Origin of the sequence: Plantactinospora solaniradicis (assembly GCF_042658085.1) — a bacterium.
Lineage (GTDB): Bacteria > Actinomycetota > Actinomycetes > Mycobacteriales > Micromonosporaceae > Plantactinospora > Plantactinospora solaniradicis.
Window position 1 is genome coordinate 4,707 of sequence record NZ_JBHSPR010000008.1, and the last position, 57,671, is coordinate 62,377.

Sequence of the window (57,671 nt, forward strand, 5' to 3'; positions counted from 1 at the left end):
CGACCGCCGCCCGGCGCGACCCGCCGGTACCACCACCGCCCGACCCGCCGGTACCACCACCGCCCGACCCGCCGGTACCACCACCGCCCGACCCGCCGGTACCACCACCGCCCGACCCGCGGCACTCGCCCGGTGCGTGGCCGTCGAGCCGGCCAAGTTCGCCGCCGCGTACTGGGGGCGGGCCGCACTGCTGTCCCGGGCCGCCGAACTCGCCAACCCGGACGGCTTCACCGATCTGCTCAGCCCGGCCGACGCCGACGAACTGCTCAGCCGGCGCGGCCTGCGGACCCCGTTCCTCCGCGCGGCCCGGAACGGGCAGGTGCTGCCCACCGGGCAGTACACCGGTAGCGGCGGAGCCGGGGCGGAGATCACCGACCAGGTGCTCGACGAGCGTGTCCTCGCCCTCTACGCCGACGGCGCCACGCTGGTGCTCCAGGGCCTGCACCGGACCTGGCCACCCCTGATCGACTTCACCCGCGAGCTGAGTCTGACCCTCGGGCAGCCGCTACAGGTCAACGCCTACCTCACCCCGGCCGGCAACCAGGGATTCGGCACCCACTACGACACCCACGACGTCTTCGTGCTCCAGGTCGACGGGCACAAACACTGGCAGGTTCACGAGCCCGTCCTCCCCGAGCCGCTGGAGCGGCAGCCGTGGGGCGGGCGCGCCGACGAGGTGACCGCGGTCGCCGAAGGGCCTCCCGCACTCGACGTGGTGCTCGCCCCCGGGGACGCTCTCTACCTGCCCCGGGGCTGGCTGCACAGCGCCCGTGCCCAGGACGAGAGCAGCCTGCACCTGACGGTCGGCGTCCGGGCGCTGACCCGCTACACGATGGTCGAGGCCCTGCTGGACCTGGCCGCCGAGGACCGCAGGCTGCGCGCGTCGCTGCCGTTCGGGGTGGACGTCGCCGACGTCGACCAGGTCGAACCGGAGCTGACCGAGACGGTCGAGGCGCTACGGGACTGGTTGCTCCGCGTCGATCCGGCGGCCGTCGCCGACCGGCTGCGCGCCCGTGCCTGGCCGGCGGCCCGACCGGCGCCGATCCGCCCACTGGCCCAGGCGGCGGCGATCAGCACGGTCGACGCCGACACCCGACTCGCCCCCCGCGACGGCCTCCGCTGGCAACTGCGGCCACCATCCCCCGCCCCCGACGGCGCCCCCGCCCCGGACGCCGACGGCGCCCCCGGCCAAGGCGAGGTCGCCCTGCACCTCTTCGACCGCACCATCACCCTCCCCGGACAGTGCGCGCTCGCCGTCCGGACATTCCTCTCCGGCGGGGTGTCCCGGGTCGGCGACCTGCCCGGCCTCGACGACGACGCCGACCGGATCGTGCTGGCCCGCCGGCTGCTCCGCGAGGCGGTGGCCGTGCCCGCCTGAAAGGAAGGGCCCCTTCTTATCGTTTTCTGTATAGGAAGGGTCCCCTCTTAACCGCTCCGTACTCGCGGCGAGCGGCGGCGGTCAGCGGAGCAGCGCGAAGAGCGCGCCGGTGGTGAGCAGGCCGGCGCCGACCACCACCAGCACCGCCCGGACGTCCAGGCCGGCGTGTCGCCGGTCGGCGAGCACCCTCGCCGGTGCCAGCCCGACCACCGGCCCGAGCAGCGTCACCAGCAGCGCGAGCACCGGCATCGCCACCGCCAGGTCACCGCCGTACCGGGCGCCGACGGCCCGGGCGGCGACCCCGAGGGCGTACGCGCCGGCCGCGCCGAGCACTCCGAACGCCGCCAGCAACGGTCGCGTCGCGCCCGGCAGTTCGCCCGGCCTCCGGGTACGGTCGAGCAGCTCACGGACCCCGTCGAGCAGCGCCTCGGCGTCGGCCGGAGCACCGCCCTGCGGCACCGGAGGCTCGCCGATCCGCCGGTCGGCCGCCCCCAGGTGGCCACGCAGCGTGCTCCAGAGATGGATCACCTCGGCCTCGGTGCCGTCGACCTCCTCCTGGGCGGCCGCCACCTCCGCCTCGGCCCGCCGTACGGAGTGCTCCGCGTCCCGGACGGCCCGGGTGGCGGCGGCGCACTGGCGCTCGTACCAGGTGTCCGCCTCGGCCCGCTCGGCCTCGGCCTGCCGGGTCACCTCGGCGAGTTCCCGGATCGACCGGTCGTACGTGCCGGTCGACTGCGGCGGGGAGTCAGTCGGGCGGGTGGAGGAGTCGTTCTGCTCCGGATGGTCGGTCATCGTGAGGGTCCGTAGGGAATGATCACCTGGCCGGTGCGGTGCACCGAGCGGTCGAAGAAGAGCCCACGCCAGGGCCGCGGGTACCAGTCGGGGCCACCGCCCGGTCCCGGGTACAGCGCCGAGGTGAGTTCGGCTCCCTGGACGTCCAGCGCCACCCAGGCACCGATCTGATCGGTCCGGGACGCCGGCCCGCCGAGGTCCACCCGCATCCGGGCAACCCCACGCCACCAGGCCAGGGTGTGGGTACGCCGCTCCGGGCCGTTGTGCAGGACATGCCGCAGGTGCTCCAGCCCGGACCGCCCGCCGACGGTGCCGGAGAGCTGGCTGGCGGCCGCGTCCACCGCGTAGAGGAGCAGGTAGTGCGGCTCGCCCACGGTGCCGCCGTGGCCCAGCCCGTTCGCTGTCTCGGCCATCAGCTCGCCGATGTCCTCCTCCTCGTACCAGGAGGCGTCGGTGCCCAGCGCGTCGTAGAGCGACCGGGCGGCGGTGTCCGCGTCCGGGTCGAGACAGGCGATCGAGAACCGTGCGGTGCCGGGCCGGTGCTGGCGCCGCAGGGACCGGGCGGCCGCGTCCAGCACGGCGCACGCCTCGTCGACCCCGGTGCCGAGCACCGCCAGGTTCCGGCCGGGCGCGCGGGGCAGCCGCATCCCGGCCGACCGTGCCTGCACGTCGATGATCTCGCCGAGCAGCGCGACCGGTCCCCGGACGCCACCGCCGCTGCGGTCGGCGCCGCCCGCGCCCCGGTTCGGGCTACTGCCGGAGCGGTTCGGCCCGCCGTCCGGCGGACCCGGGGCACCCCTGGGGGCCGGGGCGCCGGTGTGGCCCGGGGCGCCGGTGTGGGCCGGGGCACCGGTGTGGGCCGGCTCGCCGTCGGCTCCGGGCGGAACGGCCGCTTGGATTCCGTCGGGGTCGCCCGGCGGACGCAGCGCGACGAAGTCCGGTGCCTCCTCCAGTCGGGGAATCGCGTCTCCGTCGAAGAGTCGGGCCGGGGCGGCGTCCGGCGGGCGCATCCGCCACAGCCGGTGCTGCAGGTCGCTCCAGGTGCCCCAGTCGCTGGCCGCCGGGATCCGCGCCACCTGGTTGCCCTCGGACATCCCCGACTCGGCGTTGACCACGGCGTGGTGCCGGGGGAGCGACTGCGCGGCGTCGTTGCGCTCGGCCAGGATCCGCAACGCCTTGGGCAGCGCGATCCGCAGGGTGAACTGGGCGACCAGTGCCGGGCGGCCCCACAATGCCTCGATGCCCCGGACGTCCTGCGAGGCCAGCACCAGGTGGATGCCCTGGGAACGGCCGCGCCGGGCCAGATCCTCCAGCAGGTCGGCGGCCTCGCGGGCGACCGCGTCCCGACCGGCCAGCAGCATCTGGAACTCGTCCACCACGGCGACGATCCGGGGCCAGCGGCCCGTCGGGTCGACCGCCCGCAACTCGGCGAGCTTGGTCACCTCGTGCCGCTTGGCGGCGTCGGCCCGGCGGCGCAGCTCCTCGGCCAGGAACCGCAGCAGGGCCAGCCCGAACTCGCGGTCGGTGTTGACGTTGATCCCGACCAGCCGCATGTGCGGCAGCCAGCTCGGATCCCGCCGGCCCTGGGCGAACCGGGCGAAGGACACCCCCTCCTTGAAGTCGAGCAGATAGAACTCGAGTTCGGCGGGGGAGTACCGGGCCGCCAGCGAGCCGATCCAGGCGAAGATCAGATTGGTCTTGCCGGTGCCGGAGGGGCCGCCGATCAGCGCGTGCGGTGGGTAGTCGCCGAGGGTCAGCGACACCGGCCGCCCCTGCGGGCCGTCGCCGATCGGTGCGACGAGGCCGTGCGCCGAGTCCTCCCGCCACATCGCGTCGACCGGTGGTAGCAGGTCGGCGAAGGGCGTCGGCGGCGGACCGGCGTTGACCTGGGTAGCGACGTCCCGACAGGTCTCGGTGACCAGCGCCGCCGGGGGCGCCGGATCGGTGCGTACGGTCAGCCCGGGGCAGGAGTCCATCCGGGTACCGTCGGCCGCCACCACCACCCGGTGCACGGTGGGCTCGTCCGGCAGGTCGATCCCGCGCACCACGAGGTGTACCCCGCAGGCCGCTCCGGTCCGGACGACCCGGTCCAACTGCCCGCGCTCGTGTCGGGACAGCTCGTCGCCGCCGAGCAGCACCGCCACCCGCCACGGCTCGGGACGCCGTCCGGTCGCCGTCGCCAGCTCGCGCAGTGATCCGTACTCCCCGGCGAGCACCGTCTCGTTGATCCGGCGGATCTGGTCGACGAGGTCGTCGAGCAGCCGGGCCAGGCCGCCCGGTCCGACGAAGGTCAGCAGGCCGGCGGTGGAGAGCGGGGCGAACCCGGCGAGTCCGCCGCCGAGGTGCTCCGGGTCGTAACCGACCAGCCGGACCGCGCCGGGGGTGGCGCGGCCGAGGGCGCGGAGCAGCAGGGCGGCGACGACCGCGTCGCAGCCGGCCCGGTCGGGCCCGGACAGGTGTACGTGACCCGCGTCGAGCAGTGGCACGAGTGCCGGCACGGGAACGCTGCCGGGCAGGCGTACCGTGCCGATCCGCAGCGGCCCGGGAGCCTCGCCGCGGACGACCGGGGTGGGTTGCCAGCCGGGCCAGTCCGCCCCGGCGGCACCGGGGGCCTCCCGGGCGGCGGCCTGGGCGGCCCGCTCCGCGAGGCCGGAGATCTGGTCGCCGTACCGGTCGGCCAGGTCGGCGACCCGCCGGTCCCGCTCCGCGCCGACCCGGGCGGGTACCCGCCCGGCGGCGTCCCGGGTACGCCGCAGCCGGTCCTGCGCGGTGCCGAGTTCGGACCGGGCCGCCGTGAGTCGGGCCCGGGACGCGCCCAGCGCGTGCGACAGCATGGTGCGGACCCGGGTGACCAGTTGGGTCCGGAGGTCAGGCATGGGTGTCCCGGGGGGCGCGAGCGGTGACCGGGCGCTGGTCCAGGCCGAGCCGGCGCATGAGCAGGCCGGTGAGTACGCCGGCCGCGACCGCCGGATCGGCCGGATGTGGCTGCTCCACCGGATCCTTCGGCGGTGGCATCCGGCAGACCCGACTGAGCAACGTGTCGAGCACCCCCGGTGGCAGGTTCGGCACGAGGTCCCGCACCTGCCCGGTGACCTCACGGCGCAGCCGCGGCAGGTCCGCCGCCCGGGGCGGGTGGCCGAGCAGTTCGGTGGCCAGGTCGCGCAGCACCGGCGGGGCCACCGAGGCCAGTCCGAGCCCGATGTTGGCCTCCACGCCCCGCAGTTCGGTGTGCAGCCGACCGTGGTCGCCGGAGCGGACGTCGCTGGTCACCCGGCGCAGCAACTCCTCCGCGTCGGTGATCTCCTGGTTCGGCTTGGGGGCCGGGGTGCCGTGCCGGCCGAACAGTTCGGCGACCCGCACCGACCACCAGCCGCCGGTCGGTGCGGGAACGCCGCGCCGGGCGGGTCCGGTGGGCTTGTCCGCGGCCGGGGCGCCGGGGGCGGCGGGCCGCCGGCCCGGGGTGGCGGCGGGGGCGCCGTCGCGGGCCAGACCGATCGCGGCCAGGTACGTCGCCAACTGGTCCTGGGCGAGCCGCAGCGCGGAACCGGCGGTCTCCGCGTGCTCGGTCGCGGCGGACAGTTCGGGCACGCCCATCGGGTCGGACGACTCCTGCCGGACCCACCGCAGCCGCTCGGAGGCGAGCTTGAGGTGGTCGAGCGCCTTGATCACCAGGTCGACGGGCAGTTCGTCGGACGTCGCCCGTACCTGGGCTCCCAGTTCCTCGATGATGGACATCCGTCGTCAGAGCGTCGATACGTAGAGCTGGGCGTGCTCGACGGCGGCGAGCGTCGCGGCGAGGCATTCCTCCAGTTCCTGGGCGGCCTGCGAGAGTGACGCCTGTGCGGCATCCACTGTGGAGTGGCCACTGCCCTCCAGGGCCCCGGCCAGGGTCTGCTGCGCCTCGGCCAGCTTGTCGCTGGCGGCCTGCACCGCAGCCTGGCCGTCGCCGATCTGCTGCAGGGCGGCATCGATGGCCGCTTTCAGCTCGGCAACGCTCGCCACGGCGAAACCTCCTGGGGGCTGGGAGGGCTCTTATTAGAGCTTATCCCGATGAGCGGTTCTCAGGCCCCTGGGCGTTTGCTGCCCGCCTGACCGTTCCCAGCTAGATCGGTCGACAGCGGCTGGACGCCGAGCTTCCTCCCACTTTGTGCCACCGTCCGACTACAGAGTCGGATCTCCGACACTTCTCTGGCCGGAAGCCGGATACGCCGCTCAGCGGTGCAACTTTCAGGCGATCCTCAGTCGTTCGAGGCCGGCTCGACCGGCAATGCCAGCCAGCGCGGCCCGCGTACCTCGGCGCCGAGCGCGGCGACCCGGGCCCGCAGCTCGCGGTCGGAGGTGACCACGACGCAGCTCCGATCGGCGGCCTCCGCACGGACCAGGTCCACGATCGCGTCGTCGCCGGAGCCCTCCGCCGCGACCACCCGGACCTCGTCGGTGCCGGCGACCCGCCGGGCCACCCCCTCCACCACGAGCACCACCTCGACCGGCGGCGGCAGTCCGGGTAGGCCGCCCGCCCGCAGCGGCGCCAGCCGGTCGCGCAGGCGGGCCGTGGCCGCCGCCCGGTCCCGCCACCAGCCGTCCGGCCTCGATCCCACGACGTTGGCGGCGTCCACGACGAGGAGCGGCTCGGCTGTCATCCGCCCAGCCTGCCATCCCGGTCCGCCCGTGATCGCCGCCACGCTGCCGCCCCCGGCGTTGCCACGCTGCCGCCCCCGGCGTTGCCACGCTGCCGCCCGGGCGCCGCCAGGCTGCCGTCACGCCCGCCGGCGCGGTGCCTCACCCGCCGTTACGCCGCGTTTGTCGGGCCTTCCGCCGGGTAGCCCAGGTGACGCCAGTGCCCGCGCCCGTGAGGGGGACAAGAGATGACCCAGGGACCCGGCGACCTCGGCCCCGACCCGTGGGACGAGTTCCTGGCCCGGTACTTCGGCCGCGGCGAAAACCGCCGGCAGGGGCAGCGGGTGGACATCACCAGGCTGATGACCGCGGACGCGCGGGAACTGCTCGCCGACGCGGCGCGTCGGGCGGCGCAGGCGAACAGCAGTGACCTGGACACCGACCACCTGCTCTGGGCGGCACTGCAACGGGAACCGCTGCGGGACCTGCTCACCCGGGCCGGAGCCGACCCGGAAACCCTGCTCGGCGCGCTCGGCGGCGAGCAGCGGGTGGACCGGCCCGCCAAGCACGGCCAGGTCCCGTCGAACATGTCCCTCACCCCGGCCGCGAAGCGGGCGCTGCTCGACGCCCACCAGCTCTCCCGGGCGATGAGCGCGTCGTACATCGGGCCGGAGCACATCCTGATGGCCCTGCCGCTCAACCCGGAGTCGCCGGCCGGCCGGATGCTCGCCGCGGGTCGGATCCAGCCCCAGTCACTCCAGGCCGCGAGCGCCGGCGGGGGCGGGAACGGCGGCACGCCGGACCGGGGTACCCCGACGCTGGACCAGTACGGCCAGGACCTGACCGATCTGGCCCGGGCGGACGAGATCGACCCGGTGATCGGCCGGGCCGACGAGATCGAGCAGGCGGTCGAGATCCTGTCCCGCCGGACCAAGAACAATCCGGTGCTGATCGGCGAGGCCGGGGTGGGCAAGACCGCCATCGTCGAGGGGCTCGCCGAACGGATCGCCGACGGGGACGTGCCGCAGACGCTGATCGGCAAGCGGGTGGTCCAGTTGGACCTCGCCCGGCTGGTCGCGGGCACCCGCTACCGGGGCGACTTCGAGGAACGGCTGAAGAAGGTCATCGACGAGATCCGGGCACACGGCGACGACTTGATCATCTTCCTCGACGAACTGCACACGCTGGTCGGCGCGGGCGGGGCCGGTGCCGAGGGCGGGATGGACGCCAGCAACATGCTCAAACCGGCGCTGGCCCGGGGCCACATGCGGGTGGTCGGCGCCACCACGCTCAACGAGTACCGCCGGAACATCGAGAAGGACGCCGCGCTGGCCCGGCGGTTCCAGCCGGTGCTGGTGCCGGAGCCCACCGTCGACGACACCGTGGCCATCCTGCGCGGGCTGCGGGACCGCTACGAGGCCCACCACCAGGTCCGGTTCACCGACGAGGCACTGATCGCCTGCGCCGAACTCTCCGACCGGTACCTCACCGACCGGTTCCTGCCGGACAAGGCGATCGACCTGCTCGACCAGGCGGGTGCCCGGGTCCGGCTGCGTACCCGCACTCCGGCCGGTGACGTACGGGAACTGGAGCAGGAACTCGAGGAGGTCCGCCGGGAGAAGGACCAGGCGGTCGCCGACGAGCAGTACGAGCGGGCATCCGAGCTGCGGGACCGACTCCAGGAGGTACGCGACCGGTTGGAGGCGGCCAACGGCAACGGCGGCCAGTCCTCCGTGCCGGAGGTGGGGCCGCAGGACATCGCCGAGGTGGTGTCCCGGGCCACCGGCATCCCCGTCAGCCAGCTCACCGAGGAGGAGCGGGACCGGCTGCTGCGGCTGGAGGGGCACCTGCACGAGCGGGTGGTCGGCCAGGACGACGCGGTGGGCGCGGTCGCCGAGGCGGTACGGCGGTCCCGGACCGGGCTCGCCGACCCGGACCGGCCGATGGGTAGCTTCATGTTCCTCGGGCCGACCGGGGTGGGAAAGACCGAGTTGGCCCGGGCGCTGGCCGAGGCGTTGTTCGGCGAGTCGGACCGGATGATCCGGCTGGACATGAGCGAGTTCCAGGAGCGGCACACCGTGAGTCGACTGGTCGGTGCCCCGCCCGGCTACGTCGGGTACGAGGAGGCCGGCCAGCTCACCGAGGCGGTACGCCGCCGCCCGTACGCCGTGGTGCTGCTCGACGAGATCGAGAAGGCGCATCCCGACGTGTTCAACATCCTGTTGCAGGTGCTCGACGACGGCCGGCTCACCGACAGCCAGGGTCGTACGGTGAACTTCCGCAACAGCGTACTGATCATGACCAGCAATCTCGGCTCGGAGCTGATCACCGGTACCCAGCGCAGCGTCGGCTTCGGTGGCGGCGTCGAGGGCGGTGCCGAGGAGGAGAACACCGAGCTGCGGGAGCGGCTGATGCGCCGGCTGCAGGAGTCGTTCCGGCCGGAGTTCCTCAACCGGATCGACGAGGTGATCATCTTCCGGCGGCTGGAGAGCGAGCAGTTGCGCCAGATCACCGAACTGCTGCTGGAGGACACCCGGCGACGACTGCACGCCCAGGACATCGGGGTCGACTTCACCGCCGAGGGTGTGGACTGGCTCGCCGAGCACGGCTACCAGCCGGAGTTCGGGGCCCGCCCGTTGCGCCGGACGATCCAGCGGGAGGTCGACAACCGACTGTCCCGGATGCTGCTCGACGGAACACTCGTACCGGGTCAACGGGTCACGGTCGGTGCCCGGAACGGCGAGCTGACCTTCGACGTGTCCACCGGCGAACGGTCCGGAGGCCGGAGTCCGGCCGCCCTCTCCGCAGGACGGTGAGGCGGCGACGGCCGGGACGTCAGCGAAGGCGGTGGCCGGGAAGCCGGGTGGTGTTCGCCGCTGGCGGCCGGCTCGAGGAGAGGAGTCCAACGTGAGCCAGCCCGAGGAGAACCGCGAGAAGAGCGCCAAGACCGACGCGGTACTGCGTCCACCGTCCGCCGTGCCCAAGCCGGCGCCGCCCCCGTCGGCCCCGGGTCGACGCAAGGCCGCGGAGAAGGAGCCGGCGCCCGCCGCGCCGCCGTCGGAGGAGGAGGAAGCGTGATGGCTCGGCAACAACGGGTGGAGCCGGAGGTGGAGCAGCTGTGGCAGGACTTCCACAGTCGCGTCAACGTCACCTCGGACCAACTGCGGAGCTGGCTGCTCACCCAGGGCTCCGGCGAGCAGGCGTTCGGTTCCGATCCGGACCTCGGGCTGCCCGAACCCGGCCGGCGGATCCTCGCCATCCTGGGCAAGCGCAAGGTCGACCTCACCAGCGACGACATCCAGGTTATGCGGGAGACGGTGAGCGAGATCCAGGATCTGGTCGACACCCGTCCGGCCGTCGGTGTGACCGACGAGGACTGGCGCCGGGCGCTGCTCGACCTCGGGCACGACCCGCTGATCGAGCCGAACACGACCACGACCTACCGACGCCAGCCGTAGCCCGACAGCGGCGCTGCTGCCGGCGCTGCTGACCCCGACCGACCTCTCCGGTGCGTACACCGGAGAGGTCGTCGACGCGTGGGCCTACTCGCCACCGATGGTGGACACCCCCAGCCCGGCCGCCTCGGCGGCGTCGGTGCGTTCGGTACGGATCGCCTCCTCCCGGGCCAGCAGGGCGGCGTACTCGGCGACGTCCTCCGGCGTGGGCAGCGTCGGAACCCGACGCAGGAAGGCTTCCACGTCACGGGAGGCGGCGGTGTGCGCGGCCGCGATCCGTCGTGCGGTCTCCCCGTCGTCCTCGGGCGGGATGAGGTCGGTCATGCCGTTACCGGTACCCGCTCGGGGCCGGTTCGCACCGGTCCGGGCGGAGATACCTGCTCGGGCGCGGACCCGGGTCCGTCCTCCCCGGCGAGCGCGACCCTCAGGGAGCTCCGGCGGGATCCCCGGTCCGGGCGAGGGGCCCGGCAGGCGCCGGGGCGGATACCCGGGCAGCGGGACCAGAGGGGCGTCAGGAGCGGGTGGGAGGGTGGCGGCCCGTGCGCCGCCCGGCCCGGAACCGGACGGCGCACGGTGGCCGGTGCCCCGCCGACCGGGGGTCAGATCGGCGGTGTCGCGGCGATGTGGACGGTCGCCACCGACACCGTCGGTTCTGGATCGGGTAGGACATGGTTAAGGTAGCCGGCAGCAATCGACCCAGCCAGATACCGCCTAGCTCATACCGCGCCTGGAAGGTTGCCACCTCCGGGAGGGCCAGCGCCGCGGTGGTCGACGTCGGCGTCCGCACCGGCCCGGGTAGGACAGCCATCGAGGAGACGTGTTTGTCCAGCACCGGTGCGCGCCGACGTCCGGCGGTCCTGGTGGCGTACGCCGCCTTCGTCCTGGTGGGGCTGACTGCCGGCGTCGGCGGCGTGCTGTTGCCGGCCCAGATCCTCGACTACGGCGTGAACAAGGCCACGGTCGGGATCACCTTCTTCACGTTCTCCGCCGGGTTCCTGCTGGCCGGCATCACCGCCGGTGGGTTGATGCACCGCCTCGGCACCCGTGCCGCCCTGGTCGTCGGCGGGGGCGCCTTCGTCGCGGCCGCGCTCTACACGGCGGTCCGCCCACCGTTCCTGGCGTTCGTGGCGGTGCAGGTGGTGGCCGGTTACGGCATCGGCGTACTGGAGTCGGTGCTCAACGCGTACCTCAGCGAACTGCCCGGAGCGACGACGCTGCTCAACCGGCTGCACGCGTTCTTCGGGGTGGGTGCGCTGCTCGGGCCCGCACTGGCCGCCTGGATGCTGCGCACGCTGCCCTGGACGGCGGTGTGGCTGGTGCTCGCGCTGGCGTCTCTGCCACTGGTCGCCGGCTTCCTGCTGTCGTACCCGGCGCGTGCCCGGCCGGACGACGGCCGGGACGGCGCCGGGGCCGACACCGGGTTCCGGACCGGGGACGGCACCGGAGAGCCGGCGGTGCGGGGATCCCGGGCAGCCGGCGGCGGCCTGCTCGGCACCGCCCTACGCCAGCCGGCGGTGCTGCTGGGAGCGGTGTTCCTGACCGTCTACGTAGGGCTCGAGATGAGTGTGGGCGACTGGGGCTTCAGCCTGCTGGTGGACGGGTACGGGCAGCAGGCCGTGCTCGCCGGGTACACCGTCAGCGGGTACTGGCTCGGATTGACCGTGGGCCGGTTCCTGATCAGCCCGATCGCCGTCCGGATCGGGCTGACCCCGGCGGGCACCATGACCGCCTCCCTGACCGGTGTCACGGCGAGCGCCGTACTGACGTGGTTGTCGCCCGTTCCGGCGCTGGCCAGCGTCGGCCTGGTGCTGTTGGGCTTCTTCCTGGGCCCGATCTTCCCGACCGCCATGGCGATGGTGCCGCGCCTGACGTCGGCCCGGCTGGTAGCCACGGCGATCGGTGTCCTGAACGGGGTCTCGGTGGTCGGTGGGGCGGTGTTCCCGTGGCTGGCCGGCGCGATCGCCCAGGCCACCGGAGTGTGGACCCTGCTGCCGTTCAGCCTGGCATTGGCACTGGCCCAACTCGCGATCTGGTGGCGGCTGGCCCGCCGGGTCACCCCCGGCTGACCGTCAGGCGGCGGCCAGGTCCTGGGGGCCGAAGCTGGGATTGCGGGCCAGCCAGGCCAGGTAGTGCGGGTTACGGGACAGCGAGTCGGTGTAGGCGGCGATGGCCTGTGCGAGTACCCGGTCGGCGATCGCAGCCGCCGGTGCGTCCGGATGCCAGCCGAGCAGGAGCCGCCAGCGCAGGGGCGTGTTGGCCAGCGGGCGGGTGACCAGGCCCGACACCGGCCGGAAGGTCGCCTGTGCGAGCGCGACCGCCTCGCCCGCCTCGACCAGGTCGATGCAGCTGCGGATGTCGGTCTCGTAGATCTTCCGTGGCGTGAATCCGGCTCGGGCACAGGACGCGGCGAAGCAGTCGGCGAAGCAACCGTCGCCGGGCGCCGCCGCCCAGCGTTCCTCGGCCAGGTCGGCCAGGTGCACCTCGTCGTGGGAGGCCAGCGGATGCGCCTCGGGCAGGAGGACGAAGACCGCGTCGTTCGCCACCGCCCGCCAGGTGAGGCCGAACTCCGCCGACGGGGTGGCGTCGCCGCAGACGCCCGAGAGGACGTAGTCGAGCCGTCCGCTGAGCACCATCTGGGCCAGCTCGTCGACCGACCAGGACGCGAAGGTGCTGATCTGCGCGTGCGGCTGGTCGGCGGCCAGCCTGTGCACCAGCCCGCCGAGGATCGGGCTGTTCACCCCGCCGAACCGGAACCGGGTCAGCGCCGCGCCCGTGCCCGCGAGTCGGGCGGCCTCGTCCTGTAGGCCCTTCATCGCGGGCAGCAGGACCCGGGCCCGGGCCAACACCAGCTCGCCCAGCGCGGTGGGTCGGGCGCCCCGCCGGTCCCGCTCGAACAGCGGTCCGCCGAGAGTGCGCTCGATGCGCTGGAGCTGTGCCGTGAGGGCGGGCTGCGCCAGCCCGAGGGTCGAGGCCGCCTTCGTCACGCTGCCCGTCTCCGCGATCGCGCAGACCACCTTGAGGTGCCGCAGCTCCAGGTTCATAGCGTGACGGTAGGACCCGAAAGGGATTCACGGGAAGACCTTTGGCTAGTGAAAGATCCCCCAAAGGAAACCCAAACTGCGACCGAACGGACACCTATTTCTGACGGGCAGCCCAGAGCAGCCCTCGTTCGGTGATCGTCCGGATCGGCGGAAGCGTCAGGTCGTCGAGCTTGTGGCCGACCGTCGAGACGAATATCCGGCCCGCGCCCCACGATCTGGTCCACACGGCCGGCAGGGTGACGGACTGCCGCCACGGCGTCGCCGTCGGCGTCCCGTCCGCCGCCGGCGGCACGTCCGCGTCCGGCCCCGGGTCGAACGTCACCGTGGCCAGTACGTCGTTGAGCGGGTCGGTGAGCACCCAGTACTTCTCGGTGTGCAGACGGACCGAACCGATCTCCCGGACGATCGGGTGCTCGGCCCGGTCCGGCAGCACCGTCAGCTCGTGGTCGACGAACCCGGCCGGATGGTGCACGAAGACACCGCCGGTGAGCTGGTGGTACGCGTTGTGGTGGAACGCGCCAACGATCCCGCCGTGCCAGCCCGCGAATCCGGTGCCGGCGCGGACCGCCGCGATCAGTCCCGCCGCCTGCTCGTCGGTGACGGTCCCGATCGACCAGCACTGCACCACCAGGTCGGCGGCGGCCATCCGGTCCGGATCGGCGTAGACCGCCAGATCGTCGTGGACCTCCACCTCGAAGCCCTGCCCGCGCAGGAACGGAATGAACAACTCGGTCGCCGGCACCGGAACGTGGCCGTCCCAGCCGCCCCGGACCACTATCGCGTCTCGCACCGCCACCACCCGTCCACCGTCGTCCTCGGCCGGCCCGATCCGGCCCGACACACCCGCGCCGCGCGTCGGTACGCCGACCGGCCCGACGCGGGAACGCGCCGGGCTGGGCCGATCATGACACTCGTTCGACAGTCACGTCGCCGGTGGCGGCGGGGTGAGGTCGTCGACGTACGTGGGTCGGCCGCTCACCGCGTCCCGGACCTTGTCGACCACGCCGAGGGCGGGCTCGACGACGCGGTTCCACGGCGGGGTGGCCGGGGCGGCCGGATGCGGCCTGGTCGGCGCGGCCTCCTCGGCGATCTCCACCCGGTTGCCCAGCCGGATCAGGTCGGCGTCACTGGCCGCGGACCGCAGGGCCGGGAAGATCTGGCGCGACGCCGTCTCGGCGTGCCGGAGCAGTTGTCCGGCGACCTCGCCGGCGAGCTGGTCGAACCGGGTTTCCGTCGGCGTGACGCTGGAGAGTTCCCGGAGCGTACGCAGCATCTCGTTGTCCGCGGCGATCTCCCGGTCGGCCAGCGGCCCGCCGTCGGGCAACGCGCTCCGGACGGTGGGGTAGAGGTACTGCTCCTCACCGGACAGGTGCCGGGCAACGGTGGCGGTCAGCACCTCGGCGACCTGACTGCGTCGCTCGGGCGCGACGTCGTCGGTCAGCTCCCCGCAGAGCGCGACGATCTGGTCGTGCTCCTCGGCGAGCAGTTCCACCATGCTGCGCCCGCCGGGCCGGTAGTCCTCGTCCTCACCGGTCGGGGGTAGCGGGGGCAGGGGCAGGGTCACGTTGGCCTCCTTACAGGCTGGTCCCGGATCCACCGCCGCTGGATCGACCGACGCTGCTCCGTGGACAACGCGCAGGTACCCCCGGCCCCGGACGGCGAAACCCGAGGGTGGGTCGGGCGGATACCCGGGGACGGCCGGCTGGTATGAAGAACCGCATGAGTAGCCAGTCCGCGTCCGCCCACCCGAGCGCCACCGACGACGTCGTCGAGCTGTGCCGGGACCTGCTCCGCATCGACACCAGCAACACCGGAGACACCGAGACCAGCGCCGGCGAGCGGGTGGCCGCGGAGTACGTCGCGGAGAAGCTCGCCGAGGTGGGCGTCGAGGCGCACGTCCGCGAGTCGGCACCGGGCCGGACCAACCTGGTCGCCCGGATCCCCGGCACCGACCCGAGCCGCGGGGCCCTGCTGGTCCACGGGCACCTGGACGTCGTACCCGCCGACGCCAGCGAATGGTCGGTGCACCCGTTCTCCGGCGAGATCTCCGACGGCTACCTCTGGGGCCGGGGCGCGATCGACATGAAGGACTTCGACGCGATGGTGCTCGCGGTGGTCCGGGACTGGCAGCGCACCGGGGTACGCCCACCCCGCGACCTCGTCCTCGCCTTCACCGCCGACGAGGAGGCCGGCGGCGAGTACGGCGCGCACTTCCTGGTCGACCAGCATCCCGACCTGCTGGACGGCTGCACCGAGGCGATCGGCGAGGTCGGCGGCTTCTCCTACTCGGTCAACTCCGATCTCCGGCTCTACCTGATCGAGACCGCGGAGAAGGGGCTCGAGTGGCTGCGGCTGCACGCCCGGGGCCGTCCCGGGCACGGGTCGATGGTGCACGACGACAACGCCGTCACCGCGCTCGCCGAGGCGGTCGCCCGGGTCGGCCGGCACCGGTTCCCCATCGTGCTCACGCCGACCGTGCAGGCGTTCCTGGAGCAGGTTTCCGAGGCACTCGGCATCGAACTCGACCCGACCGATCCGGAGTTGGCGATCGCCAAGCTCGGTCCGATCGCCAATCTGATCGGCGCGACGGTCCGCAACACCGCCAACCCGACCCGGCTGGCCGCCGGCTACAAGGACAACGTGATCCCCAGCCGGGCCAGCGCCACCATCGACTGCCGGAGCCTGCCGGGCCAGGCCGAGATTTTCCTGGAGCAGTTGCGCGAGGTGGTCGGGCCGGACATCGAGATCGAGCACATCCAGCGGCAGCCGGCGCTCGAGACCAGCTTCGACGGCGATCTCGTGGCCGCGATGGGGGCGGCGCTGCGGGCCGAGGATCCGGGCGCCCGGCCGGTGCCGTACATGCTCTCCGGCGGCACCGACGCCAAGGCGTTCGCCAAGCTCGGCATCCGGTGCTTCGGCTTCGCGCCGTTGCGGCTGCCGGCCGACCTGAACTTCTCCGCGCTCTTCCACGGCATTGACGAGCGGGTGCCGGTCGACGGACTACAGTTCGGCGTGCGGGTGCTCGACCGGTTTCTGCGCCAGAGCTGACCGCCCGTCCGGCTGGCACAGACGCCCGGCACCCACCTACCATCCTGGGCGATCCATCCACTTCCGGTTCAGCTACCTCCGGTCCACGCATTCCAACGTCCGGTCCACCCATTTCGGCCCGCGTCGGAGTCGACGACCGCCCACGTGGCGGTCGTCCGGCGGGCTGGTGAACATCGCACTGAAGGGAAAGGCCACACCATGACCGACCAGCACGCCGAGCTGGACGTTGCCCTGGAACGGGTCATCGAGACCGCCCGGGCGCACCTTGCCGCGGTCCGGGCCGCCGAGGGCCGGATCGACGACGACGCCGTCTGGCAGGCGTACGTCGAGCTCAACAACGCGTCGTACGACTACGACGAGCAACTGCTCGATGCCTTCGGCGAGGTCACGCCGTGGGACGTGGAGGCGATCGACCCCGACGAGGCGGACGAGCGCTACGGGGTGGGCCTCGGCGGCGTCGACGGCACCGAGCCGGGCGACCCGCACCCGCTCGTGCTCTCCGTACGCCACCGGCGTGACTACCGGGTCCCCAGCGTGGCCGCCCTGCTGCGGGTGGCTCAGGCGGCCCGGCGTGCCGGTGTGCCGGACGAGGAGGAGGCGGCGGCGGTCGAGGGCGTCGGCGAGGCGGTACTGGAGCTGCTGCAGACCGGTGACGGATCGCTCGGTGCCCTGGACATCCCCGAGCTGGAGCCCCTGGACGGCGTGGTCATGGTCAGCGAGGTGACCGTTCCACTCGATCTGGAGTCGTTCGACGACGAGGACAGCAGCGGGCCGTTCACGCCGGGCGCGGACGACCGGCTCGTCGGTCGGCTGGACGAGCACCCGTTCGTCTCGGACGTCGACGAGGAGCCCGAGCGGGCCCGGTAGCACCGATCCGCCGGGTCGGGTCGACCCGTCCAGGTGTCAGCGGTCCGGCCGCTGGCGCGCGGGGCCGGGCGAGGCGGCCCGGCGGTCAGTAGGAGAGGCCCGGTTGCGACTGGTTGACGACGCGTCGCCGCAGCATCACCTGCCGCGTACCGTCGCGGAACAGTCGTACCCGGGCCAGCTCCCAGCCGGAGAATTCGGCTTGGATCGCCAGTTGCGCCGTCGCGGTCATCCTGTCGACATTCGGCGGTAACCGTAATGGCGCGTATTCGTAGTCCATGTCCTCTATCCTGCCCACGCCGGCTGGGAGACACCAGTCCTTCGCCGGGGTGAGCTGGGTCGGGCGCGGGGACCCGTACGCCTGGAGATCTCTCGTCCCATTTCGGGTCGGCTGTCCCTTTCCTCGCCGGTCGTGGTGCTCCGGGTCAGCTGTCGCGTTCCGGATAGCCCACGGGCACCGCCGAGACGTCGTCGAGAGCGCGGGCGATCTCGTCCGGCAACGTCATCCGCTCCACCTGGAGCGCCCCGAGCAGTTGGCCGACCGTACGGGCACCCAGGATCGGGGCGACCACCCCGGGCCGGTCCCGGACCCAGGCGAGGGCCACCTCCAGCGGCGACACGCCCAGCCCGCCCGCCGCGGTCGCCACCGCCTCCACGATGCTGGAGCAGCGCGGCTCCAGGTAGCTGGCCACGAAGCGCTCGAAGTGCGCCGAGGCGGCCCGCGAGTCGGCCGGGCGGCCGTGCCGGTACTTCCCGGTCAGCACCCCACGACCCAGCGGCGACCAGGGCAGCACGCCGAGCCCCAGACTCTCGCAGGCCGGCAGCACCTCCCGCTCGATGCCCCGTTCGAGCAGCGAGTACTCGACCTGCGCCGCCACCACCGGAGCCCGCCCCGGGAAGGCCGCCTGCCACGTCGCCGCCTGTGCGGTCTGCCAGCCGGAGAAGTTGGAGACCCCGACGTAGCGGACCCGGCCGCTGGCCACCGCGTGGTCCAACGCGGCCAGCGTCTCCTCCAGCGGGGTGGCCGGGTCGTACCCGTGCACCTGCCACAGGTCCACGTGATCGGTGCCCAGCCGGCGCAGCGACGCGTCGAGGGTGCGCAGCAGGTGGCCCCGGGAGCCGTCCCGGCGGCGGGCGGCGCCCGGCCGGAGCCCGGCCTTGGTGGCGATGAGCAGGTCGTCCCGGGGCACCAGGGCGCCCAGCAGGGAGCCGATCACCGCCTCCGCGTCGCCGTCGCTGTACACGTCGGCCGTGTCGACGAGGTTGCCCCCGGCGTCCAGGTAACTCTTCAGCTGGGCGGCAGCGTCATCCGCATCGGTGTCCCGACCCCAGGTCATGGTGCCGAGCGCGAGCCGGGAAACCGCCAGCCCGCTTCGGCCGAGCGGTCGCTGTTGCATGGTTGAACTTTATTCAGAACATCGCTCCGCCGATATCCTCGCTCCCGCCATCGCCGTTCGCGTCGCGGGGCACAAAGCCGACGTCCGGGCACGGGTCCGGCACCGACGGGCAGGTGGCGGGCACCTGACGGGCAGGTGGCGGGCGACCTGGCGGGTCGTGGCGAGCAGTACCGGCGCGTTGGGCCCACCGGTCGTCGGCTGCCGGAGGAGCATTGCGTACCCTGATGCGACTTGCGCATGGATGGGGGAGAGGGACCAGTGCGACTCGGGCTCAGCCTCGGATATCAGACGGCGTGGAGCACCCCCGCCGACCACCTGGCCCTGGCCCGCGAGGCGGACCGGCTCGGCTACTCCGTGGTCTGGGCCGCGGAGGCGTACGGCTCGGATTCTCCCAGCATGCTGGCCTGGCTGGCCGGTCAGACCGAGCGGATCGACCTCGGTGCCGGGGTGATGCAGATCCCGGCCCGTAGTCCGGCGGCCACGGCCATGACGGCGGCCACCATCGACGCGGTCTCCGGCGGCCGGTTCCGGCTCGGCCTTGGCGTCTCCGGTCCGCAGGTCTCCGAGGGCTGGCACGGCGTGCGATTCGCCAAGCCGCTGGCCCGGACCCGGGAGTACGTCGACATCGTCAAGCTGGCCCTGGCCCGCAAGCCGGTGGAGTACGACGGCGCGCACTACACGCTGCCGCTGCCGGACGGCCCCGGCAAGGCGCTCCGGCTCGGCTTCCATCCGCCGCGCGAGCGGATTCCGATCTACCTGGCCGCGGTCGGGCCGAAGAACCTGGAACTCGCCGGTGAGATCGCCGACGGCTGGCTGGCGGTCTTCTACGCGCCGGAGTTCGCCGCCGAGCAGCTCGCCGCGGTCGCCGCCGGACGGGCCCGGGCCGGTCGGGAACTCGCCGGGTTCGACGTGGTGCCGACGGTGCCGGTGGTGGTCGGCGACGACATCGCCAACTGCGCCGAACTGGTCCGGTGGTACGCCGCGCTCTACGTCGGCGGGATGGGCAGCCGGGAGCAGAACTTCTACAACCAGCTCGCCACCCGGATGGGCTACGGCGACGCCGCCCGGGAGGTGCAGGAGCTCTACCTGGCGAAGCGGCAGCGGGACGCCGCGGCGGCGGTGCCGCTGGAGTTCATCGACCGCACCTCCCTGATCGGCCCGAAGGAGCGGATCGCCGCGCGGATGGGCGAGTACGCCGCCGCGGGTGTGACCACGCTCTCGGTGAGCCTCTTCGTCGCCGACGCGGAAAGCGGCATCCAGACCCTGCGTACCTGCGCCGAGGCGCTGGATCTCGCCGGGGTCGGCGAGTGAGCGAGCGGGGGGTCCGGAGGCTGGGCGGCGGGCGGCGACGGGACGCGGCGACGATCGGGGTGCGCGGGTGAGCTGGATCGAGGCAATCGTCCTGGGCATCGTCCAGGGCCTCACCGAGTTCCTGCCGGTGAGTTCGTCGGGGCATCTGCGGATCACCTCGGCGATCTTCTTCGACCAGGACGCCGGGGCGTCGTTCACCGCCGTCACCCAGCTCGGCACCGAGTCCGCCGTGCTGCTGTACTTCGCCAAGGACATCTGGCGGATCACCCGGGTCTGGGTGATCGGGATCTGGGACTCCTCGGTCCGGTCGAGCCTGGACTACCGGATGGGCTGGTACGTCATCATCGGCTCGATTCCGATCGGGCTGTTCGGCTTCCTGTTCAAGGACCAGATCCGTACCGCGGCCCGGAACCTGTGGCTGGTCGCGACCACGCTGATCGTCTTCGCCTTCGTGCTGGCCTTCGCCGAGTACTGGGGCCGGCAGACCCGACGGCTCGAGAACTTCACCCTCCGGGACGGCATCGTGATGGGCCTCGCCCAGGCGATGGCCCTGATCCCCGGGGTCTCCCGGTCCGGCGGCACGCTGACCGCCGGGCTGTTCCTCAACCTGACCCGGGAGGCGGCGGCCCGCTACTCGTTCCTGCTGGCCATTCCGGCGGTGGTGATGTCGGGGGTGTTCAGCATCCCGGACGTCTTCGACAGCAGCGGCGGCGGTTCGATCCCGTCCGGGGCGCAGATGATCGTCGCCACGGTGATCGCCTTCGGGGTCGGCTACGCCGCCATCGCCTGGCTGTTGCGCTATGTCGCCCATCACACCCTCTACGTGTTCGTGCTCTACCGGGTCGCGCTCGGCAGCCTCGTACTGGCGCTGCTGCTGACCGGCACCATCTCGGCGACCTGACGGCCCGCCGCCTGGTCGGCGAGGGTGCCGGCCGGGCGGCGGGGCCGGGTCGTAGGGTGGTGATCGTGGCGACCCTTCTCCTCCTCCGGCACGGCCGGACCACGGCGAACGCGGACGGCGGCCTGGCTGGCCGGCAACCCGTGGAACTCGACGACACCGGCCGGGCCCAGGCGTCGGCGGTGGGGGCGAGACTGCGCGCGATCCCACTGGCGGCGGTGGTCACCAGCCCGCTGATCCGGTGTCGCCAGACGCTGGAACTGGCACTGCCGGACGCCGCCCCGGTCGTCGAGGACGGGCTGGTCGAGTGCGACTACGGCGCCTGGCAGGGGCAGCCGTTGAAGAAGCTGGCCAAGGATCCACTGTGGCAGGTCGTACAGCAGCATCCGAGCGCCGTCGTCTTCCCCGACGGCGAGACGATGGCCGGGATGGCCGCCCGGGCGGTCGAGGCGGTACGTCGCTGGGATGCCCGGATCACCGCCGAGCACGGGCCGGAGGCGATCTGGCTGGCGTGCAGCCACGGCGATGTGATCAAGGCCATCGTCGCGGACGCGATGGGCATGCACCTGGATCTCTTCCAGCGGATCGTCGCCGATCCCGGCTCGGTGACCGGGATCCGGTACACCCCGGTGCGCCCGTTCGTCCTGCGGCTCAACGACACCGGGGGTGACCTGACCGGTCTGGTGATGCCGCGCCGGGGCCGGCGGCGGCGTCCCCGGGCGGCCGAGTCGGATGCCCCGGTCGGCGGCGGGGCGGGCGCCGTCGGCGCGGGCGCGGGATCGGACGTGCCGGCCGCCGCCGACGGGCGGAGATGATGATCGGTTCTGCGGCCGGAACGGGCCCCTCGGGCCGGACCGGCGCCCCGGACCGGGCCCTGACCTCGGTCGGACCGGGGCTCACGGTGATTCGGGTCGGTGGGCTGCACGGTGTGGTATCCGGCCGGATAGGGTCGTGGGTATGACCCACCAGGTGCACGCATTCGAGCCGCCGGAGCGGTTCGTCGCCGGGACCGTGGGTCCGCCGGGTGAGCGGACGTTCTTCCTCCAGGCGCGGGGCGGTGGCCGGCTGGTCAGTGTCGCCCTGGAGAAGGTCCAGGTCTCGCTGCTGGCGGAGAAGCTGGAGGAGTTGCTGACCGAGGCGCACCGCCGGTTCGGCGTCGAGCTGCCCGAGGCTCCGGTCGCGGTCACCTCGGACAACGAGCCGCTGGACACGCCGGTCGACGAGGAGTTCCGGGTGGGCACCCTCGGCCTGGCCTTCGATGTCGACACCGCGACCGTGGTGATCGAGGCGATCGCCGCCGGAGAGGCCGAGGCCGAGGTCGAACTCGGTGCCGGGGAGGACGACGTCGACGAGGACGAGGAGCCGGACGACGACCTCGATCGGCTCCGGGTCCGGTTGACCCCCCAGGCGGCCCGTGAGTTCATCGACCGGGCCCGCCGGGTGGTGGCGGCCGGCCGACCGCCGTGCCCGCTCTGCGGCCAGCCGCTCGATCCCGCCGGACACCTCTGTCCCCGTCACAACGGCTACCACCGGTGATGGTTCCCGCCCTCGGGCCGGGATCGTCCCGGTGACCTCGGCCGACCTGCGACCCGTGCTGGACGAGAGCGATGCCCTCCGCCTCCTGCTCGGCGGCGAGTTCGAGCTGGAGGGGCGACTGGTCGACGCCTCCAACACCACCCTGCGGGGGTTCCTGACCCTGGACGGGGTGACGGTCCGCTGCGTCTACAAGCCGGTACGGGGGGAACGGCCGCTCTGGGACTTCCCGGACGGCACGCTGGCCGGCCGGGAGGTCGGCGCGTATCTGGTGTCCCGGGCCACCGGCTGGGACCTCATTCCGCCGACCGTGCTCCGGGACGGTCCGCTGGGTCCCGGCGCGTGCCAGCTCTGGATCGACGAGCCGGAGGAGACCGAGCCGCTGGTCGGGTTCGTGCCGGCCGGAAGCCTGCCGGCCCGCTGGTTCCGGATCGCGGCCGCCCGGGACGACGACGGCACGCCGTACGCCCTCGCGCACGCCGACGACCCCCGGTTGGCCCGGCTCGCCGTACTCGACGTCGTGATCAACAATGCCGACCGCAAGGGTGGCCACGTGCTCGTCGGGCCGGACGACCGGATCTACGGTGTCGACCACGGCGTCTGCTTCCACGTCGACGACAAGCTGCGGACGGTGCTCTGGGGCTGGTCGCGGCGGATCCTGCCACCCGACGCGCTGGAGATGCTGGAAGAGCTGGCCGAGGGGCTCGCCGGCCCGCTCGGCGAGGCACTGGCCGACCACCTGACCCTGTCCGAGATCACCGCCGTGCGGGGCAGGGTCGCCCGGCTGTTGGCGACGACCAGCTTTCCGGAGCCGTCCGAGGAATGGCCCGCCATTCCCTGGCCGCCGATCTGACCCTGGCCGGTCCGGGTCCGAGGCGTCGTGTCGGTCTGATCACCTCGTCCGCCGGCCCAGGTGATCAACGCCGCTCGGCTGGCTAGGCTGGTGACCATGGAAACGTGGGTGGGTCACGAGATTCCGCGACTGCCGGGCCGGGGACGGCAGCTCGCCCTGTTCGACTCCGCGCGCCGTTCGGTGCAGCCGACCCGTCCCTCCGGCGCGGCGACCATGTACGTCTGCGGCATCACCCCGTACGACGCGACCCACCTGGGACACGCGGCAACCATGATCACGTTCGACGTGCTGCAACGGGTGTGGCGGGACGGTGGCCACCCGGTGACGTACGTGCAGAACGTCACCGACATCGACGATCCGCTGCTGGAGCGGGCGGAGCGGGACGGCGAGGACTGGGTCGTCCTCGCCATGCGGGAGACGGCGCTGTTCCGTGAGGACATGGAGGCGCTGCGGATGATCCCGCCGGCGCACTACGTCGGCGCGGTCGAGTCGATCCCGGCGATCGCCGAGAAGGTTCGGGTGCTGCTGGACGGCGGTGCCGCGTACCGCCTCGACGACGGCACCGGGGACGTCTACTTCGACATCACCGCCGCGCCCCGGTTCGGCTACGAGTCCAACCTGAGCCGCGAGGAGATGCTGGGAATCTTCGGCGAGCGCGGCGGGGACCCGGACCGGGCCGGCAAGCGGGACCGGCTCGATCCGCTGCTGTGGCGCGGCAGCCGGGACGGCGAGCCGGCCTGGGAGGGTGGACCCCTGGGCCCGGGCCGCCCCGGCTGGCACATCGAGTGCGCCGTCATCGCGCTGGCCCTGCTCGGCGACAGCATCGACGTCCAGGGCGGCGGCAATGACCTGCTGTTCCCGCACCACGAGTGTTCCGCGGCCCACGCCGAGCGGCTGACCGGCGTGACCCCGTTCGCCCGGCACTACGTACACGCCGGGATGATCGGGCTCGACGGCGAGAAGATGTCGAAGTCAAAGGGCAACCTGGTTTTCGTCTCCCGGTTGCGGGCCGACCACGTGGACCCGATGGCGGTCCGGCTCGGCCTGCTCGCCGGCCACTACCGGACCGACCGGGAGTGGACCGACGACGTGCTCAAGATCGGCCACCAGCGACTGGCCCGCTGGCGCGAGGCCGCCGCCGCCCCACTCGGCGCCCCCGGCCCGGCCCTCCTCGCCGAAATACGCGACCGCCTCGCCGACGACCTCGACACCCCCGGCGCGCTCGCCGCCATGGACCGCTGGGCGGACGCGACCCTCGCCCACACCGGCACCGATGCGGCCGCCCCGGACCTGGCCGCCGCCACCGTCGACGCCCTCCTCGGCATCCGCCTGTAAGGAAGGGCCCCTTCTTATCGCTTTCTGCATAGGAAGGGCCCCTTATTAACCTCCGAGATCGGGATCCGGCGTGGGGGCGGGGACCTGGTACTGCTCGGTGAGGGTGGTCATCGGGCCCGGCCAGGTCGCCTGGGCCACCTCGATCGGCTTGTGGCTGGCGTCGTACGCGACGTGCAGCAGGTGCAGCACGGGGGTGTCCGGCCGGATCTGGAGGATCTCCGCCTCGTCCCGGCTGGGCTGCCGGGCGCTGATCTGGTCCGTCGCCGACATGTAGCGTCGGCCGATGGCCTCCTCCGCCTCCTGGTAGAGCGGTCGCCCGTACGCCTCCATCCGTTCCAGACTGGTTCCGGCGGCGTCGGCGGTCCGGAACCAGGACGCGCCGACCTCGACCGGCACCTCCTCGGTGCGGACCAGATGCCGCCGGACGATCAGCTCGGTCCCGTCCGGTACGCCGAACGCGTCGGCCACCTCGGGTGGTGCCGGTGCCCGGCCGACCTGCACCAACTGCTGCCGGTACCGGGCGGCGAGGTCGGCGTGGTAACCACGGTGGCCGCCGTACCGCCCTCGGGAGAGGCGGTTCAGCCGGCGCCGGGTACCGCGTACGTAGGTGCCCGAGCCGGGTTTGGTGATCAGGACGCCCTCGACCCGTAGCTGGTCGATCGCCCGCTGGACGGTCTGCTTCGCGACGCCGAACATCTCGGCGATGGCCGGGATCGACGGCAGTCGGTCCCCGGCAGCCCAGTCACCGTTCCGGATCCGGGCCCGCAACTGCGCGGCGATCTGCCGGTGGGGAAACTCGGCCGCCCCAGGGTTGATCTGCATGCTGCCCCCGTCAGTCCCGGTCGGTAATGACACTAGGTTCCTAGGATGCCGTACGGGGTGTGCGCCGGGCAACCCCGGGACACGCGGAGAGGCGTACGGCCGAGGGACGGCCCCATTCGGAGACCGTCCCTCGGGCTGCTGCGGGTGGGTGTTACCAGGTGTACGGGTCGCGGGTCACCAGGTGTACGGGTGCCGGGTCACCAGGAGCCGGCGGTCGGCCCGGCCGAGCCGCCTCTGCGACGCAGGTACTTCTCGAACTCCTGGGCGATCTCGTCCCCGGTCAACGGCTGGATGCCGGCGTCGCCGACCCGTTCCTCCAGTTCGCGGACGTACTCACCGAGTTCGGCGTCCTGCTCGGCGGCGGTGCGTACCCGCTGCTCCCACTCGGCGGCCTCCTCGGCCAGGTCCGACATCGGGACCGGCAGATCGAGCACCTCCTCGACCCGGTGCAGCAGCGCCAGGGTCGCCTTCGGGCAGGGCGGGTTGTTCGCGTAGTGCGGCACGTGCACCCAGAACGAGACGGCGTCGACCTCGGCCCGGGTCGCCGCGTCGTGGAGCACGCCGACGATGCCGGTGGGGCCGTCGTAGCGGGTCGGGGTGAGCTGGTAGCGCTCGGCGGCGTCCTTGTCCGAGGCGCTGCCACTGATCGGCAGCGGCCGGGTGTACGGCACGTCGGCGAGCAGCGCGCCGAGCAGCACGATCCGGTTGACCTCCAGGCTGTGGCAGAGCTCCAGCACCTGCTCGCAGAAGGTCCGCCAACGCATGCTGGGCTCGATGCCCCGGATCAGGACCACGTCCCGGTCCGTACCCTCCGGGCTGGCCACCATGAACCGGGTGGTCGGCCACTCGACCCGGCGGGTCTCGCCGTCGGCCATGGTGATCGTCGGCCGGCTCACCTGGAAGTCGTAGAAGTCCTCGGGGTCCAGTTCGGTGATCTGGCGGGCCTGCCAGGCCTGCTCAAGATGCTCCACCGCCGCGGTCGAGGCGTCCGCCGCGTCGTTCCAGCCCTCGAAGGCCGCGATCGCGACCGGCGAGCGCAGCACGGGCAAGCCGTCGAACTCGGTCACGCCTTACCCCCAGGGTGCGCGCCGTCGCCGACCCGGGCGGCGTACAGCCGCGCGGTGGTCCCCCCGATGTGCCTGGTACTGGCGTCCCTGTTGTCCCTCACGTCCGTCAGCCTACGTCCCGGATTCGGATGCGGCCCGCCGGCCGCGCCGTCCGGCCCCGGCGTGGGGTCGGGTCGGCCGGATCCCGACGGGTGCTGGGCAGGACATCTGGGGCGGAGGGGGCGATAGTGGCGCGGGACACACCAGATGGAGCGGTACGCCTACGGCCGGTCGTCCACCCCTGCCGGGCACTAGCCTGGAGGCGTGCCGACTCCGTTACTGGACGCGCTGGCCGCTCGGCTGCTCATCGCCGACGGCGCGATGGGGACGATGTTGCAGGCGGCCGAGCTGACCCTGGACGACTTCGAGGGCCACGAGGGGTGCAACGAGATCCTCAACGTCACCCGCCCGGACGTGGTCAGATCGGTGCACGACGCCTACCTGGCCGCCGGCGCCGACTGCGTGGAGACCAACACCTTCGGAACGAATCTCTCCGCCCTGCGCGAGTACGGCATCGAGGACCGGATCGCCGAGCTGGCCGAGGCCGGGGCCCGACTGGCCCGGCAGGCCGCGGACGCCGCCAGCACCCCGGAACAGCCCCGGTACGTGCTCGGCTCGATCGGGCCGGGGACCAAGCTGCCGACGCTCGGGCACGTCTCGTACTCGGAGCTGCGGGACGCGTACCAGCGGAATGCGACCGGGCTGGTCGCCGGCGGGGCCGACGGCCTGATCGTGGAGACCTGCCAGGACCTGTTGCAGGTCAAGGCGGCGGTGGTCGGCGCCCGACGGGCGGCGGCCGACGCCGGCCGGCAGGTGCCGGTGATCTGCCAGGTCACCGTCGAGACCACCGGCACGATGCTGCTGGGCAGCGAGATCGGCGCCGCGTTGACCGCGTTGGAGCCGCTCGGCATCGACCTGATCGGGCTCAACTGCGCGACCGGCCCGGCCGAGATGACAGAACACCTGCGCTACCTCTCCCAGCACTCCCGGATACCGCTGTCGGTGATGCCGAACGCGGGGTTGCCGGAGCTGACCGCCGACGGCGCCCGCTATCCGCTGACCCCCGACGAGTTGGCCGATGCCCTCGAGGAGTTCGTCACCGGATACGGGCTGTCCCTGGTCGGCGGCTGCTGTGGGACGACGCCGGAGCACATCCGTACCGTGGTGGCCCGGCTGCGCGGCGCGGTGCCGGCGCCTCGGGAGCCGGAGCCGGAGCCCGGGGTCGCCAGCCTCTACCACCAGGTCCCGTTCGCCCAGGAGGCCAGCGTGCTGATGGTGGGCGAGCGCACCAACGCCAACGGTTCCAAGGCGTTCCGGGAGGCGATGCTGGCCGGCGACTGGCAGAACTGTGTCGAGATCGCCCGTGGCCAGGCTCGGGACGGATCGCATCTGCTCGATCTCTGCGTGGACTACGTAGGTCGGGACGGGGTGCGGGACATGCGGGAGATCGCGGGCCGGTTCGCCACCGCGTCGACGTTGCCGATCATGCTCGACTCGACCGAGCCGGCGGTGATCGAGGCGGGGCTGGAGGCGCTCGGCGGCCGGTGTGTGGTCAATTCGGTCAACTTCGAGGACGGTGACGGTCCGGACTCCCGGTACGCCCGGGTGCTGCCGTTGATCTCCGAGCACGGCGCCGCGGTGGTCGCGCTGACCATCGACGAGGAGGGGCAGGCCCGGACCGCGGACTGGAAGGTACGGGTCGCGGCGCGGCTGATCGACGACCTGACCGGCCGATGGGGGCTGGGTGTCCAGGACATCCTGGTCGACTGCCTGACCTTCCCGATCGCCACCGGGCAGGAGGAGACCCGGCGGGACGGCATCGAGACCATCGAGGCGATCCGGGAGATCGCCCGCCGGTACCCGGGGGTCAACTTCACCCTGGGCATCTCCAACGTGTCGTTCGGGCTGAACCCGGCGGCGCGGCAGGTGCTCAACTCGGTGTTCCTGCACGAGTGCGTACAGGCCGGTCTGACCAGCGCCATCGTGCACGCCAGCAAGATCCTGCCGATGGCGAAGATCCCCGACGGGCAGCGTGAGGTCGCGCTCGACCTGATCTACGACCGGCGTCGCGACGGCTACGATCCGGTGCAGCGGTTCATCGAGTTGTTCGAGGGCGTCGACGCCGCCTCGGCCCGGGCCACCCGGGCGGAGGAGTTGGCGGCGCTGCCGCTCGACGAGCGGCTGAAGCGGCGGGTCGTCGACGGGGAACGTAACGGCCTGGAGGCCGACCTCGACGAGGCGTTGACCACCAGACCGGCCCTGGTGATCATCAACGAGATCCTGCTGGACGGGATGAAGGTGGTCGGCGAGCTGTTCGGCTCCGGCCAGATGCAGCTTCCGTTCGTCCTCCAGTCCGCCGAGGTGATGAAGACCGCGGTGGCCTACCTCGAACCGCACATGGAGAAGGCCGACGACGGCGGCAAGGGCCGGATCGTCCTGGCCACCGTCAAGGGCGACGTGCACGACATCGGCAAGAACCTGGTGGACATCATCCTGTCCAACAACGGCTACGAGGTGGTCAACATCGGCATCAAGCAGCCGATCACCGCCATCCTGGAGGCCGCCGAGCAGCATGGCGCGGACGCGATCGGGATGTCCGGCCTGCTGGTCAAGAGCACCGTCATCATGAAGGAGAACCTCGCCGAGATGGCGTCCCGGGGCGTCGCCGACCGCTGGCCAGTGCTGCTCGGCGGCGCGGCGCTGACCCGCGCGTACGTCGAGGACGATCTCCGGGCGGTCTACGCCGGTCAGGTGCACTACGCCCGCGACGCCTTCGAGGGACTCTCCCTGATGGACCGGCTGATGGCGGCTAAGCGCGGCGGGACGCCCGTGGTCGACCCCGAACGGGAGGCCGCCCTCGCGGCGCGGCGGGCCCGTCGGGAGCGGCAGCGGGCGATCGTCGCCGAGGCGCTGCCCGAACTCACCGACGCGTCCGTACGCTCCGACGTGGCGACCGACGTCGAGGTGCCCACGCCGCCGTTCCACGGCACCCGCGTCGTCCGGGGCATCGCGCTGGCCGACTACGCGGCACTGCTCGACGAGCGGGCCACCTTCGGCGGGCAGTGGGGCCTGCGCGGGTCGCGCGGCGGGACCGGACCGACGTACGAGGAACTGGTGGAGACCGAGGGCCGCCCCCGGCTGCGGTACTGGCTGGACCGGCTCGCCTCCGACAAGGTGCTGGAGGCGGCCGTGGTCTACGGCTACTTCCCGGCCTACTCGGAGGGCAACGACCTGGTCGTGCTCGACGAGGACGGCGGCACCGAACGGGCCCGGTTCAGCTTTCCCCGGCAGCGCCAGGAACGCCGGCTCTGCCTGGCCGACTTCTTCCGGCCCCGGGGCGGAGAGCCGGACGTGGTCGCCCTGCAACTGGTCACCGTCGGGCAGCCGATCAGCGAGTACGCCGCCAAGCTGTTCGCCGGCGACGAGTACCGGGACTATCTGGAGGTGCACGGGCTGTCCGTGCAGCTCACCGAGGCCCTCGCCGAGTACTGGCACCGGCGGATCCGGGCCGAGCTGACGCTGCCGGGCGGTCGTACCGTGGCCGACGACGACCCTGCGGAGCTGGCCGGACTCCTGGGTACGGACTACCGGGGCTGCCGGTACGCGTTCGGGTATCCGGCGTGTCCGGACCTAGAGGACCGGGCCAAGGTCGTCGACCTGCTCGGCGCGGAGCGGATCGGGGTGCGGCTGTCGGAGGAGTTCCAGCTGGTGCCGGAGCAGGCGACGGACGCGATAGTCGTACACCACCCCGACGCCAACTACTTCAACGCCCGCTGAGCCGGGGCGGGTCACCGCCGCGCGAGCAACCACTGTGTCGTCTCCAGGTGGCGCACCATTCCCGCCTCGTCCTGGAACGCCCAGACCAGGGCCAGGCCGGCCCGAGCATCCCTTGCAGGGGTATTCCGGTGGAATTCCGGCGGGGTCGGGACGACCGTGGATAGCCTCGCGGTGGAGGCTGAATCCGTCTCGCGTTCCGGTCGAGGTCGCCGCGGAGGGGGTGCCATGCCCACGTCGTTCACGCTGGACCGGCTCGAAGGGCCGGCGGCGGACGGGTCACCGGCCAACTCCGCCGCCGAGCGGTGGATCCTCCGGGCGGTCGCCGTCTGCGAGGGCGCCTGCGAGATCTGGTTCCTCGAACGGATGACCGACCGGACCGGACCGGAGCTGCACGACGACGTCGAGGCGCTGATCAGCCGGAACGTGCTAGCGGATTCGGCCGACGGGCTGCGGTTCAGCTCGGCGCGGGTGCGGGGCGACGTCCTCCGGGCCACGCCGCCGTCGCTGCGGTCCGCGTTGCACGCGCGGGCCGCCGCCGTACTGGCCGCCGAGTCGTTTCCCGGGCCGGCCGCGAACCAGCTTCTGCGGGCGATGGCCGCGACCGGACGGGTCGACGTTCCGCTGGTGTCCCGACTCGTCGCCGACCCCGGGGTGGATCCCTCGGTCGCGGCGGACCTGCTGCTGGCGGCGCGAGCGGTTCGCGGCGCCGCCGTCGGACCGCAACTGCGCCGGGACTGGGCCCTCGCCACGGTCGACCATCTGATGCTCGCCGGGCGGCTCCAGCCGGCGCTGGCGGTACTGACGGAGGAGATCGCCGCCGACCGGGACGGGGCCGGGCACCGGGCCCAGCTGTTGGGCCGGCTCGGCGCCTGGTACGCCACCGGGCGGCCGTCGGTCGCCATCGACTACCTGCACCAGGCACTGGCCCAGGCCGACCTGGATCCCGGGCACCGGAGTCTGCTGCTCACCACCCTGGCGTACGTTGCGGGTCGGGTGGGACATCCCGGTGTCGACGAGTTCCTGGCAGCGGCGGTACGGGGCCAGGCGGCCGCGCCGACGCCCGACGGTGAGCTCCGGCTGGCGCTGGCCGGGGCCGGGGTGGCCCTCGCCCGGGGCGACGTTCCGGGAGCCCGGCAGGCGCTCGCCCGGGTCGACCCGAGCGCACCGGCGGCGCGGGCCCAGGCGGCGTTCCTCCGGGTCGACCGGATCGTGAACCAGCTCGTGCTCGGCGAGTACGACGAGGCCGCGACCGCGCTCCGGATCGCCGACGCGGAGATCGGCAGTCTCGGCGCGGCGACCCGACCGATGCTGACCGCGTGCGACTGCCGGCTCCGGGTGGCGATCGGTGAACTGCCGGAGGCGTCGGCCCGGGCCGGTCTGGCGCTGCGCCGGTACCCGACCGGCCAGGTCTCGGACGAGGTGCGCGCCGAACTGCTGGCGGTGCTGGTGGAGGTGTCGTGCCGGCAGGGCGATCCCGGTGCCGCCCGGAAACTGCTGGCAGGCGTCGATCCGCCGGCCGACTGGCCCGACAACCTGCACTGGGTGCGGCTGGCCTGTGCCGCCGCGATGGACCCGGAGCCGGACCGGCACGCCGAACTTCTCCGGGGCGCCGTCGACGCGCTCGCCCGGTCGGTACGCCCGCTGCTGCTCGTTCCGCAGCAGGCGCCGGCGCTTACCCGGGCCGCGCTACTGCTCGGTGACCGGCACCGGGCATACCTGGTGAGCTGCTACGCGACCCGGGTGGCGGAGCGGGTCGACCGCCCGCTCTGGTGGGGGATAGCGCAACACGTCGCCGGCCTGGTGGACCGGGAGCCCGGCCTGGTCCGGGACGCGGTTGACGAGTTGCGCGCCACGTCCGCCCGGCCGGCCCTGGCCGATGCGCTGCTGGATCTGGCCCGGATGCCCGGGACGCCGGAAGCGGCGGCCCGGGAGGCGGCGGAGGAGGGGGCGGCGCTGTTCGGCCGGCTCGGCGCGACGGGTGACCAGGAACGGGCGGGCCGGTGCGCTCGCGCCGGCCCGGCGCCGGACCGCCGGCACCGGCCCGAGCGGACCGATGCCGGGTTCGACGCGCTGACCGCCGCCGAGGTCCGGGTGGCGGAACTGTTGGCGGGTGGCGCGACGAAGCAGCAGGCGGCGGCCGCCCTGTTCGTCTCGTTCCACACCGTCGACACCCAACTTCGGGCGGTCTACGCCAAGCTCGGCATCCGGAACCGGCTGGAACTTGCCCGCCTGTGGACGACCCGGACCCCCGACCAGGATCCGGGCTGACCCGCCGCGCCGGTACGCCTCAGGAGGCGATCACCGGTTTCGTCCTCGGCATCGACTCGATCAGCGACCGGGGCAGGTTGAGTGTGTCGGCGGCGACCTGCGGCGGGGTGTTGGCCATCCACTGGGCCACCGAGATGTCCTCGAACCTGGGGTTGCGGAACATCTCCAGGAAGACCAGCGGCCGGTCTCCGGTGTTCTCGATGTAGTGACCGTAGGCGTAGGGCACGTACCCGACGTCACCGGACCGGTAGTCGAAGGTCCGGTTGTGGCCGGAACTGGCGAACACCCCCATCCGGCCGGTGCCCGAGATGTAGTACTGCCACTCGTCGTCGGTGGGATGCCAGTGCAACTCGCGCATCGCGCCCGGCTCGACCTCGACCAGGGCAGCACAGATGGCGGTCGACGCGGCGAAGTTGCTGACGTCCGCGATCCGTACCGAGCCGCCGTCGAACCGCTGGGGTGCCTGGGCGTGCAGCCGGTGCTTGAAGGTACGCGGCACGTCCCCGGTCGGGCTGACCACCCGATCCGACTCGAGCGGCGGCGGTACCTGCCCGGGGAAGATGTACTTCTCCCGCTCCGGCAGGTCGGTGAGCTGCTCCGTACGCCAGCCGAAGTTCTTCGCCAGCACGCTCCTCGGGGTGTGCGCGAAGAAGTCGCTGATCATGAAGGTGGAGTTCTCCGAGGACGCGCCGTCGTCGAAGACGAGCAGGAACTCCACGCCGTCGTCCAACGCCTGGATGTGGTGCGGCACTCCCTTTGGGAAGAACCACAGGTCGCCCCGGGACACGTCGTCGAGGAAGTTGCGCCCCTCCTGGTCGACCGCGCCGATCCGGCAGCTTCCGGCCAGCACGTACGCCCATTCGGCCTGCTGGTGCCAGTGCAACTCGCGGTAGGCACCCGGTTCGAGGGCCATGTCCACCCCGGACATCTGGGTGGCGATCGGCAGTTCCCGCTGGGTCACCTCCCGGGTCCAGCCGCCGTCCTCGATCCTGACGTGTGCGTTGGAGAACGAGAACTTGAGGTTGGGCACCGTGCCCCGGTCGGTCACGGGCGGCACGAGCAGGTCGGGATTCTGCCGGTCCAGCCCGACGTTGCGGGGACCGACGTCGATGCCACCGGCGGCGCCGCGCTTCGGCTGAGGGAGATCACGCTCGGACCGTTCGCTCATCTCAACTCTTCCTCTCGTTGGTGGAACTCCTGGGGCTCGCTCACCCGGAACAGGTCCCGCTCCGCCGGACCCGGTGACCACTCCGGGTCCGGTCCGTCGACCGCGCCGGGACGGGCCGACGGTCGCCGAGCAGGAGGGTCCGGACCAGTGCCGGCCCGCCGTGCAGGCCGACGGCGACCGGAATCATCAGGCAGGTCAGGGTCAGTACCACCAGCGTCCAGAGGGGAGCGCCCACCGATGCGGCGCCGATGGTCAGCAGGGCGAGGACGCCGAGGTTGCGTCGGCTCCGGTTCAGCGGGACGGTCATCGGCGACTCCTTACCGGACGGTTCACGCCGAAACTGGACGGTCACGGCGAGCGGGCAGATGGAAGCGGGAAGGCGGGCAGGTGGCAGCGGGAGGGCTGGCTAGAACAGGATGAGCAGCGGCAGGCTGCAACCGAGTGCGGCGACGACGGCGCCGGCGGTGGCCGCGACCGTCGTGGTCAGCGGCGCGTTCACCAGCGGCCCCATCGTGTCGCGGTCCCGGCAGAAGAAGACGAGCAGGAACAGGGCGACCGGAATGCCGAGCGAGATGACCACCTGACTGAGGATCAACAGGCCGGTCAGCGGGACCCCGAGCAGCAGCGCGAGCACCGCGGGCGTCATCGTCAGCAGCCGTCGTAGGTGCAGCGGCACCTGTCGGGCCAGGAAACCGCTCATCACGATGTCTCCGGCCAGGGTGCCCACCCCGCAGGACGACACACCGGACGAGAGCAGTGCGATGGCGAAGGCGAGCGCCGCACCGCCGCCGGCCAGTCCGGCCAACTCGCCGTGCGCCTCGAACAGGTCGCCGGTCCAGCCGCCGCCGGTGGCCGCGCCGAGCCCGGCACCGAGCATGATCATCGAGATGTTGACCAGGGTCGCGGCGCCCAGGCCGACCGTACAGTCCAGGCGGATCGCCCGGCGGACCCGGGCCGGCTGGCGCCGGGCGCGTGCCGCCGAGAGCCCGCGCCCCTGTACCAGGGCGGAGTGCAGGTAGACGGCGTGGGGCATGACGGTCGCCCCGACGATGCCCATCGCGAGCACCAGCGACTCGGCACCGTCGAAGCGGGGGACCAGGCCCTCGGCCAGGCCACCGGCCGACTGGTGACCCACCACCAGCAGGTCGTATCCGATGCCGGCGCCGATCAGCAGCAGTGCCGCCGCGCTCATCAGCTCGAACCGGCGGGTCCGGCCCCGCCGCCGCAGCTCCAGCAACAGCAGCGACGCGGCGGCGGTGACCAGAGCGGAGAGTGCGACCGGCATGCCGAACAGCAACCGCAGCCCGATGGCGGCACCGACGAACTCGGCGAGGTCGGTGGCGAGCACCACCACCTCGGCCTGTAACCACAACAGCCGGCTGCCCCAGCGGGGAAACCGGGCGCGACACAGTTCGGGCAGGCTCCGCCCGGTGGCCACGCCGAGCTTCGCCGCCTGGTACTGGACCAGGATCGCCACCAGGCTGGCCGCGACGACGACCCAGACGAGCAGGTATCCGGAGACCGCGCCGGCGGTCAGGTTCGTCGCCACGTTGCCGGGGTCGACGTACGCGATGGCCGCGACCAGCGCCGGACCGAGCAGTGGATTGAGTCGGCGGCGGGTGCGTACGGGCGGCCGGACCTCGACCGTCCGGACGGGAGCATTGGTCGTCACCCCTGCCGTCTAGCCCGGAAGCGGGGCGGCAATCTCACGTGAACGCGGGATATGTGCGCGATGGTGCTCGTCGAGGAGGCCGAACGCCGGCCTGGGCCGGCCATCGCCGGCGCCGTTCGGCACCGCTGGTGCGGCGTACTATGTCGACCGGTCGCCGCGTTGTGCACACCGGTTCCGGCAGGGCCCCGGGTACCACCCGGAGACGGTTTGGCTCGGTCGCCATGCGGAGATGTTCTGGTGCCCCGACTTCGAGGTGGTGGCTGCGATGAGCCCGTTGCCCCGTAGCGACCGATTCTGGCGGCTGCTCGCGCTCGCCGTCACGCTGGTCGTCGCAGGTGCCTGTTTCGCCGCCCCGGGCGGCGAGGAGGATCCGGCACCGGACGATTCGGGTACGCCCGTCGCGACCGGCACGGCGGAGGCCGGCGCGGACGGCACGATGACCGTCGAGGAGTTCGAGCAGGACATCCGGAGCGCGGTCCGGGTCGCCGAGCTGTACTGGGCCGGTGAGTTCCGGGAGGCGGGGGAGCGGTTCGAGCGGGTCAGCCGGATCACCGCCTACCAGCGGGACGGTGAGATCGAGTGCGGAGGCCAGTCGCTGCCCCGGAACAACGCGGTCTACTGCTCGGACGGCGACTTCATCGCGTACGACATCAACTGGGCGGTGGCCGCGTTCCGGCAGATCGGCGACGCGTTCCTGTACTACCTGCTCGGCCACGAGTACGCGCACGGCGTGCAGATCCGGCTCGGCATCCGGTACGAGTTCACGATCCAGCAGGAGTTGCAGGCCGACTGCATGGCCGGGGCGTACATCGGGGACTCGGAGCGTGACCAGGTGCTGGCGGTGCAGGAGGGCGACCTCGAGGAGTTGGCCGCGGGGCTGATGGCAGTGGCCGACGATCCGGGGCAGCCGTGGTTCGCCGAGGGCTCGCACGGCACCGCCGAGCAGCGTACGGACGCCTTCTTCGCCGGCTACCGGGGCTCGATCGAGGCCTGCGATCTCGGTTGACGGGCTGAGGGATCCGCCACATTTCGAGGCCGACATCCGGAGATCGTCGCGCGGCCTTGGCAGGATCGGGACTACAGAACCAGTCCGATCCGGGAGGAAATCCTGAACAGCCAGCACCCCGCGGCCGTGCTCTTCGACATGGACGGCACTCTGGTGGACAGCGAGCGGCTGTGGGACATCGGGCTGCAGGAGCTGGCCGCACACTACGGCGGCACGGTGTCGACGGCCGCTCGGCTCGCCATGGTCGGCACCAGTGCGGCGGTGTCGATGGAGATCCTGCACACCGATCTGGGACAGCCGTGGCGTGACCCGGCGGTCGGCGCCGCGTGGCTGGACAAGCGGGTCGCCGAGCTGTTCCTCACCGATCTGCGGTGGCGGCCCGGCGCGCTGGCCCTGGTCTCGGCGGTACGCGCCGCGACGGTGCCGACCGCGCTGGTCACCTCGACCCGACGCAGCGTGGTCGAGGTCGCGTTGGAGACCCTCGGGCGGGACAGCTTCGACGTGGTGGTCTGCGGCGACGAGGTGAGCGCGACCAAGCCGGATCCGGCGCCGTACCTGACCGCCGCCCGGCTGCTGGATGTGCCGATCAACCGCTGCGTCGCGATCGAGGACTCGCCGGCCGGCGTGGCGAGTGCGCTCGCCGCGGGTGCCGCCGTACTCGCGGTGCCCAGCGAGGTGCCGATCGAACCGGCCGACGGCGTACGGATGCTGGAGACGCTGACCGGGGTCGACCTGAAGTTGCTCGCGGGCCTGCTGGCACCGATCGACCTGCCGCACTGATCCGCCGGAACGCACGACAGGGGCGGTGTCCTTTCGGACACCGCCCCTGTTTCGCCCGCATCCACCCCCTGGATGCGGGCGGGTTACTCGTGCGCGATCGCGCCGAGTACGTTGAGCCGGGCGGCACGGATCGCCGGCAGTACCGCCGCGACCACCCCGATCACGGCCGCCAGGCCGAGGAACAGCCCCATCTCCGTCCATGGCAGGACGAGTTGGGTGATTCCGTCCTCGCGCAGCGCCCGGACCACCGCGGAGCCGAGGCCCGCGCCGACCACCACGCCGAGGAGCGCGCCGAAGACCGAGATCACCACCGCCTCGACGGTGATCATCCGCATGGTCTGGGCCCGGCGCAGCCCGATCGCCCGCAGCAGGCCCAGCTCCCGGGTCCGCTCCAGCACCGACAGGGCCAGCGTGTTCACGATGCCGAGTACGGCGATCAGGATCGCCAGCGCCAACAGCACCTGGATCATCGTCAGCAGTTGGTCGAACTGACTCGTCTGCTGGTCGATGAAGTCGGCCCGATCGGCGACGGAGACCTCGGGACTGTCCGCGAGCAGCGTCTCGACCTGCGGCATCACCTGGTCGACCGACGCACCCGGCGCCAGCTTCAGGTACGCCTGGATCGGCTGCGGTACCCCGAAGTTCGTCGCCGCCGAGGCCGGCACCAGGAACCCGCTGAACAGGTCCGACTCGGCGTAGATCCCGGTCACCGTGTACGTCTGCGCGTCGCCCCGGGACAGTTGCACCGGCACGGTGTCGCCGACGGACAGGCCCCGGTCCTTCGCGGTGCCCGAGTCGACCAACAACTGGTTCGGGCCGAGCGAGTCGATGCTGCCGGCGGTCGGGGTGGCCCGGTAGATCTCCCGCAGCGCCGTCACGTCGCTGGTGGCGGTGATCCAGGCCTGGTCGTCGCCGATCTTCGCGCGGTCGCCGTACAACCCGGCCACCATCGCGACGCCGGGCAGTTCGGCGGCCTTCTGCAGCACCCCCGGGTCGAAGCTCGGCGGCCGGGGACCGGTCTGCGCGCCGGAGATGACCAGCTCGGCCTGGATCGTGTCCTCGGCCAGCGCGGTGATGCTGCTCTTGGCCGAGTCGAGGATCACCGTCACGCCGGTGACCAGCGCGATGCCGACCATCAGCGCGGCGGCGGTGATCGCGGTACGACGCGGGTTGCGGCCCGAGTTCAACCGGCCCAGCTTGCCCGGTACCGACCAGGCGAAGAGCCTGCCGAGCAGCGAGACCACCGGCCGGCTGATCAGCGGGGTCAACAACGCGACCCCGATGAAGCAGAGCAGCACCCCACCCAGGATCGTCCACAGTGTGTTGTCACCGGTGCTGCCGCTCAGGCCGAGCGCCAACAGCGTGCCGCCGAGCGCCGAGACCACGGCGCCGGCTGCGGAGATCTTGGTCAGCGGCCGGTCCGGGGTGGCGATGTCCTGCATCGCGGCCACCGGAGGGATCCGGGAGGCCCGCAGTGCCGGCAGCACCGCCGCGACGACCGTGACGAGCAGGCCGACCACGAACGAACTGATCACGGCGCTCGCCGGTACGCCGATTCCGGCCAGTTGCAGCCCGCCGACCGCCTGCCCGAACACGTACGCCAGGAGCGCGCCGATCCCGATGCCGGCGGCGAGCCCGAGCACCGAGGCGACCAGGCCGATCACCACCGCCTCGACCAGCACCGATCCGATCACCTGGCGTCGGCCGGCACCGATGGCCCGGAGCAGCGCGAGTTCCCGGGTGCGCTGGGCGACGATGATCGAGAAGGTGTTCAGGATCAGGAAGATGCCGACGAAGAGGGCCACGCCGGCGAAGCCGAGCAGGATGTTGTTGAAGAAGGCGAGGCCCTCCTTCATTCCGGCCGTGGCGTCGTCCGAGAGCTGTTCCCCGGTCTTGACCACGTAGCCGTCGCCGAGCGCCTTCGCGATGTCGTCGCGCAGCGCCGCCGGGTCGACACCGTCGGCCGCCTTGACGGTCAGTTCGGAGAAGACCCCCGGTTGGCCGAGCATCAGTTCCTGGGCGGCGCGTTCGGTGAACGCCACCTCCTGGGCTCCGCCGAGGCTGTCCCGGTCGCCGCTGTAGCCGAAGATGCCGACCACGGTGAACTCGCGCTTCGGTTGCAGGGTCAGCACCCCGACCCGGTCACCGACGGACAGCTTGGCCGCCTCGGCCACGCCCGCGTTGATCGTCACCTCGTCGTCGGCGGTCGGGCCACGGCCCTCGCGCAGTTTGACGAGGCCGCTCTCGCCGGTCCAGTTCGAACCCATCTGCGGTGGGCCGAAGGAGGTCAGTACCTTGCCGTTGCTGCCGATCACCCGGGCGCCGTCGGCCATGGCCAGGCCGGTCGCGCTGGCCACCCCCGGTACCGCCTTGACCTGGTCAAGCGTCGCGGCAGGGAAGGTGGCGGCGACGGGCATGCCCTCCATCTCGTCGACGTCGATCTTCGGCTTGGCGCTGACGCCGACGTCGGTGCCGACGTACGCGTCGCTGAAGATGGTGTCGAAGGACCGCCCGAGGGTGTCGGTGAGGACGAAGGCACCGGAGACGAACATGACGCCGAGCACCACGGCCAGCCCGGAGAGGATCAGCCGGAGCTTGCGGGCGAGCAGGCTCTTCAGGGTGGCGCGCAGCATCAGTGACCCGCCTCGGAGAGCCCGTCCAGCTTCTTCATCGTGTCCAGCACCGTGTCCGGGGTCGGCTCGACGAGTTCCGAGACGATCTCACCGTCGGCGAGGAAGATGACGCGGCCGGCGTAGGAGGCGGCGACCGGGTCGTGCGTGACCATGACGATCGTCTGCTGGTACTCGGCGACGGAACGACGGAGGAAGCCGAGCACTTCGGCGCCGGCCCGGGAGTCCAGGTTTCCGGTGGGTTCGTCGGCGAAGATGACGTCCGGTCGGGAGGCGAGGGCCCGGGCGCAGGCGACACGCTGCTGCTGACCGCCGGAGAGCTGTGCCGGGCGGTGGTTGAGCCGGTCACGGAGTCCGACCGTGTCGATGACCGTGTCGAGCCATTCGGGGTCGGGCTTCCGGCCGGCGATGGACAACGGCAGCAGGATGTTCTCCTGCGCGGTCAACGTGGGCAGCAGGTTGAACTGCTGGAAGATGAAACCGACCTTGTCGCGGCGGAGTTTGGTGAGACCGGCGTCACCCAGTCCGGTAACGGCGGTATCGCCGATATGGATTGTTCCGCGGGTGACCGAGTCCAGCCCGGCGAGGCAGTGCATGAGAGTGGACTTTCCGGAGCCGGACGGCCCCATGATGGCGGTGAATCGAGCGCTCTCGAATTCCGCGTTGACCCCCCGCAGGGCGACCACCTGGGCCTCACCGCTGCCGTACACCTTCCATACGTCGCTGGCCCGCGCGGCCATCTGCGCATCCCGGGCTACCGTCGCCGTCACTTCATCTCCCCCTAGAAAATCTTGGTCCGGCCGGACCACGAGGTCCGGCCGGCAGCATCCATCGTCGGTGACAAAGGCAACCCGGTCGTCCGTCCCCGGACGGAGCCCGACGCGGATTTTCGGTGCGGGTCGGCCCTGATACCGAATCAGGGTTGCCCCTGACTGGTACGGCTCGCCCCGTCGAACCCAACCTGTGTTGCCAGCCCTCACCAGAATGCGTGTGTCAATAATCTGACCCGGCGTCCGGATCGGTTTGTCCCCGGTCGGTGCACCCCCGGGACCATTCCTATCCGGTTTTCTTATCGCACGGCGATTGTTTCCTCGAATGCGATTGTCCGTACCGGGAACGTGTGATTCCCGCCACGGTGGCTCGGCGGCGCCGCCGTCCCCCGTTTCGTACCTGACCAAACGGTAGGCGCGGTCGGCCGCCGTTCCGTCGTACGCCGGGACGGTTCCCGGGTCCGCCCGACGTACCGGGGCTCTCCTCCGGGTGGACGAGTCCGGTACCGGCGGGTCGTACGCCCGGTCGTGCCGCAGGCGTACGCCGTGGGGCGGTCGACCACCCCGACCCGCTCAGGGGTGGGCGTCGGCGAGGAAGACGGGTGCCGGTCAGGCGCCCGGACGGACCAGGCCGGTCTCGTAGGCCAGCACGACGGCCTGCACCCGGTCGCGCAGTCCGAGCTTGGTCAGCACGTGGCCCACGTGGGTCTTGATCGTCGTCTCGCTCACCGTCAGTACCCGGGCGATCTCGGCGTTGGAGAGGCCACGGGCGACCTGGACCAGGACCTCGCGCTCCCGCTCGGTGAGCACGCCGATCGCCTTCGGCGGGGTGGCGGACGGATCGGGCAGCGACTCCGCGAACCGGTCCAGCAGCCGCTTGAGGATGCGCGGGGCGACCACGGCCTCGCCGTTCGCGACGGTCCGGATGGCGGTCACCAGGTCCTCGGCCGGCACGTCCTTGGCGAGGAAGCCACTGGCACCGGCCCGGAGCGCACCGACGACGTACTCGTCGAGGTCGAAGGTGGTCAGGATGAGCACCCGGACCGGCAGCCGCGCGTCGATGATCGCCCGGGTGGCGGCCACCCCGTCCATCCGGGGCATCCGGATGTCCATCAGCACCACGTCGGGCAGCAGGCGACGGGACAGGTCCACCGCCTCGGCGCCGTCCCCGGCCTCGCCGACGATGTCGAGGTCGTCCTCCGCGCCCAGCACCATCCGGAACCCGGTACGCAGCAGGGGCTGGTCGTCGGCGAGGAGGATGCGGATCGGCCGGGCCGGTTCCTGGCGGTCGGTCATGCGGCCGTACCGCCGGTTCGCGGTGACGGGACCCGTCCTGCCCTGGCCACCCCGGCACGCTCGCTTCTCGCCCTCACGATGCCCCCTCGTTGATCGGCGCGCCCAGTTGCTCCATCGGCATCTTCGCGTACACCCGGTAACCGCCGCCGGGGCGGGGCCCGGTGCGCAGGGTCCCACCGTAGAGGGCCATCCGTTCCCGCATGCCCACCAGTCCGTGCCCCAGCCGTCCGGGCTCCGGCGCCGGGCCGCGGCCGGTGTCGGAGACCTCGACGATCATCCAGTACACGCCGAAACTCAACCGGACCTGGGCGGTGGCCGCCCCGGCGTGCTTGAGCGTGTTGGTCAGCGCCTCCTGCACGATCCGGAAGATCGTCAGTGCCACCCCCGGATCCAGCGGTCCCGGCGTACCGTCCACCCGCAGCGTCACCGGCAGGCCCGCCTCCTTGACCTGTTCGACCAGCGCCTCGATCCCGGCGAGCCCCGGCTGCGGGGAGAGGTCCGCGGGCGGCTCGGCGTCGGTGCGCAACACGTCCAGCAGGCGGCGTAGCTCGCGTAGGGTCGTCCGGCTGGTGTCCTCGATGGTGCTCAGCGCACCGTCGGTGGCGGCCGGGTCGCGGGGCAGTACGCGCCGGGCGCCGGTGGCCAGCACCCCCATCACGCTCACGTGGTGGGCGACGACGTCGTGCAACTCGCGGGCGATCCGTCGCCGTTCGTCGGCGACCGCCTGGTCGGCCAGGGAGCGTTGGTTCTCCTCCGCGACCCGGGCCCGCTCCTCCAGGGCCCGGATGGTGGCCCGTCGGGCGTGCACCGTACGCCCGACGAAGAAGCAGACCAGCGCGAGCAGCACCTGGGTGAAGACCACGTAGGCGGGGGACGGTTCGGTGCGGCTGTCCGGGGTCGGCTGGGCGAGGGCGACCGCGAGGGCCGGTGCCCAGAGCAGTACGGCGGCGAGCGCGGCCTGGCGCAGCGGCAGCAGGGCCGCGGTGGTGTAGGTCAGGGCGACGAACGTCACGCCGACCGTCACCGGCTGGGTTCCGGCCAGTACCGAGACGATGAAGGTCGGCACCGCGAGAGCCACCGCCGGCCACGGCGCCACCCGGCGCAGCGCGATCGGTGCGGCGCAGGCGATGCTCCAGACCAGTGCCACCGGCCAGCCCGGCGGGGTCACCTCCGGCGGGGCGGTGACCGCCACCACCGTCTCCACCATGATCGCCGCGATGGCGAGCAGTCCGTCCCAGACCAACCATCCGCGCTGTCTGGGGGTGAACCGGAACCGGACCCACGCCCAACGGTCCCGGGTGTTGCCCGGTGGTGCCGGGACATCGGTACGGGTCATGCTGGCGACGGTAATCGCTGTGCGGCCGAACAGGTCGTCGCCGATGGCGACCTGGGTCTCCTCCTTCAGGAGGAGGACCGCTCCTCCTGGCCGGAACGGGTCGGGACCGCCGGGTCGGTCGGGCTTGCCTGGGTGGGCACCGGAACGGTCGCCGGGATCGTGGCCGGCCCGACCGCCGTGGCCGGCTCGGGGAACGGCGGGGGAGTTCCGCCGAAGGCCGGGCAGTGCGCCTGGTGGTTGCACCAGCCACAGAGCCGGCTGGGCCTGGGGCGGAAGTCGCGGGCCCGGGTGGCCTGTTCGATGGCGTGCCAGAGGGCCAGCACCGTGCGCTCGAACCGGACCAGTTCGTCGGCGTCGGGCGCGTAGTCGCAGATCTCCGCGTCCTTCAGATAGAGCAGGCGCAGCACCTTCGGCACCACCCCCCGGGTCCGCCACAGCACCAGGGCGTAGAACTTCAGCTGGAACAGCGCCCGCGCCTCGAACGCCTCGCGGGGTGCGCCGCCGGTCTTGTAGTCGACCACCCGCAGCGCGCCGTCGGGCGAGACGTCCAGCCGGTCGATGTAGCCACGGATGAGCAGTTCGTCGTCGACCACCGTGGACACCAGGCTCTCCCGCTCGGCGGGCTCCAGCCGGCGTGGATCCTCCACCGTGAAATAGCCGTCGAGCAGGCCGCGGGCCGATTCCAGGAACTCGACCGGGCCGGCGAGGTCGTCCGCGGTGAACACGTCGGCCAGTTCGGCCTGCTCGGTCACCAGTCGTTCCCACTGCGGCGCGACCAGGTCGGCCGCGGCGGCCGGGGTCCGCTGGTCGGCGGGGAGGTCGAACAGCCGTTCCAGGACCGCGTGCACCAGCGTGCCGCGGGCCTGGTCGACGCTCGTCCGCTCCGGCAGCCGGTCGATGCTGCGGAACCGGTAGAGCAACGGGCAGGTCTTGAAGTCGGCGGCCCGGGACGGTGACAGCGAGGCGGTGACCGGCGGGGTGGGCCGGCCCGACGCCGGGGCAGTCTCCGGACCCCGCGCGGCCGTCTGCGATGTCACCGTCTCCGCCGTCATGTCCGGAAGGCTATGTCACGGGTACGACCTAACCCGCCTCACCCACCCCGCCGTGCGTACCCGCGCCGATCGTCCGCGTCGACCCCGGCCGAACCGGCGGGTGCCCACGACAGGATGTTCCGTAGCATCGGACCAATGGAGGAAAACTCGCGACCGCGACGTAACCCGGACCGTCGGCCCGCAATCGCCGTCGGTCGGGTGCTCGGAGTCCCGGTCTACGTCAATGCCTCCATGCTGCTGCTGGTCGCCCTGGTCACGATCATGTACGGCGAGTTCGTCCGACAGCAGCTCGACCTGTCCCAGCTCACCGGCTACCTGGTCGGGTTCGGGTTCGTGGTCTTCCTGCTCGGCTCGGTGCTGCTGCACGAGCTGGGCCACGCGCTGACCGCCCGCCGGTACGGGATCGGGGTCCGCGGGATCACGCTGGAGCTGCTCGGCGGCTACACCGAGATGGACCGGGACGCGCCGAGCCCCCGGGTGGACCTGCTGGTCTCGCTCGCCGGTCCGGCCGTCTCCCTGGTGCTCGGGCTGCTGGGAGTGGCCGTCACGCTCGCCCTGCCGGACCGGACCCTGCTCAACGAGTTCGCCTTCCAACTCGCCGCGAGCAACGTGCTGGTCGCGCTCTTCAACATCCTGCCCGGACTGCCGCTGGACGGCGGTCGGGCACTGCGGGCCGGGGTCTGGGCGCTGACCAAGGACCGCAATCTGGCCACCGAGGTGGCCGGCTGGTTCGGTCGGGCCGTCGCGATCGGCACCGTCGTGCTCTTCAGCCTGCTGACCTGGCTGGGCGGGCTTCCGCCGCTGGGCCTGGTGCTGATCCTGCTGGTCGCGTTCACGCTCTGGCAGGGGGCGGGCCAGACGATCCGGGCGGCCCGGATCAGCCGGCGGTTCCCACTGATCGATTTGTCCCGGCTGGCCCGACCGGTCTTCTCGGTGCCCACCGGCACCCCGTTGGCCGAGGCACAACGCCGAGGAGCGGACGCGGGGCAGGGCGCGTCGACGCTCGGCGTGGCGGACTCGTCCGGCCGGCTGGTGGCGCTGGTCGACCGGACCGCGGCCGAGGCGGTGCCGGTCGAGCGCCGGCCCTGGGTGGCCGTCGACACCGTCGCCCGGGGCGTGGACGGGGTGCCCAGCCTCGCCGTGGGACTCGGCGGGGAGCAGGTGATCAACGCGGTACAGGCCCACCCGGGCGCGCAGTACCTCGTGACGTCAGGCGAAGATGTGATCGGTGTTCTGCATATCGCCGACCTGGCGCAGCTCCTGGAGCCGAAACGGAAGATGACTCAGTGACCGCACAGCCCACCGCCGTTCCCACCGACCCGGCCGCCCCGGTGCCGGCACATCGAGGCCCGTTCCGGCCGGGTGACCGGGTGCAGCTCACCGACCCGAAGGGACGGATGCACACGATCACGCTGGAACCGGGACGGTCCTTCCACACCCACCGGGGCGCGATCGAGCACGACGCGTTGATCGGGCTGCCCGACGGAAGCGTGATCACCTCGACCGGCAGCACGCCGTACCTCGCGCTGCGGCCGCTGCTCTCGGACTACGTGCTGTCCATGCCGCGCGGTGCCCAGGTGATCTATCCCAAGGACGCCGCGCAGATCGTGACGATGGGGGACGTCTTTCCGGGTGCCAAGGTGCTCGAGGCCGGCGTCGGTTCGGGCGCGCTGACCTGTTCCCTGCTCCGGGCGGTCGGTCCGGAGGGCGAACTGCATTCTTACGAGCTCCGCGAGGACTTTTCCGAAATCGCCCGTCGAAATGTGGAATCCTTCTTCGGTGGACCGCATCCGGCCTGGACCCTCCGGGTTGGGGACGTCGCGGCCTGCCAGGAGTCCGGTTTCGACCGTATTATCCTTGATCTGCTCACTCCCTGGGAGGCACTCGACCTGGTCGAGCGCGCCCTGGTGCCGGGCGGCGTCTTCATCGGCTACGTCGCCACCACGCCCCAGCTCTCCGAACTGGTCGAGGCACTGCGCGAGCGGGGCGGCTTCACCGAGCCGCGAGCCTGGGAGTCCCTGGTGCGGGACTGGCACGCCGACGGACTCGCGGTACGTCCGGACCACCGGATGATCGCGCACACTGCTTTTCTCGTCTCCAGCCGCAGGCTCGCCCCCGGCGTCACGGCTCCGCCCCGCCGGCGTAAGCCGAGCAAGGGCGCCGAGGCGTACGCGCTGCGTCGCCAGGCGCGGCAGGAGGCCGAGGCGACACCCGGGGGAGCCGCGGGATGACCCTTCGCGAGGAGGCGCCATGAGCCGGCCGGCGTACGGTGGCGGCGGTGGCGACCTGCCCGCGGTCTTTCCGGACTGGTCGCCCTACCAGGATCTGGAGTCGGCAGCCAGGGCGTACCTGCGGGATCCCGATGTCGCGATGGAGGCGCTGACCGGCGTGCTCCGGGGCGCGTCGGTGCTCGGCTTCACCCTGGAGCGGTTCGTCAACGAGGTGAACGGGGTCTGGCAGGAGGTCGCGATCTGCGACGGCAGCCGGCTGATCCTCTGGCACGGCGAGGACGTGCCGCCGGATGACGGCCCGGCCGGCTCGATGACCTCGTCGCTGCGGGTGGTGCCCGTTTCGACGGTGAGTGAGGTGGGTTGCCGGCGCCGGTTGAGTCGCAGCCCCACGGGTCAGATCCGGGTCGACAGCATCGACGTCTACCTGCTGCTCAGTTCGCTCGACGAGGGCGTGCCCGGCGACGAGGCGCAGCTACCGCCCCGGCACGACGCGCTGCGGTTCGGCAAGACGCTCGACGACGGCGGCGCGGGGCAGATCGCCCGGCTGGAGGAGTTCGCCCGGCTGGTCGCCTCGGTCGTCGGCCGTCCGACCCTCTGACGGTCCGTCCGGTCGTTCGGCGCCGGCAGCGAATGGCGGCCGGCCCGGCCGGACCGGCGCCGCCCGGACGGGCCCCGGCCATGTCGGCCGCCCGACAGGCCTCGGACGTGGTCAGGCCGCTTCCGGTCCCGCCACCTCGACGTCGTCCGTGCCGCGCAGGACGTGGATGCACTCGCCGGGGCACTCCTTGGCCGCGTCGATCACCTCTAACCGCAGGTGGGCCGGTACGTCCACCCGGCTGCCCGGAGCGAGCCGCAGATCGCCCGCCGCGTCCTTGACGTACGCCAGGCCGTCGACGTCGAACTCGAAGACCTCGGGTGCGTACTGCACACAGAGCCCGTCGCCGGTGCACAGGTCCTGGTCGACCCAGACCCGGAGTTCCGCCGGCCCCGGCTGGATCGCCGTCCCGGCCCGTTGCGTGCTGTCGCCAACCACGCTGCGACGGTACCCGAGTCACGGCCCGGGATCCCGGCCGGGACGGGCCGAGATGATCAGCTTGGGTGCGGACAAAGTGATCAAGGTTCAGTGACGAGGGTGTTGCGTGGAACCGAATCAGCGTCATAGCGGTTAGTGTTAGGGCAGAACGTTCAAGCCCCCGGGGAGGTGGGACGTGGCACGCAGCGACGACGCGGACTCGCGCGCCGCACGGTGGGAGAAGGAGGCCCACGATCTCTCCACCCAGGTCGCGTTTCTTCAAGAGGAACTCGCTCTGGTGCGGCGCAAGTTGACCGAAAGCCCTCGACACGTCCGGCAGCTCGAAGAACGGCTGGCGGCGACTCAGGCGCAGTTGGCTCGACTCACGGAGAACAACGAGCGGCTCGTGAACACCCTCAAGGAGGCACGCGCCCAGATCGTCACGCTCAAGGAGGAGATTGACCGTCTGGCGCAACCGCCGAGCGGTTATGGTGTCTTCCTGGCCCGACACGACGACGGCACGGTGGACGTCTTCACCGGCGGTCGCAAGCTTCGGGTGGCCGTATCACCCTCGCTCGAGGTGGCGGAGTTGCGGCGTGGCCAGGAGGTCCTGCTCAACGACGCGCTCAACATCGTCGACGCGTTCGGCTACGAGCGGGTCGGCGAGGTCGTCATGCTCAAGGAGGTGCTGGACAGCCCCTCCGGCGGCGCGGGCGACCGGGCACTGGTGATCTCCCATGCCGACGAGGAACGGATCGTCCACCTCGCGGAGACCCTCATCGGCACCGCCCTGCGGGCCGGCGACTCGCTCATGATCGAACCGCGTTCGGCGTACGCGTACGAGCGGATTCCCAAGAGCGAGGTCGAGGAACTGGTCCTGGAGGAGGTTCCCGACGTCGACTACGGCGACATCGGTGGCCTGCAGGCCCAGATCGAGCAGATCCGGGACGCCGTCGAGTTGCCGTTCCTGCACGCCGACCTGTTCCGGGAGCACCAACTCCGTCCGCCGAAGGGCATCCTGCTCTACGGTCCTCCGGGGTGTGGCAAGACGCTGATCGCCAAGGCGGTGGCCAACTCGCTGGCCAAGAAGATCGCCGAACGGCGTGGCCAGGAGAAGCACACCAGCTTCTTCCTCAACATCAAGGGCCCCGAGCTACTCAACAAGTACGTCGGTGAGACCGAGCGGCACATCCGGCTGATCTTCCAGCGGGCCCGGGAGAAGGCCGGCGAGGGCACTCCGGTCATCGTGTTCTTCGACGAGATGGACTCGGTGTTCCGGACCCGTGGCTCCGGCGTCTCCTCCGACGTCGAGAACACCATCGTGCCGCAGCTGCTCAGTGAGATCGACGGCGTCGAGGGCCTGGAGAACGTCATCGTCATCGGCGCCTCCAACCGGGAGGACATGATCGACCCGGCGATCCTGCGGCCCGGTCGACTCGACGTGAAGATCAAGATCGAGCGGCCGGACGCCGAGGCGGCCAAGGACATCTTCTCCAAGTACATCCTCACCGGTCTTCCGCTGCATCCGGACGACCTGGCCGAGCACGGTCACGACCCGCAGTCGACGGTCGCCGCCATGATCCAGGCCGTGGTGCTCCGGATGTACTCGGAGACCGAGGAGAACCGGTTCCTCGAGGTCACCTACGCCAACGGGGACAAGGAAGTCCTCTACTTCAAGGACTTCAACTCCGGCGCGATGATCCAGAACATCGTCGACCGGGGCAAGAAGATGGCGATCAAGGAGTTCCTCTCCTCCGGGCGCAAGGGGCTGCGGCTGCAGCACCTGCTCGACGCGTGCGTCGACGAGTTCCGGGAGAACGAGGACCTTCCGAACACCACCAACCCGGACGACTGGGCCCGGATCTCCGGCAAGAAGGGGGAGCGGATCGTCTACATCCGTACCCTCGTCTCCGGTGGCAAGGGCGCGGAGGCCGGCCGGTCCATCGAGACCGCGAGCAACACCGGCCAGTATCTGTAACGTGCGGAACCATCGTGGGCGTCGCGGTCGCGGCGCCCACGATGCTGTCCGGGTACGTCAGGGGTGTGGAACCGGATGACGGCGTGATTGAGGCGTACCGTGGCCGTGTCGACACGCCGGGCGAACAATCCGGCGATGGGGCGGACTACGCTCAACGACATGGGCGAGCGGAGCGAGGCGACGGCATGAGCGAGCGTGGCGAGCGAATCATCGGGCTCAGTGCGGATGTGCCTCATGGCGGCGCCGAGCGGAGCGAGGCGACGGCATGAGCGTACGGCGGATCATGGGCAGCGAGGTGGAGTACGGCATCTCCGTGCCCGGCCAGGCCGGAGCCAACCCGATGGTGACCTCCTCCCAGGTCGTCAACGCGTACGGTGCCCGGCCGGAGCTGGCCCGGGGCGGCCGGGCGCGGTGGGACTACGAGGAGGAGTCGCCGCTGCGGGACGCCCGGGGGTTCACCTACTCCGGCGCGGCGTACGACCCGGCCGAGGCACTGGCGGACGAGGACCTGGGACTGGCGAACGTCATACTGACCAACGGCGCCCGCCTCTACGTCGACCACGCCCACCCGGAGTACTCGACGCCGGAGGTGACCAACCCGCTCGACCTGGTCCGGTGGGACAAGGCGGGTGAGCGGGTGATGGCCGAGGCGTCCCGGCGGGCGGCCACCATCCCCGGTACGCACCCGATCCACCTCTACAAGAACAACACCGACAACAAGGGCGCCAGCTACGGTGCGCACGAGAACTACCTGATGCGCCGGCAGACCCCGTTCGCGGACATCGTGGCGTACCTGACGCCGTTCTTCGTGACCCGGCAGATCGTCTGCGGTGCCGGACGGGTCGGGATCGGGCAGGACGGTTCCCAGCCCGGTTTCCAGATCTCCCAGCGGGCCGACTTCTTCGAGGTCGAGGTCGGCCTGGAGACGACGCTGAAGCGGCCGATCATCAACACCCGGGACGAGCCGCACGCGGACGCCGACAAGTACCGCCGGCTGCACGTCATCATCGGCGACGCCAACCTCTCGGAGATCTCCACGTACCTGAAGGTCGGCACGACGTCGCTGGTCCTCGCCATGATCGAGGAGAAGGCGCTCACGCCCGACCTCGCGATCGCCGATCCGGTCGGCGAACTGAAGGCGGTCAGCCACGACCCGTCGCTGTCGCACCGGCTCCGGCTGCGGGACGGGCGGCGACTGACCGCGCTCGACCTGCAGTGGGCGTACTACGAGCGGGCCCAATCCTTTGTGGAGCAGCGGTACGGCGACGACGTCGACGAGCAGACCGCGGACGTGCTCGATCGCTGGGAGAGTGTGCTGGACCGGCTGGGCCGGGACGCCATGCTCTGCGCGGGTGAACTCGACTGGGTGGCCAAGCTGCGGCTGCTGGAGGGCTACCGGGAGCGGGAGAAGCTCGGCTGGGCCTCGCACAAGCTGCAACTGGTCGACCTGCAGTACTCCGACGTACGCCCGGAGAAGGGCCTCTACCACCGCCTGGTCAGCCGGGGCTCGATGGCCACTCTGCTGTCGGACGAGGTGACCCGGGCCGCGATGGTGGAGCCGCCGGAGGACACCCGAGCCTACTTCCGGGGTCGCTGCCTCGCCCAGTACGCCTCCGAGGTGGTGGCGGCGAGTTGGGACTCGGTCATCTTCGACGTCGGGCGGGAATCGTTGGTGCGGGTGCCGATGATGGAGCCCGAGCGGGGCACGCGTAAGCACGTCGGTGCGCTGTTCGACCGGTGTGCCAGCGCCAAGGACCTGCTGGAGACGATCACCGGCGGCTGACGGCCGGGCCGGCGGCGAGAAAGATCGGTTGTGCGGGCCGCTGGAGTCGCGGCGGCGACGTTTCGTCGTCCATCCGAGGTAAGTTTCTCGCAGGCGATCGTGGAGGAGGCACCAGATGGCTACTCGTGACACCGGTGGTCAGACCCAGCCCGGGAAGTCGCGTCGGGACGAGGAGGTCGACGAGGTCGCGACCGAGGCGAATCCCGAGGTTGCCGAGCGGCACGCGGAGATCACCGAGGATGTCGACGACCTGCTGGACGAGATCGACTCCGTGCTGGAGGAGAACGCCGAGGAGTTCGTCCGGGGCTACGTCCAGAAGGGCGGGGAGTAGGCGCCGTCGGCGGACCCGGCCCGGCCTCGCCGCCAGCGCAGGACGGCGTTCCGGGCCCGGGAGACCGTCGGTGCCGGCCCGGACCCGTGGTCCCGAGGTCACCGACCCCGGCACCACGGTTCGGTGACCGTCAAGCTCCCCGACGGGTCGGGGAGACGGGCGTCCCGCCGGTTCGCAACACGAGGACCACGATGATCGCACCGGTGGGATCCGGAGGATACTCTGCTTCCACCGCAACGGTGGCCTCGTCCGGTTCCGCGTTGACGCGGGGGACCGGGGCGACGCGATGAGATACCTGAGAGGAAGCACGTGGCAGCGGCTTTTGATCCAAGCGGGCGTCTACCCGACGTGTTCCTCAACGTGGGGACGTCCTCCTTCACCCAGTTCCTGAGTGCGGCAGCCCCCGACCTGCTGCCCGGTCGCCGGCCGCTGCCGCCCGGCTCCGCCACCGGCCTCGTCCCGCACGCCACCACGATCGTCACCCTGACCACCGCCGACGGCGTCGTGATGGCCGGTGACCGGCGCGGCACCATGGGCAACCTGATCTCCAGCCGGGACATGCGCAAGGTGCACCCGGCCGACGCGCACTCGCTGGTCGGCTTCGCCGGCACGGCGGGCATCGCCATGGAACTGGTGCGGCTGTTCCAGGTGGAACTGGAGCACTACGAGAAGATCGAGGGGGCGATGCTCTCCCTCGACGGTAAGGCGAACCGGCTCGCCGCGATGGTCCGGAGCAACCTGGGCGCGGCGATGCAGGGCCTCGCGGTCATTCCGATCTTCGCCGGATTCGACCTGGCCGCCGCCGATCCGACCCGCGCCGGTCGGATCTTCAGCTTCGACGTCGCGGGCGGCCCCTACGAGGAGGTCGGCTACGACGGGATCGGCTCCGGCTCGCTGTTCGCGAAGTCGGCCCTGAAGAAGCGGTACCGCCCCGGGATGAGCACCGAGGAGGCCATCCGGGTCGCCGTCGAGGCGTTGTACGACGCAGCCGACGACGACAGTGCCACCGGCGGCCCCGACCTGAGCCGCCGGATCTACCCGGTCGTGATGACGGCCACCGCGGAGGGCACCAACCGGCTCTCCGACGCCGAGGCGGCCACGGTCGCCGAAGCGGTGGTCGCCGCCCGGATGGAGAACCCGGGCGGCTGACGCCGCCGCACACCCGCAGTCCGCCGTCAGCAGAACCGGTAAGGAGAACCGCCGCCGTGGCCATGCAGTTCTACGCCTCACCCGAGCAGATCATGCGCGACCGCTCGGAGTTGGCCCGCAAGGGCATCGCCCGGGGCCGGAGCGCCGTGATGCTCAGTTACGAGGGCGGGGTGCTCTTCGTGGCGGAGAACCTCTCCAGCGCCCTGCACAAGGTCAGTGAGATCTACGACCGGATCGCCTTCGCCGCCGTGGGCCGTTACAACGAGTTCGAGAACCTGCGCCGGGCGGGCGTACGGATGGCGGACACCACCGGGCTCAGCTTCGACCGGCGGGACGTCACCGGCCGGGCACTCGCCAACGCGTACGCCCAGACCCTGGGGGCGATCTTCACGGAGCAGTCCAAGCCGTTCGAGGTGGAGATCTGCGTCGCCGAGGTGGGTGGCACACCGGAGGACGACGAACTCTACCGGATCACCTACGACGGTTCGGTCAACGACGAGCCCGGCCGGATGGCGATGGGGGGCCAGGCGGAGGCGGTCACCGGAGCGCTGAAAGAGGACCACCAGCCCGACATGTCGCTCGAGGCCGCCATCCGGCTGGCCGTACGGGCGCTCGGCAGTGTCGGTGGCGAGGGCGGCGCACCCAGGACCATCGCCGCGAGCCAGTTGGAGGTGGCGATCCTGGACCGCCGCCGGGTGGGCCGTACCTTCCGGCGGATCACCGGTGCGCCGCTGACCGCCCTGCTCAACGGCTCGCCCGCCAAGGCCGCCGGGACCGAGGCCCCGGAGCCGAAGCCGCCGGCCACCGGCCCGGACAAGCCGACCGAGTCGGCCGCCTCCGCGGACCTGGAGGGCAAGGACAAGTCGACCGGCTCCGCCACGCCGGACAAGGACGCCGGGAACGGGGACGACAAGCCGGGCAAGGCCAAGCCAGCCAAGTAGCGAGGACCAGCCGCTGACGAGTAGCGGGTCAGCCGCTGACGAGCGATCCCGAGCCGGACGGCCCGGTGGCGACCATCGCCGGGTCCGCCGGGCGCAGCGCCTCGGCGAGCAGCGATCGCCAGTCCGCCAGCGGGGGCAGGTCGGCCCGGGCCCAGCCGGCGTGGCCCAGCACGCTGTAGCGGGGCCGGCGGGCGGGTCGGGGGAACCGGCCGCTGTCGACCGGCCGGATCCGGTCCGGGTCGAGGCCCGCGCGGACGAAGATCTCGCGAGCCAGGCCGTACCAGGTCGTCTGGCCGGCGGCGGTGCCGTGGTAGATCCCGGCCGGAGCGTCGCCGCGCCAGGCCGCGGCGCCGAGGTCGACCAGGCGCTCGGCGAGGGCGTACGACCAGGTCGGCTGGCCCAGTTGGTCGTCGACGACGTCGAGCTGTGGCCGTTCGGTGGCCAGCCGCAGCATGGTGGCGACGAAGTTGGGGCCGTGGGCGCCGTACAGCCACGCGGTTCGGACGACGTATCCGGTGTGCGGGAGCAGACGGGCCACCGCGAGTTCGCCGACGAGTTTGCTCCGGCCGTAGGCGTTGATCGGAGCGGTCGGGGCGTCCTCCGGATAGGGCCGGGTGGCGTCACCGCCGAAGACGTAGTCGGTCGAGACGTGCAGCAGCCGGGCACCCGCCTCGGCACAGGCCCGAGCGAGGTTGGCCACCCCGGCACCGTTGACCGCGGTGGCGGCGGCCTCCCGGCTCTCCGCCCCGTCCACGTCGGTCCAGGCGGCGGCGTTCAGCACGACCTGGTGCCCGGTCACCCCGGCGCGAACCGCCGCCGGGTCGGTCAGGTCCAGTTCGGCCCGGGTGGCGGCGGTGACCCGGGTGTCCGGCCGGGCCGAGAGTACGGCCACCAGGTCCCGGCCCAGCATCCCGCCGGCCCCGGTGACCAGCCACCCGATCCCGGATCCGGCCTGCCGACCCGGCTGGACCCGGCCGGCGGTGGTCATCGGGGCGTCACGCCGGGTCGCCAGGTTCCCTCGCCGCCCAGCCGCGCCTTCAGCGGCTCCCACCAGGCCCGGTTATCCCGGTACCAGGTGACCGTCTCGGCGAGCCCGTGCTCGAGGGTGACCTGCGGGGCGTACCCGAGTTCTTCGCTGATCTTGGTGATGTCCAGCGAGTAGCGGCGGTCGTGGCCCAGCCGGTCGGCGACCGGGGTGACCCGGTCCCAGCCGGCACCGCAGGCGGTCAGCAGTCGGGCGGTCAGCTCGCGGTTGGTCAGCTCGGTGCCGCCGCCGATGTGGTACACCTCGCCCGGTCGGCCCTTGTCCTGGACCAGCGCGATACCGACGCAGTGGTCGTGCACGTGCAGCCAGTCCCGGACGTTGCCGCCGTCGCCGTAGAGCGGCACGTTGCCGCCGTCGAGCAGGTTGGTGACGAACAGCGGAATGACCTTCTCCGGGAACTGGTACGGACCGTAGTTGTTGGAGCACCGGGTGAGCACCACGTCCATCCCGTAGGTGCGGTGGTACGCCAGGGCGAGCAGGTCGGAACCGGCCTTGGCGGCGGCGTAAGGTGAGTTGGGCGCCAGCGGCCAGGTCTCGGTCCAGGATCCGGAGTCGATCGAGCCGTAGACCTCGTCGGTGGAGACGTGCACGAACCGGCCGGTGCCGTGTCGCAGCGCGGCGTCCAGCAGGGTCTGGGTGCCGAGCACGTTGGTGGTGATGAACGGCGCCGCGCTGTGGATGGAGCGGTCGACGTGGGACTCGGCGGCGAAGTGCACGACGACGTCGTGACCGGCCACCGCCTCGTCGACCACGGCCGGGTCGCAGATGTCTCCCACCACGATCCGGAGCCGGGGGTCGTCGCGGACCGGGTCGAGGTTGGCCAGGTTGCCCGAGTAGGTCAGCTTGTCCAGCACGGTGACCACACTGGGCGCGAGTCGGGGGCCCGTACCGGTGAGCACCATACGAACATATTCAGAACCGATAAATCCGGCTCCACCGGTTACGAGGATCCTCATGAATCGGGAAGTCTACGCGTTCTTCTGTGGCTCGACCGCAAAGAACTCTGTCGGCGAGGCGACTCAACGTCGGACCGCACACCGGTAACCTGCGCGAATGCGCGGAATCCTGCTGGCCGGCGGTACCGGCTCGCGGCTGTGGCCGATCACCCAGGCGGTCTCGAAACAGCTTATGCCGGTTTTCGACAAACCGATGATCTATTATCCGCTGTCCACTCTGGTCATGGCCGGAATACGGGAAATCCTCATTATCACCACCCCCGGCGACCAGGCACAGTTCCGGCGGCTGCTCGGCGACGGCGCCCAATGGGGACTCCGCCTGGAGTACGTCATGCAGCCGAGCCCGGACGGAATCGCCCAGGCGTTCCTGCTCGGCGAGGACTTCCTGGCGGGCGAGCCGGTGGCCCTGATTCTCGGCGACAACATCTTCTACGGTGGTGGACTCGGTCGGAGCCTGGCCCGCAACGGTGCGCCCGAAGGTGGACGGATCTTCGCCTATCCAGTGGCGAACTGCGAGGGATACGGAATTGTCGAGTTCGATGCCGACGGGGTGGCACTGTCGATCGAGGAGAAGCCGGAGAAGCCGAAGTCGCGCTATGCGGTGCCGGGTCTCTACTTCTACGCCAACGACGTGGTGGAGATCGCGCGCGGCCTGACCCCGAGCGAGCGGGGCGAACTGGAGATCACCGCCGTGAACCAGACCTACCTGGAGGCGGGCCGCCTCAAGGTGACGGCCCTGGACCGGGGTACGGCGTGGTTGGACACCGGCACCGTCACCTCACTGATGCAGGCCGGCGAGTTCGTCCGGGTGATCGAGGAACGGCAGGGGCTGAAGGTCGGCTGCATCGAGGAGGTGGCCTGGCGTAGCGGGCTGATCAGCGACGACCAGCTGCGCGAACTGGCCGAGCCGCTGAGCAGGAGCGGCTACGGTGAGTATCTCTTCGGGATCCTGGAGGACCCCGGCCGGTGACCGTCCGGCCGGCGGCGCGGGGGTCGGTCGGTGCCGATCCGTGGGCCCCGCTCGGGGGGTCCGGACCGGCATCGGAACCAGATCCGCGCAACGCCACGTCCCGACACTGACCAACCACGCCTCCGGGCGACTAATCTCCAACCATGGAGCGGCGAATCTTCGGCCTTGAAACCGAGTACGGCGTCACCTGCACCTACCGCGGTCAACGGCGACTGTCTCCGGACGAGGTCGCCCGGTATCTCTTCCGTCGGGTGGTGTCCTGGGGACGATCGAGCAACGTTTTCCTACGCAATGGTGCCCGGCTCTACCTCGATGTCGGGTCCCACCCGGAGTACGCCACCCCCGAGTGTGACTCGGTCTCCGACCTGGTCGCCCACGACCGGGCCGGCGAGCGGATCCTGGAGGGTCTGCTGGTCGACGCCGAGAAGCGGCTGCACGACGAGGGGATCGCGGGCGAGATCTACCTGTTCAAGAACAACACCGACTCGGCCGGCAACTCGTACGGCTGCCACGAGAACTACCTGGTCTCCCGGCACGGGGAGTTCGGCCGGCTGGCCGACGTCCTGATCCCGTTCCTGGTGACCCGGCAGCTGATCTGCGGGGCCGGGAAGGTGCTGCAGACCCCGCGCGGGGCGGTCTACTGCCTGTCCCAGCGGGCCGAGCACATCTGGGAGGGCGTCTCGTCGGCGACCACCCGTAGCCGGCCGATCATCAACACCCGGGACGAGCCGCACGCCGACGCCGAGCGGTACCGACGGTTGCACGTCATCGTCGGGGACTCGAACATGAACGAGGTCACCACCCTGCTCAAGGTGGGCAGCGCCGACATCGTGCTGCGGATGATCGAGGCCGGGGTGGTGATGCGCGACCTGTCGCTGGAGAACCCGATCCGGGCGATCCGGGAGGTTTCGCACGACATCACCGGGCGCCGGAAGGTGCGGCTGGCCTCGAACAAGGAGATCAGCGCGCTGGAGATCCAGCAGGAGTACCTCGCCAAGGCGACCGAGTTCGTCGAGCGGCGGGGCGGGGACCAGACCGCGAAGCGGGTCGTCGAGTTGTGGGGGCGGGTG

The 57,671-nt window shown here is 71.8% G+C and carries 50 protein-coding genes and 1 pseudogene (1 of these 51 only partly in view); 27 read left to right on the top strand and 24 right to left on the bottom strand.

From position 1 onward, the window contains the following. Positions 1-136: 136 nt before the first annotated feature. The gene (locus ACFP2T_RS09830; protein ID WP_377420893.1) at positions 137-1,378 is read left to right on the top strand and encodes a cupin domain-containing protein; all 1,242 of its coding nucleotides are present in this window, start codon (positions 137-139) and stop codon (positions 1,376-1,378) included. Between the two features lie 81 nt (positions 1,379-1,459). On the opposite strand, the gene ACFP2T_RS09835 is transcribed toward ACFP2T_RS09830, so the two are convergent. The 5 genes and pseudogenes from ACFP2T_RS09835 to ACFP2T_RS09855 all read right to left on the bottom strand — a co-directional run bounded on the left by ACFP2T_RS09835 (position 1,460) and on the right by ACFP2T_RS09855 (position 6,810). Further along, positions 1,460-2,170, bottom strand: coding sequence for a hypothetical protein (locus ACFP2T_RS09835; RefSeq protein WP_377419972.1), 711 nt, complete (start codon positions 2,168-2,170; stop codon positions 1,460-1,462). 515 nt (positions 2,171-2,685) lie between these two features. After that, a pseudogene (locus ACFP2T_RS09840) lies at positions 2,686-5,046 on the bottom strand (FtsK/SpoIIIE domain-containing protein); the annotation flags it as partial. Beyond that, positions 5,039-5,905 carry a hypothetical protein gene (locus tag ACFP2T_RS09845; RefSeq protein ID WP_377419974.1) on the bottom strand — a complete coding sequence of 289 codons (867 nt, stop codon included), beginning with the start codon at positions 5,903-5,905 and terminating at the stop codon, positions 5,039-5,041. The gene ACFP2T_RS09845 and the pseudogene ACFP2T_RS09840, both read right to left, overlap by 8 nt. A gap of 6 nt (positions 5,906-5,911) precedes the next feature. Continuing rightward, positions 5,912-6,172, bottom strand: coding sequence for a hypothetical protein (locus ACFP2T_RS09850; RefSeq protein WP_107259179.1), 261 nt, complete (start codon positions 6,170-6,172; stop codon positions 5,912-5,914). Positions 6,173-6,408: 236 nt separating this feature from the next. Next, a complete protein-coding gene (locus ACFP2T_RS09855; protein WP_377419976.1) occupies positions 6,409-6,810 on the bottom strand; it encodes a PIN domain-containing protein in 402 nt (133 codons plus the stop codon). A 225-nt stretch (positions 6,811-7,035) separates the two neighbouring features. Between ACFP2T_RS09855 and ACFP2T_RS09860 the strand changes: the two genes are divergently transcribed. The 3 genes from ACFP2T_RS09860 to ACFP2T_RS09870 all read left to right on the top strand — a co-directional run bounded on the left by ACFP2T_RS09860 (position 7,036) and on the right by ACFP2T_RS09870 (position 10,245). Then, complete coding sequence (locus ACFP2T_RS09860; RefSeq protein WP_377419978.1) at positions 7,036-9,603, top strand: ATP-dependent Clp protease ATP-binding subunit; 2,568 nt, start codon at positions 7,036-7,038, stop codon at positions 9,601-9,603. 91 nt (positions 9,604-9,694) lie between these two features. Then, positions 9,695-9,865: a hypothetical protein gene (locus tag ACFP2T_RS09865; protein ID WP_377419980.1), complete on the top strand. Its 171-nt coding sequence runs from the start codon at positions 9,695-9,697 to the stop codon at positions 9,863-9,865. Next, the gene (locus tag ACFP2T_RS09870; protein ID WP_377419982.1) at positions 9,865-10,245 is read left to right on the top strand and encodes a DUF3140 domain-containing protein; all 381 of its coding nucleotides are present in this window, start codon (positions 9,865-9,867) and stop codon (positions 10,243-10,245) included. Before ACFP2T_RS09865 ends, ACFP2T_RS09870 begins: the two co-directional genes overlap by 1 nt. An 84-nt stretch (positions 10,246-10,329) precedes the next feature. Here ACFP2T_RS09870 and ACFP2T_RS09875 read toward each other — a convergent pair whose 3' ends face one another. After that, positions 10,330-10,566 (bottom strand): hypothetical protein, encoded by a 237-nt coding sequence (locus ACFP2T_RS09875; protein ID WP_377419984.1) that lies wholly within the window; start codon positions 10,564-10,566, stop codon positions 10,330-10,332. 497 nt (positions 10,567-11,063) lie between these two features. On the opposite strand from ACFP2T_RS09875, the gene ACFP2T_RS09880 reads away from it, so the two are divergent. Continuing rightward, entirely contained in the window at positions 11,064-12,308 is a 1,245-nt protein-coding gene (locus ACFP2T_RS09880) for an MFS transporter (protein ID WP_377419986.1), read from the top strand. Between the two features lie 3 nt (positions 12,309-12,311). Here the strand turns inward: ACFP2T_RS09880 and ACFP2T_RS09885 are convergent, their stop codons facing one another. The 3 genes from ACFP2T_RS09885 to ACFP2T_RS09895 form a co-directional block, all read right to left on the bottom strand. Beyond that, positions 12,312-13,283 (bottom strand): LysR family transcriptional regulator, encoded by a 972-nt coding sequence (locus ACFP2T_RS09885; RefSeq protein WP_377419988.1) that lies wholly within the window; start codon positions 13,281-13,283, stop codon positions 12,312-12,314. A gap of 94 nt (positions 13,284-13,377) precedes the next feature. Beyond that, a complete protein-coding gene (locus ACFP2T_RS09890; protein WP_377419991.1) occupies positions 13,378-14,124 on the bottom strand; it encodes a ThuA domain-containing protein in 747 nt (248 codons plus the stop codon). Between the two features lie 81 nt (positions 14,125-14,205). Next, on the bottom strand, positions 14,206-14,847 hold the full coding sequence (locus ACFP2T_RS09895) for a hemerythrin domain-containing protein (protein WP_377419993.1): 642 nt from the start codon (positions 14,845-14,847) through the stop codon (positions 14,206-14,208). 155 nt (positions 14,848-15,002) lie between these two features. Between ACFP2T_RS09895 and ACFP2T_RS09900 the strand changes: the two genes are divergently transcribed. Together ACFP2T_RS09900 and ACFP2T_RS09905 are read left to right on the top strand one after the other, a co-directional pair. Beyond that, a complete protein-coding gene (locus ACFP2T_RS09900) occupies positions 15,003-16,331 on the top strand; it encodes a M20/M25/M40 family metallo-hydrolase (RefSeq protein WP_377419995.1) in 1,329 nt (442 codons plus the stop codon). 198 nt (positions 16,332-16,529) lie between these two features. Beyond that, positions 16,530-17,198 (top strand): hypothetical protein, encoded by a 669-nt coding sequence (locus tag ACFP2T_RS09905; RefSeq protein WP_377419997.1) that lies wholly within the window; start codon positions 16,530-16,532, stop codon positions 17,196-17,198. Positions 17,199-17,283: 85 nt separating this feature from the next. Here ACFP2T_RS09905 and ACFP2T_RS09910 read toward each other — a convergent pair whose 3' ends face one another. Both ACFP2T_RS09910 and ACFP2T_RS09915 read right to left on the bottom strand, forming a co-directional pair. After that, positions 17,284-17,475, bottom strand: coding sequence for a DUF5703 family protein (locus tag ACFP2T_RS09910; RefSeq protein ID WP_377419999.1), 192 nt, complete (start codon positions 17,473-17,475; stop codon positions 17,284-17,286). 145 nt (positions 17,476-17,620) lie between these two features. After that, on the bottom strand, positions 17,621-18,592 hold the full coding sequence (locus tag ACFP2T_RS09915; protein ID WP_377420001.1) for an aldo/keto reductase: 972 nt from the start codon (positions 18,590-18,592) through the stop codon (positions 17,621-17,623). A gap of 258 nt (positions 18,593-18,850) precedes the next feature. On the opposite strand from ACFP2T_RS09915, the gene ACFP2T_RS09920 reads away from it, so the two are divergent. The 6 genes from ACFP2T_RS09920 to mshC all read left to right on the top strand — a co-directional run bounded on the left by ACFP2T_RS09920 (position 18,851) and on the right by mshC (position 24,522). Next, the gene (locus ACFP2T_RS09920; protein ID WP_377420003.1) at positions 18,851-19,903 is read left to right on the top strand and encodes an LLM class F420-dependent oxidoreductase; all 1,053 of its coding nucleotides are present in this window, start codon (positions 18,851-18,853) and stop codon (positions 19,901-19,903) included. A 67-nt stretch (positions 19,904-19,970) separates the two neighbouring features. Then, positions 19,971-20,804 carry an undecaprenyl-diphosphate phosphatase gene (locus ACFP2T_RS09925; RefSeq protein ID WP_377420005.1) on the top strand — a complete coding sequence of 278 codons (834 nt, stop codon included), beginning with the start codon at positions 19,971-19,973 and terminating at the stop codon, positions 20,802-20,804. Positions 20,805-20,860: 56 nt separating this feature from the next. Further along, positions 20,861-21,616, top strand: a complete 756-nt coding sequence (locus ACFP2T_RS09930) for a histidine phosphatase family protein (protein WP_377420007.1) — start codon at positions 20,861-20,863, stop codon at positions 21,614-21,616. A gap of 142 nt (positions 21,617-21,758) precedes the next feature. After that, positions 21,759-22,337 (top strand): DUF3090 domain-containing protein, encoded by a 579-nt coding sequence (locus tag ACFP2T_RS09935; protein ID WP_196203128.1) that lies wholly within the window; start codon positions 21,759-21,761, stop codon positions 22,335-22,337. 31 nt (positions 22,338-22,368) lie between these two features. Beyond that, complete coding sequence (locus ACFP2T_RS09940) at positions 22,369-23,187, top strand: SCO1664 family protein (protein WP_377420009.1); 819 nt, start codon at positions 22,369-22,371, stop codon at positions 23,185-23,187. 96 nt (positions 23,188-23,283) lie between these two features. Then, positions 23,284-24,522: a cysteine--1-D-myo-inosityl 2-amino-2-deoxy-alpha-D-glucopyranoside ligase gene (mshC, locus tag ACFP2T_RS09945; RefSeq protein ID WP_377420011.1), complete on the top strand. Its 1,239-nt coding sequence runs from the start codon at positions 23,284-23,286 to the stop codon at positions 24,520-24,522. Positions 24,523-24,567: 45 nt separating this feature from the next. Here mshC and ACFP2T_RS09950 read toward each other — a convergent pair whose 3' ends face one another. Then, entirely contained in the window at positions 24,568-25,344 is a 777-nt protein-coding gene (locus ACFP2T_RS09950; RefSeq protein WP_377420013.1) for a GntR family transcriptional regulator, read from the bottom strand. A gap of 197 nt (positions 25,345-25,541) precedes the next feature. Then, complete coding sequence (locus ACFP2T_RS09955) at positions 25,542-26,411, bottom strand: PAC2 family protein (protein WP_377420015.1); 870 nt, start codon at positions 26,409-26,411, stop codon at positions 25,542-25,544. A gap of 303 nt (positions 26,412-26,714) precedes the next feature. Between ACFP2T_RS09955 and metH the strand changes: the two genes are divergently transcribed. Beyond that, positions 26,715-30,227 carry a methionine synthase gene (gene metH / locus ACFP2T_RS09960; protein ID WP_377420017.1) on the top strand — a complete coding sequence of 1,171 codons (3,513 nt, stop codon included), beginning with the start codon at positions 26,715-26,717 and terminating at the stop codon, positions 30,225-30,227. Positions 30,228-30,452: 225 nt separating this feature from the next. Beyond that, positions 30,453-32,495, top strand: a complete 2,043-nt coding sequence (locus ACFP2T_RS09965; RefSeq protein ID WP_377420019.1) for a helix-turn-helix transcriptional regulator — start codon at positions 30,453-30,455, stop codon at positions 32,493-32,495. Between the two features lie 19 nt (positions 32,496-32,514). Here the strand turns inward: ACFP2T_RS09965 and ACFP2T_RS09970 are convergent, their stop codons facing one another. The 3 genes from ACFP2T_RS09970 to ACFP2T_RS09980 form a co-directional block, all read right to left on the bottom strand. Continuing rightward, on the bottom strand, positions 32,515-33,663 hold the full coding sequence (locus ACFP2T_RS09970) for an oxalate decarboxylase family bicupin (protein ID WP_377420021.1): 1,149 nt from the start codon (positions 33,661-33,663) through the stop codon (positions 32,515-32,517). Positions 33,664-33,703: 40 nt separating this feature from the next. After that, positions 33,704-33,970 carry a hypothetical protein gene (locus tag ACFP2T_RS09975; protein ID WP_377420023.1) on the bottom strand — a complete coding sequence of 89 codons (267 nt, stop codon included), beginning with the start codon at positions 33,968-33,970 and terminating at the stop codon, positions 33,704-33,706. 99 nt (positions 33,971-34,069) lie between these two features. Next, entirely contained in the window at positions 34,070-35,335 is a 1,266-nt protein-coding gene (locus ACFP2T_RS09980; RefSeq protein ID WP_377420025.1) for an Nramp family divalent metal transporter, read from the bottom strand. Between the two features lie 265 nt (positions 35,336-35,600). Here ACFP2T_RS09980 and ACFP2T_RS09985 point away from each other — a divergent pair, with 265 nt between their 5' ends. Together ACFP2T_RS09985 and ACFP2T_RS09990 are read left to right on the top strand one after the other, a co-directional pair. Beyond that, entirely contained in the window at positions 35,601-36,341 is a 741-nt protein-coding gene (locus ACFP2T_RS09985) for a neutral zinc metallopeptidase (protein WP_377420027.1), read from the top strand. A 126-nt stretch (positions 36,342-36,467) separates the two neighbouring features. Then, positions 36,468-37,121, top strand: a complete 654-nt coding sequence (locus ACFP2T_RS09990) for an HAD family hydrolase (RefSeq protein WP_377420029.1) — start codon at positions 36,468-36,470, stop codon at positions 37,119-37,121. A gap of 83 nt (positions 37,122-37,204) precedes the next feature. On the opposite strand, the gene ACFP2T_RS09995 is transcribed toward ACFP2T_RS09990, so the two are convergent. The 5 genes from ACFP2T_RS09995 to ACFP2T_RS10015 all read right to left on the bottom strand — a co-directional run bounded on the left by ACFP2T_RS09995 (position 37,205) and on the right by ACFP2T_RS10015 (position 44,205). Further along, positions 37,205-39,754, bottom strand: a complete 2,550-nt coding sequence (locus ACFP2T_RS09995; RefSeq protein WP_377420031.1) for an ABC transporter permease — start codon at positions 39,752-39,754, stop codon at positions 37,205-37,207. Then, positions 39,754-40,521: an ABC transporter ATP-binding protein gene (locus tag ACFP2T_RS10000; protein WP_377420033.1), complete on the bottom strand. Its 768-nt coding sequence runs from the start codon at positions 40,519-40,521 to the stop codon at positions 39,754-39,756. The genes ACFP2T_RS09995 and ACFP2T_RS10000 overlap by 1 nt, the downstream gene beginning before the upstream one ends. A 609-nt stretch (positions 40,522-41,130) precedes the next feature. After that, positions 41,131-41,817, bottom strand: a complete 687-nt coding sequence (locus ACFP2T_RS10005) for a response regulator (protein WP_192769643.1) — start codon at positions 41,815-41,817, stop codon at positions 41,131-41,133. Positions 41,818-41,890: 73 nt separating this feature from the next. Continuing rightward, on the bottom strand, positions 41,891-43,153 hold the full coding sequence (locus tag ACFP2T_RS10010) for a sensor histidine kinase (protein WP_377420035.1): 1,263 nt from the start codon (positions 43,151-43,153) through the stop codon (positions 41,891-41,893). A 65-nt stretch (positions 43,154-43,218) separates the two neighbouring features. Then, entirely contained in the window at positions 43,219-44,205 is a 987-nt protein-coding gene (locus ACFP2T_RS10015) for a RecB family exonuclease (protein ID WP_377420037.1), read from the bottom strand. Between the two features lie 135 nt (positions 44,206-44,340). Here ACFP2T_RS10015 and ACFP2T_RS10020 point away from each other — a divergent pair, with 135 nt between their 5' ends. From ACFP2T_RS10020 to ACFP2T_RS10030, 3 genes are read left to right on the top strand one after another with little or no spacing between them, the layout of a single operon-like run. Continuing rightward, positions 44,341-45,495, top strand: coding sequence for a site-2 protease family protein (locus ACFP2T_RS10020; RefSeq protein WP_377420039.1), 1,155 nt, complete (start codon positions 44,341-44,343; stop codon positions 45,493-45,495). Continuing rightward, positions 45,492-46,436 (top strand): tRNA (adenine-N1)-methyltransferase, encoded by a 945-nt coding sequence (locus ACFP2T_RS10025; protein ID WP_377420041.1) that lies wholly within the window; start codon positions 45,492-45,494, stop codon positions 46,434-46,436. Before ACFP2T_RS10020 ends, ACFP2T_RS10025 begins: the two co-directional genes overlap by 4 nt. 19 nt (positions 46,437-46,455) lie before the next feature. Further along, complete coding sequence (locus ACFP2T_RS10030; RefSeq protein ID WP_377420043.1) at positions 46,456-47,034, top strand: hypothetical protein; 579 nt, start codon at positions 46,456-46,458, stop codon at positions 47,032-47,034. Positions 47,035-47,145: 111 nt separating this feature from the next. Here the strand turns inward: ACFP2T_RS10030 and ACFP2T_RS10035 are convergent, their stop codons facing one another. After that, complete coding sequence (locus ACFP2T_RS10035; protein ID WP_377420895.1) at positions 47,146-47,433, bottom strand: ferredoxin; 288 nt, start codon at positions 47,431-47,433, stop codon at positions 47,146-47,148. Positions 47,434-47,644: 211 nt separating this feature from the next. Between ACFP2T_RS10035 and arc the strand changes: the two genes are divergently transcribed. From arc to prcA, 5 genes are all read left to right on the top strand, one after another. After that, complete coding sequence (arc, locus tag ACFP2T_RS10040; protein ID WP_377420045.1) at positions 47,645-49,426, top strand: proteasome ATPase; 1,782 nt, start codon at positions 47,645-47,647, stop codon at positions 49,424-49,426. A gap of 265 nt (positions 49,427-49,691) precedes the next feature. Then, positions 49,692-51,209: a depupylase/deamidase Dop gene (gene dop / locus ACFP2T_RS10045; protein WP_377420047.1), complete on the top strand. Its 1,518-nt coding sequence runs from the start codon at positions 49,692-49,694 to the stop codon at positions 51,207-51,209. A gap of 115 nt (positions 51,210-51,324) precedes the next feature. Continuing rightward, positions 51,325-51,540: a ubiquitin-like protein Pup gene (locus ACFP2T_RS10050; protein WP_377420049.1), complete on the top strand. Its 216-nt coding sequence runs from the start codon at positions 51,325-51,327 to the stop codon at positions 51,538-51,540. A gap of 309 nt (positions 51,541-51,849) precedes the next feature. Further along, positions 51,850-52,689, top strand: a complete 840-nt coding sequence (prcB, locus tag ACFP2T_RS10055) for a proteasome subunit beta (RefSeq protein ID WP_377420051.1) — start codon at positions 51,850-51,852, stop codon at positions 52,687-52,689. Between the two features lie 56 nt (positions 52,690-52,745). Continuing rightward, positions 52,746-53,630 (top strand): proteasome subunit alpha, encoded by an 885-nt coding sequence (gene prcA, locus ACFP2T_RS10060; RefSeq protein WP_377420053.1) that lies wholly within the window; start codon positions 52,746-52,748, stop codon positions 53,628-53,630. A gap of 28 nt (positions 53,631-53,658) precedes the next feature. On the opposite strand, the gene rfbD is transcribed toward prcA, so the two are convergent. Then, a complete protein-coding gene (gene rfbD / locus ACFP2T_RS10065; protein ID WP_377420055.1) occupies positions 53,659-54,618 on the bottom strand; it encodes a dTDP-4-dehydrorhamnose reductase in 960 nt (319 codons plus the stop codon). Then, positions 54,615-55,631 (bottom strand): dTDP-glucose 4,6-dehydratase, encoded by a 1,017-nt coding sequence (rfbB, locus tag ACFP2T_RS10070; RefSeq protein WP_377420057.1) that lies wholly within the window; start codon positions 55,629-55,631, stop codon positions 54,615-54,617. The genes rfbD and rfbB overlap by 4 nt, the downstream gene beginning before the upstream one ends. A gap of 97 nt (positions 55,632-55,728) precedes the next feature. On the opposite strand from rfbB, the gene rfbA reads away from it, so the two are divergent. Both rfbA and pafA read left to right on the top strand, forming a co-directional pair. Next, positions 55,729-56,601 carry a glucose-1-phosphate thymidylyltransferase RfbA gene (gene rfbA, locus ACFP2T_RS10075; protein ID WP_377420059.1) on the top strand — a complete coding sequence of 291 codons (873 nt, stop codon included), beginning with the start codon at positions 55,729-55,731 and terminating at the stop codon, positions 56,599-56,601. 143 nt (positions 56,602-56,744) lie between these two features. Further along, positions 56,745-57,671: the 5' portion of a Pup--protein ligase gene (pafA, locus tag ACFP2T_RS10080; protein ID WP_377420061.1), read on the top strand. 432 nt of this gene lie beyond the right edge of the window; only the first 927 of its 1,359 coding nucleotides appear in the window; its start codon is at positions 56,745-56,747; its stop codon lies off the right edge, out of view.

Excerpts from the sequence above, each read along its gene's own strand:
- ACFP2T_RS09905 (WP_377419997.1), top strand. The coding sequence starts at position 16,530 with ATGACCGACCAGCACGCCGAGCTGGACGTTGCCCTGGAACGGGTCATC.
- ACFP2T_RS09975 (WP_377420023.1), bottom strand. The coding sequence starts at position 33,970 with ATGACCGTCCCGCTGAACCGGAGCCGACGCAACCTCGGCGTCCTCGCC.
- ACFP2T_RS10010 (WP_377420035.1), bottom strand. The coding sequence starts at position 43,153 with ATGACCCGTACCGATGTCCCGGCACCACCGGGCAACACCCGGGACCGT.
- ACFP2T_RS09835 (WP_377419972.1), bottom strand. The coding sequence starts at position 2,170 with ATGACCGACCATCCGGAGCAGAACGACTCCTCCACCCGCCCGACTGAC.
- ACFP2T_RS09950 (WP_377420013.1), bottom strand. The coding sequence starts at position 25,344 with ATGCAGATCAACCCTGGGGCGGCCGAGTTTCCCCACCGGCAGATCGCC.
- ACFP2T_RS09855 (WP_377419976.1), bottom strand. The coding sequence starts at position 6,810 with ATGACAGCCGAGCCGCTCCTCGTCGTGGACGCCGCCAACGTCGTGGGA.
- ACFP2T_RS10005 (WP_192769643.1), bottom strand. The coding sequence starts at position 41,817 with ATGACCGACCGCCAGGAACCGGCCCGGCCGATCCGCATCCTCCTCGCC.
- ACFP2T_RS10030 (WP_377420043.1), top strand. The coding sequence starts at position 46,456 with ATGAGCCGGCCGGCGTACGGTGGCGGCGGTGGCGACCTGCCCGCGGTC.
- dop (WP_377420047.1), top strand. The coding sequence starts at position 49,692 with ATGAGCGTACGGCGGATCATGGGCAGCGAGGTGGAGTACGGCATCTCC.
- ACFP2T_RS09995 (WP_377420031.1), bottom strand. The coding sequence starts at position 39,754 with ATGCTGCGCGCCACCCTGAAGAGCCTGCTCGCCCGCAAGCTCCGGCTG.
- ACFP2T_RS09845 (WP_377419974.1), bottom strand. The coding sequence starts at position 5,905 with ATGTCCATCATCGAGGAACTGGGAGCCCAGGTACGGGCGACGTCCGAC.
- rfbA (WP_377420059.1), top strand. The coding sequence starts at position 55,729 with ATGCGCGGAATCCTGCTGGCCGGCGGTACCGGCTCGCGGCTGTGGCCG.
- ACFP2T_RS10050 (WP_377420049.1), top strand. The coding sequence starts at position 51,325 with ATGGCTACTCGTGACACCGGTGGTCAGACCCAGCCCGGGAAGTCGCGT.
- ACFP2T_RS10020 (WP_377420039.1), top strand. The coding sequence starts at position 44,341 with ATGGAGGAAAACTCGCGACCGCGACGTAACCCGGACCGTCGGCCCGCA.
- ACFP2T_RS09985 (WP_377420027.1), top strand. The coding sequence starts at position 35,601 with ATGAGCCCGTTGCCCCGTAGCGACCGATTCTGGCGGCTGCTCGCGCTC.
- ACFP2T_RS09900 (WP_377419995.1), top strand. The coding sequence starts at position 15,003 with ATGAGTAGCCAGTCCGCGTCCGCCCACCCGAGCGCCACCGACGACGTC.
- ACFP2T_RS09875 (WP_377419984.1), bottom strand. The coding sequence starts at position 10,566 with ATGACCGACCTCATCCCGCCCGAGGACGACGGGGAGACCGCACGACGG.
- ACFP2T_RS09860 (WP_377419978.1), top strand. The coding sequence starts at position 7,036 with ATGACCCAGGGACCCGGCGACCTCGGCCCCGACCCGTGGGACGAGTTC.
- ACFP2T_RS09915 (WP_377420001.1), bottom strand. The coding sequence starts at position 18,592 with ATGCAACAGCGACCGCTCGGCCGAAGCGGGCTGGCGGTTTCCCGGCTC.
- ACFP2T_RS09970 (WP_377420021.1), bottom strand. The coding sequence starts at position 33,663 with ATGAGCGAACGGTCCGAGCGTGATCTCCCTCAGCCGAAGCGCGGCGCC.
- ACFP2T_RS10015 (WP_377420037.1), bottom strand. The coding sequence starts at position 44,205 with ATGACGGCGGAGACGGTGACATCGCAGACGGCCGCGCGGGGTCCGGAG.
- mshC (WP_377420011.1), top strand. The coding sequence starts at position 23,284 with ATGGAAACGTGGGTGGGTCACGAGATTCCGCGACTGCCGGGCCGGGGA.
- ACFP2T_RS09910 (WP_377419999.1), bottom strand. The coding sequence starts at position 17,475 with ATGGACTACGAATACGCGCCATTACGGTTACCGCCGAATGTCGACAGG.
- ACFP2T_RS09870 (WP_377419982.1), top strand. The coding sequence starts at position 9,865 with ATGGCTCGGCAACAACGGGTGGAGCCGGAGGTGGAGCAGCTGTGGCAG.
- ACFP2T_RS09935 (WP_196203128.1), top strand. The coding sequence starts at position 21,759 with ATGACCCACCAGGTGCACGCATTCGAGCCGCCGGAGCGGTTCGTCGCC.
- ACFP2T_RS09965 (WP_377420019.1), top strand. The coding sequence starts at position 30,453 with ATGCCCACGTCGTTCACGCTGGACCGGCTCGAAGGGCCGGCGGCGGAC.
- rfbD (WP_377420055.1), bottom strand. The coding sequence starts at position 54,618 with ATGACCACCGCCGGCCGGGTCCAGCCGGGTCGGCAGGCCGGATCCGGG.
- rfbB (WP_377420057.1), bottom strand. The coding sequence starts at position 55,631 with ATGAGGATCCTCGTAACCGGTGGAGCCGGATTTATCGGTTCTGAATAT.
- ACFP2T_RS09885 (WP_377419988.1), bottom strand. The coding sequence starts at position 13,283 with ATGAACCTGGAGCTGCGGCACCTCAAGGTGGTCTGCGCGATCGCGGAG.